This is a genomic window from Mucilaginibacter polytrichastri (assembly GCF_001911425.1).
Taxonomy (GTDB): Bacteria; Bacteroidota; Bacteroidia; order Sphingobacteriales; family Sphingobacteriaceae; genus Mucilaginibacter; species Mucilaginibacter polytrichastri.
The window spans coordinates 3,636,255-3,693,925 of record NZ_MPPL01000001.1 but is presented as its reverse complement, the minus strand read 5'-3'; the positions used below and the strand labels follow the sequence as shown (position 1 = coordinate 3,693,925).

Genomic DNA, 57,671 nt, shown 5'->3' with positions numbered 1-57,671 from the left:
TATAAAAACTAACCAAGGAGATTTTAAAGCCGATTTTGTAGTAGCCGGTGCCGATTATGAGCACGTAGACCAAACTCTGTTAACGAAAGCAGATCGTAATTACAGTCCAGAATATTGGGACAAGCGGGTTATGTCTCCATCGAGCTTATTATTCTATATTGGCACTAATTGTAAGATAGAGGGCATCCAGCATCATAACTTATTCTTCGACGAAGATTTTGAACAGCATGCTGCCGATATTTACACCCAGCCTAAGTGGCCGGATAAGCCTTTGTTTTATGTTGCCTGCACTTCTAAAACTGATGATAATGTTGCCCCGGCTAATGGTGAGAATCTTTTTTTTCTGATGCCCATTGCTCCCGGACTGGAAGACAATGCCGATACCCGTGAAAAATACTTCGACCTGATGCTGGATCGTTTTGAGCGAATTACCGGTTCCAATATCCGCAACCATATTGTAGTAAAGCGTAGCTATGCACTGGATGATTTTAAGGCAGATTACCATTCGTTTAAAGGTAATGCTTACGGATTATCGAATATCCTGTCACAAACGGCATTTTTTAAACCAAGTATGCGCGCCAGGAAGGTTAAGAATATGTTATATACCGGTCAGCTTACGGTGCCGGGCCCGGGTGTGCCGCCTGCATTAATATCCGGGCAGGTTGCGGCAGGGGAGGTGATTAAGTATTTTAAGGATAAGTGAGCTGTCTAAAATTGTGATTGCGAGCGATAGCGTGGCAATCTCGACGCATGTGTCGCTACGGGATTTTTAGTCGTTCCTCTTCAGCAATAACGCAATTTTTAATCAACAAAAAAGGTCGGGCTAACTAAGCCCGACCTTCTCATTTATATATTGTTGAGTTTAAATATCAATTATTCTTCTTCGGCGTATACCGGTTTTTTAACACCACTATCGTAAGCCTTTAAATTTTTCTTAAGCAATTTGCGGGCAACGTGGATACGTGTTTTAACGGTTCCAATAGGTATGATCAAGTGGTCTGCAATTTCGTGGTATTTATGGCCTTCAAAATACATGGTGAAGGGTACATAATAATCTTCAGGTAACTTGTCTAAAGCGCGGCGGATATCATCCATCACAAATTTAGCTTCACCTTGATTTTTTGTTGAGCTGAAAACCAGATTAGCAGAAGATATTTCTTCGGACTTGGTTACGAATGTGCTCATTTTCACAAAACGACGATAGTTGTTTATGAAAGTATTTTTCATGATGGTGTATAACCATCCTTTTAAATTTGTGCCTTCTTTAAACTTATTATAATAAGTTATTGCCTTAAGCATTGTATCCTGCACAAGATCGTTAGCATCATCTGCATCATGTGTGAAGTGCAATGCGTATGAACGTAGTGAACTGGCCTGACGAAGCACCATGGTGTTAAACTCAATCTTTGTCATATTGTTTGTGTTTTGTATTAATACTTAAACAAACACGGTGCCGTTTTGGCCAAACATGGCATTAGCTTATTGTTAACAATGGCGTAAGATGATTTAACGTGTATAATTATTGTTTAGCGATATTTTTTCCTCCGTCATGTAAATGTCTGTAAATAAGTACTTTTATGAAGGTTTTATGAGTTTTATAGCTAAGGTGTATCGTGTAAAAAGGGCTTGAAATTTGTTTTGTAACAATAATGGTACACTTTACAGAGGTGTAATATTTCTTTCAGAATAATAAAATTAACTAATAATATTTACTTCTCTCTCCAGTATAACGCCAAATTTAGTGTACACACTGTCTATGATTTGCGACGATAATGTATACACTTCGCTTCCGGTGGCCCCTCCGTGGTTCACTAATACCAAAGCCTGGTTTTTCCAGGTGCCGGTATTGCCTACAGTTTTACCCTTCCAGCCACACTGTTCAATAAGCCAGCCTGCAGCCAGTTTAATAACGCCATCAGTAGTAGGGTAGTTCACCACATCCGGAAACTGGTTGTGGATCTGTTTAAACAACTCCTCGCCAATTACCGGGTTTTTAAAAAAACTGCCCGCATTACCAATGGTAGATGGATCTGGTAGTTTTGATACCCTAATGCGCGACACCACTGCTGATATATCCTTAATAGTAGGATTGGCAATATTGTTTTTTTCGAGTTCCTGTTGTATCGCACCGTAACCCAAATTGAGGTTAGGGTTTAAAGAGAGCTCAAACTTAACCTGTGTAATAATGTATTGCCCTTTGAGTGCCGATTTAAATACACTTTCCCGATAACCGAAACCGCACTCATCCTTCAGGAAAGTTTTAAATTCACCTGTTGCAATCTCAAACGCGCGGCAGCTATGGAATACATCTTTTAATTCCACACCATAAGCACCGATATTTTGGATAGGAGATGCCCCAACCGAACCGGGAATCAAACTCAGGTTTTCCATGCCGGCAAAGCCATAGTTAACACAGTAGGTTACTAGCTCATTCCAAACTTCGCCTGCACCTGCTTCAACAATAACATGGTCATGGCTAATACGGTGCTCAATACCACGAATATTCATGCGGATCACCAGCCCATCAAAATCAGTAACGAACAGCATATTGCTGCCTCCGCCCAAAATTAGTCGTGGCAGGTGCCGCCATTGCTCATCCAGGAATAGCTCAACCAAATCATCTTCGTGGGTAATCTCAGTAAAATAACGTGCGTTAGCCGCTATACCAAAGGTGTTGAAGTTTGTAAGTGAAGCGTTTTCCTGTATCTGAAGCATGGCGTGTATTGGTGTTTGGGGCGAATTTCGGAATTAATTTGTTAAACCAGTTTGTCATTCCAATATATTACATCGTCATGCCGAACTTGTTTCGGCATCCCAAATGCTAAGTATAAAAGCGATAAGTATATGGCAATGTAAAGGTGAATATCCACGTGTAAACCTGTCCTGTGGGGTGCCGAAACAAGTTCGGCATGACGGGTGGAGAGGGCACTTGTATTAAAATCGCTTCCTACTTCTTCCCATACTTCTTGCTCGCCACCAGCAACCCGAACTCTTCACTTGGCCATTTCTTCATACTTTTATGATGGATCTTGTGCGCCCTGCGGATATTTAGCAGATAGCCATTGTTGGTTTTAAAAGGCTTAAAGCGGTTATGAATAAACCAATCGTGAAAAATGAAGTATATTATACCATATAAGCTAATACCGACACCAATCCACATTCGATAATCTAAATTAAAATGACCAGCCCACATCAGCCATAAGGATAACCCGGCAAACAGGATACTAAATATATCATTCAATTCAAACCATTTGTGCTTGTTGTGCCCGTGATGTGTTTTATGGATAAACCATAGTGGCCCATGGAACAAGTACTTATGCATCGCCCATGAGAGTGCTTCCATTATGGCGATGGTGAGGAGGGTGATGGCTATGTAAGTTGTGATGTTCATTTATATTGTCTAAGCCCGGTCCGATCGTTCTAAACTCTGCCCGTCACTGCTGCGAGGTACGAAGCAATGACGGCAAAGTTGTAAATCTTTTTATATTCTCTAAAAATACAAAAGGCTGCAGGATATGTTTCCTGCAACCTTATAATAACTTAATCAACCAGGCAAAACTCACCTAATCAACAGCTCACTATTAACTAAATATGTATCGCACGCTTAGCAGTTGCATCTAGGCAGGCCTCGCGTATAGCTTCGGTATAAGTTGGGTGGGCGTGGCTCATGCGCGAAATATCTTCGGCGCTGGCACGGTACTCCATGGCAACTACGGCTTCGGCAATCATATCTGCCGCACGCGGGCCTATCATGTGTACACCTAAAATTTCGTCTGTAGCTTCATCGGCCAGTACTTTAACAAAACCGTCGGTATCCATACTTGCACGGGCGCGTCCGCTGGCTTTGAAAGGGAATACACCCAGTTTAAACTTAACGCCTTTTTCTTTCAGCTGCTCTTCGGTATAACCCACGCTGGCAACTTCTGGCCAGGTGTAAACTACACCCGGTATCAGGTTATAGTTAATGTGTGGTTTTTGTCCGGCTATAATTTCTGCCACAAAAGTACCTTCATCTTCGGCTTTGTGGGCCAGCATAGCACCGCGTACCACATCGCCAATGGCGTAAACGCCTTTAACGCTGGTTTCCAGATGCTCGTCAACCGTAATTTTGCGGCCACGTTCTTCAACGGTAAGGCCAATGTTTTCTAAGTCTAATTTATCTGTGTAGGCAACACGGCCAACAGCTACCAGGCAATAATCGCCTTTTAGTTCTTTCTTTTCGCCTTTAGGTGTATCAAACGTTACGGTAACGTTGGTGCCTTTAACACTGGCACCGGTAACCTTGTGGCCCAGGTAAAACTCCATACCTTGTTTGGCCAATACCTTTTGCAACTCTTTCCCCAATGATTTATCCATGGTAGGGATAATAGAATCCATGTATTCTATCACAGACACCTTGGCGCCTAAGCGGGCATAAACAGAACCCAGCTCCAGGCCAATAACACCGCCACCAATCAGTATCAGGTGTTTAGGTACTTCTTTAAGCGTTAAAGCTTCGGTAGATGTTATGATGCGTTTTTTATCAATTGGTAAAAACGGCAGGTTAGATGGTTTAGAACCGGTAGCAATAATTACATTTTTACCGCTGATGGTTTCTTCAGTGCCATCGGTTTTAGTGATCTTGATAGTGTTTTTATCAATAAACGAACCCATACCCTGGTACGAGGTGATCTTGTTTTTTTTGAACAAGAAAGAGATCCCACCAGTAGTTTGCGCTACCACTTCGCTCTTCCTTTTAATCATTTGTTCAAAATCAACCTTTAGGTTATCCAGGCTGATACCGTGGGTTTTAAAGGTGTGCGAAGCATTATAAAAATGTTCAGACGAATCGAGCAATGCTTTTGATGGGATACAGCCTACGTTTAAGCAGGTGCCGCCAAAAGTTGAATATTTTTCGATACAGGCTGTTTTTAAGCCAAGCTGGGCGCAACGGATGGCAGCCACATAGCCACCTGGTCCCGAGCCAATAACAATCACATCGTACTGCATAGTAGGTTTTTAAATTGTTGCAAAGGTAAACATTCTGCAAAATTACCATGCCCTTTTTTGTCCGCTTTTGGTAACAAAATGTCAGTTAAAACATTGCAGTTGGTAACCCGTCCAAACTCACCCGGTTTTTCTCTTCGCGATAGGCTAATAAACCATCCTCGCCCTTGTTTTCGGCCCATTTGTATGATTGATCTCGTTCGCCGGTGTACTCATAAATTGGTACGCCAAAACCACAGGATGTTTGAACCTTGTCAACATCGGCCACAATAATTTGCCGGGTGGAGGGGTGCAGGCTAAAGTGTGCGGATAGTTCGGCCCATTCTTCATCGACGGGTAAAACTGTTCGACCTTGTCCAAACAGGCGCATAATATTAGGCGCGCCGTCAAAGGCGCAAAACATAATCGTGATTCGCCCATTCTCCAGGATGTGTGCCGATGTTTCATTACCGCTGCCGGTAATATCCATATAAGCTACCTTGTTGGGGTTGATGACGCGGAAACTATCCAGCCCTTTGGGCGAAACATTAACATGCCCGTTTGCGCTCAGTGGAGCAGAGGCCACAAAGAACATCTTTTGGTGTTCGATAAATTTGGTATGGGCTGGGAGGATCGTATCGAAAAACTTGGCCATATTGATTGGGTTTCTGATGTGTGATAATCAAATATAGTAAATCAGAGGTTGTGGTTTTATTAATATACCGTTAGTTTACAAGGTGCTGTTTTACAAACAGTCGTAATAATTTTAATACAATCCCCGCGTTTAGTGCAACTTAGATGCATTAACTACTTAAAATAGTTATTAAGTCAGTTTTACTTTATATTTTAGCTCAACTAAATACCCAACTGATATAAGTTCATGAAGAAAATTTATGTTTTAGTGCTGGCCTTATTGGTTACCCATGTTGTAACCCAGGCGCAAAGCACTTCTCCAGCGTCGACCTACGCTAAAGAAAACTACACCAAGAAAGAAGTTTACATTACCATGCGCGATGGTATCAAGCTGTTCACTTCCATTTATACGCCAAAGGATGCTTCGGCGCAGAAGAAATATCCAATTGTGATGCAGCGTACCTGCTACAGCATTGCTCCTTATGGCGAAGATAAAATTCCGGCGCGTTTAGGCCCGTCAGAAATTATGATGAAGCAGGGTTACATTGTGGTTTACCAGGATGTGCGCGGCCGCTACAAAAGCGAAGGCACCTGGACCAACATGACCCCGGTTATAGACAATAAAAAAACTAAAAAAGATGTTGACGAAGGTTCTGATACCTACGATACCATCGATTGGCTAGTTAAAAATGCCGCCTTTAATAATGGCCGCGTAGGGCAGTGGGGTATCTCATATCCGGGTTTTTACACTGCAGCGGGTATCCTGTCAAACCACCCGGCATTGAAAGCCTCATCGCCGCAGGCACCGATTTCTGATTTTTGGTTTGATGATTTTCACCACAATGGTGCTTTGTTAGAGAGTTATTTCTTCACATATCCTGTATTTGGTGTACAAAAGAAAGATACCACCAGCAAAGCCTGGTATAACGACCAAAATATTAAAGCTAATACCCGCGATGGCTACCAGTTTTTGTTAGATATGGGCCCGCTTAAAAATGCTGACAAATATTATAAAGACAACTTTTACTGGCAAGAAACCGTGAACCACCCTAACTATGATGAGTTTTGGAAAGCACGCGGACTAACCCAGCATTACGGCAAGGTTATGCCGGCGGTTATGTTTGTAGGCGGCTGGTATGATGCCGAAGATTTAAGCGGCCCGCTGGATATGTTTAAAAAGATCAACAAAACAGACCCTAACGCTTATAATACTATCGTGATGGGGCCATTTGGTCATGGCCGCTGGTCGCGCGAGACAGGGCATACTATGCACAGCAACGTATACTTTGGCGATAGCATTGCTACCTTTTACCAAAAAGATATCGAGGCTAAATTCTTCGAACATTTCCTGAAAGGTAGCGGCGACAAAAAAACTTCTGATCTGCCTAAAGCTTACATGTACGATACAGGTAAGAAGGAATGGGAGAAATTTGCGCAGTGGCCGGCTGCAAACGCAACAAGCCAAAAGTTATTCCTGAATGCTGATGGTAAATTGGCTAAAGAGCAACCTGCTTCAAGCGGTTCAGTATCTTATGTGAGCGATCCGTTAAAACCGGTTCCTTACACTGAGGATAACACAACTACCATGGGCTTCACCCCGCACAACTACATGAGCGAAGATCAGCGTTTTGCCGGTCGCCGTACAGATGTGCTGGTGTACCAATCAGAAGTTTTAGCGGATGATGTAACCCTGGGTGGCCAGATTATAGCGCACCTTAAAGTGGCCAACAGCAGCACTGATGCAGATTATATTGTGAAGCTGATCGACGTTTACCCAATGGATGAGAAAAACAACGATTACATGCCGAACAAAAATATCATCCTGAGCAATTACTGGCAAATGGTACGTTCTGAAATTATGCCGGCACGTTTCCGCAATAGTTTCGAGACACCAGTAGCGATGGTTCCCGGACAAAAAACGGATGTTAATGTACGTTTGCAAGATGTGCTGCATACCTTCAAAAAAGGCCACCGCATTATGATCCAGGTACAAAGCACCGCTTTCCCGCTGTTTGCGCGTAACCCACAAACATTTGTGGCTAACCCTTACAAAGCAAACGAAAGCGATTATGTAAAAGCGACAGAAACTGTTTACAACGACAGTTATGTTGATGTACAAGTTATAAAATAATACACATGCTTAAATTAAAAGCAATACTAACAGGAGCGGCCTTTGCTGCTCTTGTTTCGTTTACGGCTGACGCACAATTGTTAGGCCATGCAGGAATGTTCACCCGTGCCGATAGTTTGCGCGGATCGTTAACCAGCCCACTACGTACCTGTTACGATATTAATTACTATCACCTGGATGTGAAGTTTAATATCGATCAAAAATTTATCAGCGGCAGCAACTTGTTTAAGTTTACTGCTACGCAGGATTTTGATAAGCTGCAGTTTGATCTGTTTGCTAATTTAAAGGTGGAGAAGATCATCTACAAGGGAAAAGAGCTTCCATACACCCGCGAGTTTAACGCGGTGTTTGTAAGCTTTCCGCAAACGATAAAGCAAGGTGTTAAGGATGAATTTACGGTCTACTATTCGGGTAACCCAACCGTGGCTAAACATGCGCCCTGGGATGGCGGCATTATGTTTAGTACCGATTCGTTAGGTAAACCATGGGTAGCCTCGGCTTGCCAAGGAATGGGTGCCAGCGTGTGGTGGCCTAATAAAGATCAGCAAGCAGATGAGGTGGATAGCGTGTTGATCAGCATCAGCGTACCTAATGGCTTAAAAGATGTATCGAACGGTCGACTGCGTAAAGTAACCAAATTAAAAGATGGCTATACCCGTTTCGATTGGTTTGTAAGCAACCCCATTAATAACTATGATATAGCCGCTAACATTGGCGACTATACGCACTTTAATGACATTTATGACGGTGAAAAAGGCAAGCTGACTTTGGATTACTGGGTGCTTCCTTATAACCTGGAAAAAGCCAAAAAACAATTCGGCCGGGATGTTAAGCCAATGATTAAGGCTTTTGAGCACTGGTTTGGTCCATATCCTTTTTATGAGGACGGCTACAAACTGGTAGAAACCCCGCACCTGGGTATGGAACACCAAAGCGCCGTAGCTTATGGTAACAAATACAAAAACGGTTACTCGGGTACCGACCGCTCGCAAACCGGCTGGGGGTTGAAATGGGATTTTATCATCATACATGAAAGCGGCCACGAGTGGTTTGGCAATAACATTACCTCAAAAGATTTGGCCGATAGCTGGATTCATGAAGGCTTTACCAATTATTCGGAAGCGTTATTTACCGAAAGCATGTGGGGCAAGCAGGGAGGGCAGGAGTATACCCACGGTCAGCGGCATTTAATACAAAACAAGGAACCTGTTATTGCGCCTCATTTGGGTGTAAACGAAGATGGTTCGGGCGATATGTATGATAAAGGCGGTAACATGCTCAACATGATCCGCACGGTTATTAATGATGATGAAAAATGGCGCTCAATCCTACGCGGATTGAATAAAACCTTCTATCACCAAACGGTAACTACCGAACAGGTTGTTACTTACATTAACCAGCAATCGGGTATGGATTTAACACCGATTTTCGATCAGTACCTGCGCCATGTAAACATCCCTACGCTGGAGTTTCGGTTTAGCCAGGGTAAAACCTATGCGCGCTGGATAGCCGATGTTGATAATTTTGAAATGCCTGTACTTATTAAAGTTAAAGGCGGCCAATATCAATTCATCAAACCAACGCGATCTTTTAAGCCGATAGAAATAAATGGATTAACTAAAGACAATTTGGAGGTTGATACGTTTAACTATTATATCGGTGTTTTGATAGATTAAATTACATGACCATATCGGCTAATCGTTTTCCGGCAATAATACCATCAGCATTAACTTTGCTGGTGGTATTGTTGTTTAGTGCCTGCTCCTACATTAATAATAAGCCGGAGCGCAAAATAGTTAACAAGCTGGCCGGTACCTGGAAACTGGATAGTGTGTTAGAAAACGACGGTAAATATCACCGGGTTGATACTAATGGCATCGACGTGGTGGTGTTTGATAAAGAAATGAACTTTGTGCGCAATCATTGGAGCGGCGATGTAGGCCACGATGATTCGGGCAAATATACCGTTGCTATAACCCCGCAGCGCGAAATAGCGAGTGTATCGCTGATCCCAAATTTGAAAATTAAGGGAAAAGACACCACCAGGCATTACTATAATTTTGATGTGGTGAAAATTACAGATTCGTTATTATACAAAATAGATGCAACCGAGCTAAGAGAGCAGGATGATGGTAAACCGGCTATAGTTTTTAATAAGCACTCGGTTTATAAAAGAATAGGGAAGAAATAAAGAAAATCCCCTTTTGAGAGGGCGCGCGGTGGAATGGTGTATGGCAGGGGTGTGTTGTTAGGCCAAACAAGAACACACCCCTGCACCCCTCTCAAGAGAGTAATAGCCTATGAAAAGACAGGATAAAAAGTTATCTTTATGATAATGAATATAATAGAAGTGCTTGCAAGGTATTTTGAACAGGACACCTGCATTGAACATTTGGAAAGCATTAGATGGCAAGGGGCGCCGCAATGCCCTTATTGTAAGAGCAAACAAAGTACAAAACGAAAAGAAACATCGCGTTATCAGTGTAATGGCTGTAATAAGAGCTATAGCGTTTTGGTTGGGACTATTTTTGAAGCCACTAAATTGCCCCTGCCCAAATGGTTCCTGGCAATAACGCTTATTCTGAATGCAAAGAAGGGATTATCTTCTTTGCAATTAGGGCGTGATATAGATGTTAACCGTAACACCGCATGGTATTTGCAAATGCGCATCCGCAAGGCGATGCAGGAGGGCGAAGATCAGGATCTGTTTACTGGCATCGTGGAGATAGATGAGACGTATATCGGTGGTAAGAAAGCAAACCATTCAAAAAAAAAGCGTCAGGAAAGACGCGATAATGGATTGCAGATCACAGGAATGCAGGATAAACAAGCTGTTCTCGGTATGCTGGAGCGTTCGGGTCGGATAAAACTCCAGGTACTTGACAAGGCGCAAGGAAAAACGATCAAGCCTGTTATTGAGCAAACAGTAAGCAAGGATGCAAGTCTGGTCACTGACGGCTTTGGCGGCTACGCGGGCTTAGGTAAACAATACAAAGAACACCAGATACTTAATAAGGAGAAGGAGGAATATACAAGAGGTAAGTACCATACTAATACGATAGAAGGCTTTTGGACGCTACTCAAACGAGGCGTTTATGGACAATACCACAAAGTATCTGTAAAGCACCTCCAAGCCTATCTAAATGAGTTCACCTTTAAATATAATCATAGGGATAACAAATCAATATTTGATACACTAATTAACAAATGCGCCTTACAAAACAATACTCCTGTCTTTTCATAGGCTATTACTCTCAAGAGGGGAATCGCGCGAGCCCTATGCTTTATCTTTTAACCCTTCCATTCCAAACCTCACCGCCAATTCATTCAAATCATTTATCACGGTATCTACCAGCGGGATGCCATTTTTTATACGGTCAGTTTCTGCTTCCAGTTCGGGTTCGCCGGGGATAATTACTTTTTGATCTGGGTTAATTGTTTCTGCCGATTTAAAGCGTTCTATCCAGTTATCGAGGTTGTCTTTAAACTCCTGTGCCGGGCGGAAACCATCTACCCGCATAGCGCCTACAAAATGGCCAATACCTTGCCCCGGAGGATTGGCTGATGGCTCCAGGAAAGCCACAAAAGGAGGTACCCATGGCCCATAAGCTGCGCCGGATAACACACCTGATAGAATATCTACTATCGACCCCAATCCAAAACCTTTATGGCTGCCATGATCGCGGTCGCTACCCAATGGTAACAATGAGCCGCCAGATTTCAAGCTATGCGGATCGGTTACGGCATTACCTTGTTTGTCTTGAATCCATCCTTCGGGTACATCGATACCTTTGCGCTGGGCTATCTCCAGTTTACCATTAGCCGCGGCCGAAGTTGCCATATCAACAATTACAGGCGGATATTTACCTGCGGGGAAAGCATAGCAAATAGGGTTGGTACCCAACATCCGCTCGTTAGAGAAAGTAGGTGCCACCAGCGGACTGGCGTTGGTTAGCGCATAACCAATCATATCTTGCTCAACAGCCATCAACGCATGATAACCCGCAATACCGAAGTGATTAGAATTGCGTACAGCAACCCATCCCGAACCATATTTTTCGGCTTTCTGTATTGCAATCTGCATGGCAAATGGCGCAACTACCAACCCCAGCCCGGCATCGCCATCTACAGTGGCTGTAGTGGCTGTTTCGTGTACAATACGGATAGTGGGTGTGGCGTTAATTCGTTGTTTCTCCCATAGCCTTACGTAGCCGCTTAAACGGGCCACACCGTGTGAGTCGATGCCGCGCAGATCTGCCTTGATTAATACATCAGCAGCAAGTTTTGCATGCTCTTGCGAGCAGCCAATGGCTAAAAATACATTTTTGGCAAAGGTGCGAAGGGTAGATTGGGGGATGAGCATGGGGCAAAGATAGTATTTATGTGTTTTTTGTCATTCAGAACGTAGTGAAGAATCTTCTGCGCCATACTATGTGGCTATACAGATCGGAGAAGATTCTTCGCTATCGCTTTGAATGACAAGTAGAGTTTCTCTATGCTGTTAACACATCAAACTTAAACGCCAACGGCTCAAAATTATTGATCAATTCATCAATAAAAGCCTGCCCATATTTAACGTAAAATAATCCGAAGTTTTCGTTACGCTCCTGCAAACCGCCGCTGGGGAAAAGGTCTGCTTTGATGCTGTCTATTTGCTCCAGACGGGTGCTATAGTTGCGTTTTTCGGCACGAAGTAATTTCTTTTCGAGGTTATCTATCGCGTGTTTTAAACGCGCTTGTACGGCTGCTGCTGATGGTGAAAGAGTTTCGTCGATTTTACAGGCGCGGAGTTTTATTTTCTCGAAAATGAGGCTTAATTCACGCCATTCATCTTTGAGGGACAGGTCGTGATCGGTATGTTTCTTTACCCAATCGCTTTTAATGGCGTCGGCGCTTTTAAATAGGTCTACATGGCAGAGCCCCATTTTTTTAACCTTGGTGGCAGTTTCCTGGCTCATTACCAAGCCCGAGTTACGGAGAATCAATAGCGGAAAATCAATCTGATAATGATCGAAGTTTGCTTTCAGTTCTAACCAGTAAACCAGCTCGCCTCCGCCGCCAATGTAGGCCAGGTTTGGCAAAATATATTCCTGGTATAGGGGGCGCATAGCTACGTTGGGGCTAAAGCGTTCGGGGTATTCGTTAATTTCTGTGCGCAGTTCTGCCTCGCTAAAGCTGATTTCTGTGTTTAGGATGTGATAACGGTTGTTCTCGAAAACAATACGTTCGCGCAAGCCGTCAGTGAGGTAAAAGAAGTTGATCTCGCGCGGGTTAACCTGTATATGTACATTAAGCAATTGCAGCAAAGCCGTAGTAGCCATGATGTTTTTATAGCTGTTTTGCTCAATAACATCGCGGGTAATGATTTCGGCAAAGTGTTTTTTCAATCGGGCATCGTCAGCATCAATAATTACCAAGCCATATTGGCCAAATAAAGCATTGGCTAAATAACGGGTACTATCGGCAAGGTTATCAAATTTTGCATAAGCCGTTTCCATAATTTCGGCTAGCTCGGCACCGTGACCCTCCATCCCTAAAACACCTTTATATTGGTTAAGGGCATCGCGAATGGTTTTAGTATTTAAACGGCCGGTTGCACCTGCAGCGTCAAGGCTCCACTGAACTTTTTTACCACCGATGTTGGTATAGTTGATCTCGGCAAAGTCGTGATCTTCGGTAGCCATCCAATAAACCGGGACAAAGTTTTTATCAGGGAAAGCATCCTTTAACTGGCGGGCCAGCTTAATAGCGCTGATTATTTTGTAAATAAAATACAGCGGACCGGCAAAAATATTGAGCTGGTGGCCGGTGGTAACGGTGTACGTGTTTTCGTCAGCTAATGCAGTAATGTTTCCCTGCGGGATAACAGCTTCGGCATTAACAGCAGAGATGCTTTGATATTGTTGGGTAAGTACGTTAACCAGCAAAGGGCGGTCGGCAGTTACCTTTTTATCACTGAAAATTTCAGCAAAACCTTTCAGATCCGGGCGATAAGAATAGAATGAACGGAGATTGGGTTGATCTTCCAGGTAATCTGTAACCGTTTTCGAAAAATATCCGGTGTCTTTATAGCTTATGCAGGTAGCATCCATTGGGTCAAATGTATAGGATTGATTGAAATGCCATGCTACATGTGTAATTATTTTACAATTTGTCCATAAAGATCAAAATCCTCGGCATTTTGAATCTCCACGTTTACAAAGGTACCAATGGTAGCATATTGCGTAGTAGCATCGATTAAAACCTCGTTATCAACTTCCGGCGAATCATATTCGGTTCGGCCCGCAAAATAGCCGCCTTCCATTTTATCAATTAATACTTTGTAAGTAATGCCAATTTTTTCCTGGTTTTTATCGAACGAAATACCTTGCTGAATTTCCATAATAGCATCAGCACGTTCCTGTTTTACTTCTTCGGGTACATCATCAATCAGGTTATGGGCAGCAGTTTTTTCTTCGTGCGAGTAGGTGAAGCATCCTAAGCGATCAAACTTAGTATCCTCAACCCATTGGGCCATTTCTTCAAAATCCTGTTGGGTTTCGCCAGGATAACCTGTAATAAGGGTAGTACGCATGGCAATGCCCGGTACTTTATCACGGATCTGGTTAACAATGTCGATGGTTTTTTGCTTGGTGATGCCACGGCGCATCGATTTAAGCATGTTATCTGTAATGTGCTGTAACGGCATATCCAGGTATTTGCAAATGTTATCGCGTTCGTTCATCGCATCCAGAATTTCCATCGGGAAGCCGGAAGGGTAGGCGTATTGCAAGCGGATCCACTCGATACCGTTAACGTCAGACAAGCGGCGAAGCAGCTCGTCGAGGTTACGCTTACCGTATAGATCTAAACCATAATAAGTTAGATCCTGAGCAATCAGGATCAGTTCTTTAGTGCCTTGTTTAGCTAGCGACTCTGCATTTTTAACCAGCTGATCCATCGGCGTGCTTACGTGCTTACCACGCATCAGCGGGATGGCACAGAAAGAGCACGGGCGGTTACAGCCTTCAGCAATTTTAAAATAAGCAAAGTGCGAAGGGGTAGTTAAAAGGCGTTCGCCCAGTAACTCGTATTTATAATCGGCACCGATGGATTGCAGTAAATTTTGCAGATCATTGGTACCAAAGTAATTATCAATGTTGGGTATTTCGGCTTCTAATTCAGGTTTGTAACGTTCAGAAAGACAACCGGTAACAATTACCTTGCCAACCTTACCCTGCTCTTTCAGCTGGCTGTATTGAAGAATAGTATCAATAGATTCCTGCTTGGCATTATCAATAAAACCGCAGGTGTTAATTACCACAATGTCGTTTTTGCCCACACGGTCGCTCTCGTGCACCACATCAAACATATTACCTTTGAGCTGACCCATCAGTATTTCCGAGTCGTATGTGTTTTTAGAGCAACCGAGGGTAACTACGTTTACACGGGGTTTTGCGGTAATAATGGTTTTGTCTATTGCTTTTGTTCTCATTAATTTTTCTTATCTCACTATATCATATTTGTCATTGCGAGGTACGAAGCAATCTCGTAGCTATACAAATCGGATATGCTTACGACGAGATTGCCACGCTGTCGCTCGCAATGACAAATAGGGTATATTTTACTTATTGAATAAACTATTGACGAATGCTTTCCTATCAAATAGCTGTAAATCATTGACACCTTCGCCAACACCGATGTATTTTACCGGGATCTTAAACTGATCTGAGATGCCGATAACCACACCACCTTTGGCGGTGCCATCCAGTTTGGTTAGGGCAAGGGCGTTTACATCGGTTGCCTGGGTAAACTGTTTGCATTGCTCAATGGCGTTTTGCCCGGTTGATGCATCCAGTACCAACAAAATCTCATGCGGGGCGCCCGGAACAACCTTTTGCATTACGTTTTTAATTTTGGTAAGCTCGTTCATCAGGTTCACCTTGTTATGCAAACGGCCTGCTGTATCTATAATAGCTACATCGTCGCCGTTGGCAACTGCCGATTTCAGGGTGTCATAAGCTACCGAAGCGGGGTCAGACCCCATGGGCTGTGCTACAACGCGTACATCAACACGCTTGCCCCAAAGTAAAATCTGGTCGACCGCGGCAGCACGAAATGTATCTGCAGCGCCTAAAACCACTTTGTTACCGGCCTGCTTAAGCTGATGCGCCAGCTTACCGATGGTGGTAGTTTTACCAACACCATTAACGCCCACTACCATAATTACATAAGGTTTATGGGTGCCGTATTCAAAGCTATTAAAATCGTTGCTGTTATTTTCTGCTAAAAGATGCTGGATCTCGTCGCGCAGCAGGGTATTCAGCTCGGTTGTGCTTACATATTTATCGCGGGCAACGCGTTCTTGTATCCGCCCGATAATTTTAAGGGTGGTACTAACACCAACGTCGCTGGTAACCAGTATTTCTTCCAACTCATCCAGCACATCATCATCAACGGTTGATTTACCGGCGATGGCTTTGGATATTTTGGAAAGGAAATTGTCTTTGGTTTTTTCCAGCCCGGTATCCAGCGCCTGCTGTTCTAGTGGTGTACTTTCTTTTTTCTTGAAAAAATCAAATAATCCCATATTTAATGTGCAGATGTGATGATTTGCAAATGTGCGAATAAATTAGGCAGCCCCACCTAAATCCTCCCCGGAAGGGAAGACTTTAGTATACTTTGAAAGTAAATTTTACTCTTTAAATTTAAAAAGCCCTCTCCTCTGGGGAGGGTTGGGTGGGGCCAAAAAAAAGCCCTCTGGCTAACGCAAGACGGCTTTTATACTTTAAAGTAAAGGTTTAATTAAGCTTTAGCTTCGTTAATTGCATCTTTAACGTGATCGTTATGTACAATTGCTTCTTTAAATGAATAAGCACCAGTTTTAGGTGATTTAATCATGGTAATCACTTTCGAGTACTCTTTACCTTTACCTGTTTTCAGGGTTGCAACTACTTTCTTTGCCATCTTTTTTGGTTATTGAGTTAGTGGGTTATGAGTTATTTGAGCTTAAATTGAATCTAATCAACTTGGTAACTCAATCAACTAATCAACCAATAACAATTACTTAATTTCTTTATGAACGGTTACTTTTCTTAAAACCGGGTTAAATTTCTTTAACTCTAATCTTTCAGTTGTATTTTTCTTGTTCTTAGTGGTAATGTAACGTGACATTCCTGGCATACCGCTTTCTTTATGCTCGGTGCACTCTAATATTACCTGAACTCTGTTGCCTTTTTTAGCCATTTTCTTGGGTTATTATGTTATTCGGTTGTTATTAAGTTATTGGTTACTCAGTTATTATTTAACAACTTAATCAACCCAATAACCGGTTTACCTCGTAACGATCTACTAAATATATCCTTTTTTTACAAATTTATTGATGCAAGCAGTTATACCATTTTTGCTGATGGTTTTCACAGCCGAAGTAGATACTTTTAAGGTGATCCATTTGTCTTCTTCTGGTATATAAAACTTCTTGATCTGTAAATTAGGATAAAACTTACGGTTAGTCTTAACGTTTGAATTAGAAACGTTATGGCCGCTCAATGGGCTTTTTCCTGTTAAATCACAAATTCTTGACATGACAAATCTTTTAAATTGATTACGCTTTTTCTCAAAAGAGTTTGCAAATATCAGCTTTTTCTTTCAAAAAGTCAACAGTGCCTCAAAAATAATTCAAAAAGATATTAACATAGCCCAGAGCCCTTCTTTGTTGAAAACAAGGGGCTTATCGCGTAAATATATCGGAGATGTTAAATACTGGTTTAAGTGCCTGAATAGGGAATGAATAAACATAAACCCTAAAAGGAAACGTTTACTTAACAGCTATTATGCCAATTTTTACTAATTTACGCCACCATTATACACGATCATGAGTAACATGAAAATATCATCCTTTGAAGAATACCACCAGGTTTATAAACATAGTATTGAGCAGCCCGAAGAATTTTGGGCAGGCATAGCCGATAACTTTCAATGGCGAAAAAAGTGGGATAATGTTTTAAGCTGGAACTTCAAAGAACCTAATATTAAGTGGTTTGAAGGTGCTAAGCTCAACATTACCGAAAATTGCCTCGACCGCCATCTGGAAACCCTTGGCGATACACCTGCCATTATCTGGGAGCCTAATGACCCCACCGAAAACCACCGCGTATTAACCTATAAACAACTGCACGATAAAGTTTGCCAGTTTGCCAATGTATTGAAAAATAATGGCGTACAAAAAGGCGACCGCATTTGTATTTATATGCCCATGCTGCCCGAACTGGCTATTGCTGTTTTGGCCTGTGCCCGTATCGGCGCCATCCATTCAGTAGTTTTTGGCGGCTTTTCGGCCCAATCAATCGCCGACCGGATTAAGGATGCCGAATGCAAAGTAGTAATTACTGCCGATGGCGGTTTTCGCGGCACAAAGGATTTGCCCTTAAAATCGGTAATTGATGATGCCCTTGTGCAATGCCCCTCTGTTAAGCGCGTAATTGTACTTACCCGTAGCCGCACGCCTGTGTCTATGATTAAAGGCCGCGATGTTTGGTGGGAGGATGAGATCAAGAAAGTAGAAACACAGGGCAATCCCGAATGCCCGGCAGAAGAAATGGACGCTGAGGATATGTTGTTTATCCTGTATACATCCGGCTCTACCGGTAAACCTAAGGGGGTAGTGCATACTTGTGGTGGTTACATGGTATATGCTGGTTATACCTTTGCCAACACTTTCCAGTACAACCCTGGCGATGTTTATTTCTGTACGGCAGATATTGGCTGGATTACCGGCCACTCCTATATAGTATACGGCCCGCTTTCGCAGGGGGCAACAACATTGATATTTGAAGGGATCCCGACCTACCCGGATGCCGGCCGTTTTTGGGACATTGTAGAAAAATATAAAGTAAATATACTGTACACGGCTCCAACGGCTATCCGCTCGCTGATGAGCTTTGGCCTCGATCCTTTAAAAGATAAGGACTTGAGTTCGATCAAAGTTTTAGGCTCTGTAGGCGAGCCCATTAATGAGGAAGCATGGCATTGGTTTGATGACCATATTGGCTACAATAAAGCGCCCATTGTGGATACCTGGTGGCAAACCGAAAACGGCGGACACATGATTACGCCTATTGCTGGTATCACGCCAACCAAGCCGGGGTACGCTACATTGCCTTTACCAGGTATACAGCCTGTTTTGGTTGATGAGAACGGTAAAGAGATTGAAGGCAACGGCGTAAGCGGTAACCTGTGTATCAAGTTCCCTTGGCCGGGTATTTTGCGTACCACCTACGGCGATCACGAGCGCTGCCGCCTGACTTATTTTGCCACTTATGAGAATATGTATTTTACCGGCGACGGTTGCCTGCGCGACGACGATGGCTATTATAGAATAACCGGCCGTGTAGATGACGTGCTCAATGTATCCGGCCACCGTATTGGTACGGCTGAGGTAGAAAACGCCATCAATATGCACAGCAGCGTGGTAGAATCGGCCGTGGTTGGTTACCCTCATGATATTAAAGGCCAGGGCGTATATGCCTTTGTGGTAAGCCCTAATCAGCATGGTGGTGATGCAGAGCTGAATAAGAAGGACATCATCATGACCGTTCAGCGTATCATCGGCCCGATTGCCAAACCCGATAAAATTCAGTTTGTAAGCGGTTTACCCAAAACACGATCAGGCAAAATTATGCGCCGTATATTAAGAAAGATCGCCGAAGGCGATACAGCTAACCTCGGTGACACCAGTACGCTGTTAGATCCGAGTGTGGTGGATGAAATTAAGGCTGGGGCGTTGTAATTTAAATATATGAAAGAGACTATTTTGTACAGGCCAGTTGGGCCGGAGGAACTTGCATTAATTGAAGCATCCGGCTGGAAGAAATTTCCGCCAAGACTACCAGAGCAGCCCATTTTTTATCCTGTTATGAACGAGGATTATGCAATACAGATAGCAAGAGATTGGAATGTGCCGGCTTCAGGATCTGGGCATGTTACCAAATTTGCTATTGATGAAGAATATTTAAAGAAATTTGCTGTCCAAAATGTGGGTGGACCTATTCATAATGAATTATGGGTGCCTGCAGAAGAACTTGAAATCTTTAATGACCATATTGTTGGTGTAATAGAGGTTGTGAAAAGCTTCTTTAGCGCAAAGGTTGAAAGATAGTCTCATAGAAAACTTAAAACCAATTTTATTTAGCACTGTTATACACACACATCTAAATAAAACCAACATGGATAAGTTAGAAATAAAAGGTACCTGGAATGAGTTGAAAGGTAAGATAAAACAAGCTTACGGTGATTTAACCGAAGATGATTTAACACACGAAGAGGGCAAAGACGATGAAACGCTGGGCAAGCTTCAACAGAAAACCGGTAAAACCCGCGAAGAGCTGGTGAAGTGGATTAATAGTTTATAATCATTTCGGAATCTCGATTTCGGATTTGAATACCGAATCATAAAAGAGAAAGCCTCAAACGGAAACGTTTGAGGCTTTCTCTTTTAATCCCCCTGTGTCTTTGCGAGGTACGAAGCAATCTCGTCGCATGCATTGTTCGATTTGTATAGCTACGAGGTTGCCACGCTATCGCTCGCAATGCCAAATTTTTATTTAAGCGCCAATTATGCGTTTAGTCTCCGCAATAATCTTCGCCTTAATGTCCTCATTAACTTGTACCAATGGCAACCGTACCGTATCATCGCAAACGCCAATCTCTTTCAGCGCAGTTTTAACACCGGCCGGGCTGCCGTCAACAAACATTAAACGGGTAAACTCAATCAGGTCGAAATGGCCATGTTGGGCTTCTTTAAATTTGCCTTCGAGGCAAAGATCAATCATGGTAGAAAACTGTTTAGGCAACGCATTACCTACCACAGAGATCACACCCACAGCCCCCATGGCAATCATCGGGAACGAGATCGGGTCATCGCCGGAGATCATCAAAAACTCTTCGGGCTTATCGCGCATAATATGATTCAGCTGATCGAAGTTGCCTGATGCTTCTTTGATACCGATAATATTCTTAAAATCTTTAGCCAGTTTTACCGTAGTATCGGCGCTGATGTTGCTGCCGGTACGGCTGGGTACGTTATATAAAATGATGGGCAGGGTTGCTGCTTCGGCAATAGCTTTGTAATGCAGGTAAATACCTTGTTGTGTTGGCTTATTGTAGTTAGGGCTGGCAGAAAGTATGGCATCATAACCTGTGGTATCAAAAGCTTTAATTTCTTCCACAACTTCGGCAGTATTGTTGCCGCCAATGCCGGCTACCAATGGTACACGGCCATTATTAACTTCGGCAGTAAATGCCCAAACCTTCTTCTTCTCGTCCTTATTTAAAGTGGCGCTCTCGCCGGTTGTACCTAATGAAACCAGGTAATCGATGCCACCCTCAATCAGGTAGTCGATCAACTTTTTCAGGGCGTTGTAATCAACTTGTCCGCTCCCGTCAAATGGGGTTACCATGGCTACCCCTGTACCGTAAAATTTGTTCATGGTTTAATATAAAGGGTGCTAATTTAATCAAATAAGTGAATAGTTGACTGCGTTTATTAGGTTGAATGCGTGCCCATGTTTATGGAATTGACAAACAAAACTGCTACTGCCACTTGCCACTGCTACTTCTTAAACCATGCGTTGTCAACTAATAAATCCACTTTCTTTTCCACTTCAGGGTCTTTAATCAGCTCGGGTGCGTGGTGCGGTTTCATGCGGGCATCAATAATCAGCGGGCCTTTGCAACCCCAGTGTTTATGCTCTGTAAAACTATTGATACCAAAAATATCGTGCGATGGGTTGCTGCGTGTAAACGTAACCCAAACCAGGTTATTGATGGTTGCAGCGGTAAATTCGGCATCGTCACATAAAACTATTAATGGCAGGCCGTTAAGATCTGCAGCTTGGAGATGATCGTTCAATACAGATATCAGCTTTTCTGTTTCTTGTTCGTTAATGTATTTAGGTGCTTTAACGGCCAGTACTCCAGGCATAGCTAATTGATGGACCGTAAAAATTCCGGGTAAAGTAAAGTCGGTAGGTGTAATAGTCCAAAGGTCTCTTTTTACATCACCAGCTACGGTTATGGCTACTTTACTGCCGCTGTTCAGGCTGCTGCCGCTGTAGTCGAGGGTATCTATGGTGGTACGGGTATGGAAGTGCAGGTCGCGGGTTAAATCAATCCGCTCGAGACAATGTTTCAGAAACGCATAGATGTTGTTCACATCCAATGTTGGGTCGTCCTCCTGTGCAGCAATAAACAGGTACTTAGCCAAACTCAGCTGGTTTTTGCCGAAAATGTGGTTGGCAATGGTCAATATCTCTTGCGGTTTACGCTCTTTAATATAAGGGGTATAACGCTCGCTGCCTGTGGCAAATAATAAAGGGTGTACACCCGCAGCATCAACCGCGTTAACAGCATGCAGGCCGGGGATCTCTTTTGGCAATGCCGAACCTGTGATCTCATGAATGAGCGCGCCGAAGCTGGTATCCTCCTGCGGTGGACGGCCTACCACTGTGAACGACCAGATAGCATCCTTGCGGTGGTACACGTTATGCACCTTCATCAGCGGGAAAGGATGCGTTAAGCTATAATACCCCAGGTGATCGCCAAACGGACCTTCGGGTTTATTCTCATGCGGCATTACTGTGCCGGTGATCACGAAATCGGCGTCGGCAGAAATACAGAAACCTTCGGGATCATAGAAGTAGCGGAAACGGCGATTACCCAAAGCGCCGGCAAAAATCATTTCAGACAAACCTTCGGGCAGGGGCATAACTGCGCCAACAGGGTGCGATGGTGGTCCACCTACAAAAATGCTTACTTTAAGCGGTTCGCCTTTGGCATTAGCCTTGGTTTGATGGATGCCGATACCCCGGTGCAATTGATAGTGCAAACCGATCTCTTTATCCTGAATATAGTCGTTACCACCCAACTGGATGCGGTACATACCCAGGTTGGCGTTCATGATGCCTGGCTTGTGTATGTCTTCGGTGTAAACCTGGGGCATGGTTACAAATGGGCCGCCATCCATGGGCCAGTTTACAATCTGCGGTAAAGCGCTGATGGTAGTTTTGCTGAAATTTTTAATATAACTGCTGCTCAATTTCATGGGCAGGGCAGAGAGGGCGGTTAGTGCAACGTTGGCATATTTAAAAGGGTTTTTGATGGCCAGCATGGGGTCGCTTTTAATGTCAACCAGCGTTTTGATCTTCTCTAGCGTATCCCTGAAAATAAACTCCGACCGCTCCAGCGTGCCAAACAGGTTAGATACTGCCGGGAATTTGCTGCCCTTTACTTTTTCAAAAAGCAGGGCAGGGCCCTGCTGCTCAAACACACGCAGGTGTATGGCAGCCATTTCTAAATAAGGGTCAACCTCTTCTTTAATGCGGATGAGGTGACCGTGTTTTTCCAGATCGGTAATACAGGCTTGTAAGCTTTTGTAACCCATGTAATGTAATAAGTCTGAGCTTTTTCAATTCCCCTCTTGAGAGGGGGCGGGCCGGAATTGTGTGATGGCAGGGGGTGTGTTATTCGGTAGAAAGACACACCCTTGCCCCTCTTAAGAGGGGAATCGCACGGGCCATTCAGACTGCCTCAAAAGTAATAATTAATGTGATTTTACTTGTGACACACTTACGTCACGAAAAGTTATTATTCTGTTTGTTTTCTTTGTAATGCTCTTAATGCCGAGGGTATTAACAAACCTGTTTTAAAATGAAATAGAATGAGGGAAATTATCTGTATTCAATTGCAGGTGTTCGGGCCAGGCCCGGAACGGATATTAATAGTTTAGTTATTCACTTTAAATATTTACTTAAAATTGTCATCCGGAACGGAGTGAAGGATCTTCTTCGCTATGCTCACCATGTTGAAGAAAATATTTCGCATACGTTAGATATGACATAACGAAAAAAGAATTCTGATAATTCATTAATTCTGAGAATTCTGATGCGTATTTTGCCGGCCCAATAAAATAACGCATCTATGAATATCAAAAACATAAAGTTATCTCTGCTTACAGCCTGCTTAACAGGCAGCTTATACCCGGCACTGGCTCAAACGGCCGACGGATTAAATAGCTTCAGTGAGGCTAGTTACCGCAAATACGTAAGCGAGGTATCATCTGATAAATTAATGGGCCGCCTGCCATTTAGCAAAGGAGAAACCGCAACGCTAAACTATTTAGAACAGCAGTTTAAAGCTTTGGGCTTAGAGCCGGGCAATAAAGGCAGCTTTTTGCAGCCCGTGCCGATGGTATCTATTTATACAAACCCCGACCCACAAATGAAAGTGACTGGTGCCAATGCCAGTTTCGACCTGGAAGGTTTAAAAGATTACGTTTTGTGGACGCGCAGAACCGATGCCCGCATCGACCTGAAGAATGAAGAACTGGTATTTGCAGGTTTTGGTATCTCGGCGCCGGAGTTTAACCACGATGATTATGCCGGGCTGGATGTGAAAGGCAAAATTGTGGTAGTGCTTGTTAATGACCCCGGTTATTATGATGCCAAACAGTTTAAAGGCAAAACCATGACCTACTATGGCCGCTGGACTTACAAGTATGACGAGGCTGCAAAACACGGTGCCAAAGGTTGTTTAATTATTCACGATACAGCCCCGGCTGCCTATGGTTTCAGCGTTGTGGCTAATAGCTGGAAGGCATCAAAACTATACCTCGACCCGCGCGGGCACGAAAGCTACAAAAGTGCTTTTGAAGGTTGGTTAACCCTGCCTGCTTCCGAAAAGTTGTTTGCTACCATCGGCACAGATTATAAAACGATGCTTGCTAAAGCTTTGGCCCCGGGTTTTAAAGGCGAATCTTTGAAATTAAACATCACTACCGGCCTGAGTACAACTTGCACCTATAACCAATCGCATAACGTAATTGCCAAAATTACCGGTACCAAACATGCTGATGAATGCATTATTTATTCTGCACATTGGGACCACTTCGGTATCAGCAAACCGGATGCAAAAGGCGATAGTATTTACAATGGCGCTATTGACAATGGCAGCGGAACAGCAGGTTTACTGGAACTGGCCAAGGTATTTAAAGGTTTAAAAGTTAAGCCCGAACGTACCATCATATTCCTGTCGGTTACAGCAGAAGAGCAGGGCCTTTGGGGATCTGCCTATTATGCCGAGAACCCGGTGTTCCCCAAAAATAAAACGGTGGCCGATATCAATATGGACATGTTTTATCCTTACGGGAAAACCAAAGATATATCTGTAGTAGGTTACGGGCAATCGCAGCTCGAAGATTACTTGTCGGCCGCTGCCAAAACGCAAGGTCGCCATATAGAGCCCGAAGCTGTGCCGTCTAAAGGGATGTATTTTCGGTCAGATCACTTTAACTTTGCCAAAATTGGCGTCCCTGCGCTATACATCGAAACCGGCACAGACCTGGTAACCCAGGGCAAAGAAGCCGGCCTGAAAATGCACGATTACTATAACACCAGCGTATACCACAAACCTAACGACGAGTACGATGCCGCCAAATGGGATGTAAGCGGAACCATACAGGATCTGCAACTGGTGTTTTTAGTCGGCAAAAAATTAGCCTACAGCAACGAATGGCCGCAATGGAAATCAGGATCGGAGTTTAAAGCGGTAAGGGAAAGTTATTTGAAGAGGTAGACAATTTTATCATTCCCTCCTCGGGGAGGGGGCGGCTGACTGAGCGCAAATGCAGGGAGGGGTTTATGAAGTTTGCTAATCAAACTGTACAAACCCCTCCCTGCCACTACACAATTCCATCACACCCCTCCCAGGGGAGGGAATTGGGTTATTATTTAACGCTTACGCTAACCCTATCTCCTTTGCCAAATACACATCCTGTATATTATGCAAAAAGTCTACACCCTCAGCAAAAGGGCGTTGGAAAGAGCGGCGGCCTAATATTAACCCCGAGCCACCGGCGCGTTTGTTAATCACGGCGTTTTTTACAGAATCGGCCAGGTCGCTTGCGCCTTTGGATTCGCCTCCTGAGTTGATGAGCCCGGCACGGCCCATGTAGCAGTTGGCTACCTGGTAGCGGCACATATCAATCGGGTGGTCGGTGGTGAGTTCACTGTACATCAATGGGTCTGTTTTAGAGAAACCGATGGTGGTAAAGCCTGCGTTTACATCCGGCATTTTTTGTTTAATAATGTCGGCCTGTATGGTTACACCAAGGTGGTTGGCCTGTGCGGTAATATCGGCGGCGGTTTCATAATTCACGCCGTCTTTTTTAAAGGCGTTGTTGCGTGTGTAGCACCACAAAACGGTAGGCAGGCCTAGTTGGTGGGCACGTTCAAAAGCTTTGGCAACTTCCACAATCTGGCGGTCGGATTCTTCGGAACCGAAATAAATGGTAGCGCCAACTGCGGCTGCACCCAAGTTCCATGCATCTTCTACCGAACCGAACATAATCTGGTCGTACTTGGTTGGGTAGGTCAGCAGTTCGTTATGGTTTAGCTTTACCAGGAAAGGGATTTTGTGGGCATATTTACGGGCCACACTGGCCAGGTTGCCAAAGGTGGTAGCCACCGCGTTTGATCCGGCTTCCAGTGCCAGCTTAATAATATTTTCCGGGTCGAAGTACATCGGGTTCTTGGCGAACGATGCACCTGCGGTATGCTCAATGCCCTGGTCTACCGGTAGTATCGACAAATAGCCCGTACCGCCTAAGCGGCCGTGGTTGTAAATAGCAGCCAGGTTACGTAACACCTGCGGGTTGCGGTTGCTGTTTACAAATACGTTGTCAATAAAATCGGGGGATGGGGCATGTAACAGCTCTTTAGGGAAGGTTTTACATGCGTGCTGTAAAAGGGAGTCCGCTTCTTTACCTAACAGGTCTGTGATTTTTTGGTACGACATAGCTATGTTTTGTTAAGGGTATTAATGTGATGATCTGCCAAGCCTGAGAGCTATCCAAAAGCTGAAACTTTATTGATCAAAAGTGAAGTTCAAAGCACATTTAGCAGCAATTTTATGGGCTTACAGGGTGGCAATTTTTTTATATCAAACTTACAAAATACAACAGGCCGTACCTGTTATTTGTTGAGAAAAGTTTGTGCAGAAAGTGTTAAATAGTGCCGGATTGACTACATTTATGTTAACCAATTGTAAATTATTTACCCCTTATGTTTTTCAGATGAAACCACTTATAGTTTTAGCCTCGGTTTTTGGATTAACAATGCTTTTTACCTACGCCTTTCAGCAACGCGAAGACTTGTTTTTTAGCGGGCGGCTGGCTTTGTGCGTGATGCTGCTATTTACCTCACTGGCGCATTTTGTATTTATAAAAGGCATGATTTTGATGGTGCCGCCGTTTATACCCAATGCCGTTAAAAAGCTGATTGTTATTATTACCGGTTTAATTGAAATAGCTGGCGCCGCAGGGATAATGATTGCCGAAACAAGGGTTACAGCAGGTTACCTGCTGGTGGTTTTTTTAATAGCCATGCTGCCCGCCAATGTGTATGCCACACAGCGAAGGGTAAATATGGAAGAGGGCGACTTTAGCGGCCCCGGTATGTATTACCTGCTTTTTAGGTTGCCGCTACAGATCTTTTTAATATTCTGGACTTTTTATTTTACCATTATCCATCACTATTAATGTACCTGGGTGCTAAAGGCATCTAATGCTTGTTTGGCAAGGTCAGGGTCGCCAAGGTAAGTCCAGCGCAAGCCGCCAATGTATTTTAGCATGGCTGCGTTAATCTGTTCTGTGGTTACGGCATTAATCAGTTCGGGCATTTTTTCGGCAAACTCCCATCCTCCGTTAATTTCGGCCGAGCCTAAGTTGGAGGTTATAGCTCCGGAGCCTTGCTGTTTTATGTAGTTAGAGGTGATAAAACTGCTCTTCAGGTATTTTAAACCATCGTCTGAGATGCCCAGTTCTTTCAGGCGGCTCAGGGTTCTGTCGGTTGCTTCTACGGCTTGTTTGGGGCTGTTTGTACTCACCTTGAGTACGCCATAAGCCATTTGTAAGGATACGGCATAAGCAGCAGGATCATAAGACAGGTTGAGCTTGGTGCGCAGCTCATTAAATAAGGTACCGCCAAAGGCCGAAATACCCATCCGGTAGGCCAAAAAATCGGGACTGTTTACAGGTGGTGCATTAAAGGCAGCCGCTATATAATTAGTAGCCAGCTGGCGGCTTTCTACATCCAATTTATTCTCTTTCCAAACCGGTGGTTTAGGGCTTGGCGCGGTATATGGTTTTTCTGGGAGGGTGGCAAAACTAGCTTTGATCTTTTCTTCAATTTGCTGCCGGGTAACGTTGCCCGCCACTACAATAAACATGCGGTTCTTATTCAGCAAGTTGTAATAGTATTCTTTCAGATCGGCGCTGTTGAAGGTGCTTAAGGTTTGCTCGTTACCATCAGGATCGGTAGCGTAAGGTGTACCGGCAAAGGCGTTTTGTGCCAGCAGATCATCCAGGTGCTGGTCGGGGTCGCTTTGCTGGCCGTTGGCGTAAGTAATCTGTTTCGATTTCAGTAGTTGTACTTCGGCTTCTTCAAATACCGGGTTGTTGATGGCCTCGGCAAACAGATCCCAGCTTTGGTTAAAGTATTTGGCTACGCAATCAATACCAATATTACCATAATCGTAGGTTGATGTACCGCCTATGGATACCCCAAATTCATCGGCCAGGTCGCGGAATTTGTCGGCATTATATTTCTTGGTGCCGCATTCAGTAGCCGCTTTCAGGGCCAGACTTTCTATACCAGCCTGCATGCCCGGGTAATTGTATACGCCGCCACGGTAATACATCCGCACGCTGATCACATCTTTAACTGTGGGCTTAAATATTACTTTTAGTCCATTCACCATAAAAGAGGTGGTGGTATTGGTAGGCAAGGATTGGGCTGTACCTGCACTAATGATAAGGCACAGGGAAAATATGGTGGTTATAAATTTCTTCATTGATCAGAATTTATAGAATTTAAGGATTAACAAAATATTAATTGTTGTCTTTAACCCGAATTGATAATTTCTAGGAATTAACCGAATTATTGTTTCCTGAGTTTCTGTCTTGTTTCTTGATTCTCGTCTCTTGCGTTTTTACCTACTTTGCTTTAAAAAATGTTTCGGGCATTATCTGCTGTTGCATGTTTGGGTTAATCAATAAGCCCGCACAATATGGTTTGTTGATGATGTACTTACGCACATAAGCCCGCAGGTTATCCTTCGTCATCTTCTTCAGGTTATCATTATAGGTCGTAAAATAATCGATAGAAGCCGATGCCCACCAGAACGAAAGTACCTGTGTAAAATCGCTGGTTACCTCTGCTTCGCGGATCTGTTTAATTTCCAGCTTGCGTTTGGCTGTTTCCAACTGTTCGTCGGTTACATAATCGGGCGTATCCCAAAGGGCTATCTGGTGCTTAATTTCGGCAAAGCAAGCTTCTACCTTATTAGGGTTAGGCACCACGGTAAGGGTAATTGGCCCGGTATGGCTAAGGGTTAAATAACTAAAATCCACGTTAAGTGCCAGACCCGATTGGATGAGCGCCTTACTCAGTTTAGATGAATTTTGGTCGAGGATATAAGAGAACACATCGGCCGCATAAGTAGATGGAATATCGGTACGGGTATCGGGCCCAAACCAGCTCATCTGGATAAATGGAATATTGGTGAGGCTGGATTTTACCACAAAATAATCCACCTTGGTTAGGGGTTTAAACTCTGGTATCGGCCATTTTTTAAAAGGGTCGAATGTTGAGGCAGGCCAACTGTTAAAGATCGTAGCTACCTCGTTAAAAACATCTTCATGCTTTACCGCACCGGCAATGGTAAGCAGCGAATTGTTGGGGTAATAATATTTATTCTTGATCGAATCCATCAGCGCAGGCGTGGCAGATCGGATCACATTATGGTCACCGGTTGGGTTTTTGCGGCTGTACAGCTTGCCCCACATGCGGTGGTCCATGCTATCAATTAAAGCAAAGGCCGGGGTAGATTCATGGCGTTGAAACTCGTCATCAACCACAATGTTTTCCTTAGCCATTTCTTCGGGGTTAAAAAGCGGGTAGCGGATGGCCGAGTTCATGAGCTCTAAGCCGGGTTTAAGATTAGCGCTTGGAAGGGTAAAAAAGTAGTTCACGTTTTCGTAAGTGGTCGATCCGTTAAAATCAATCCCCAGCTCACTGATGCGGTTCATCAAATCTTCCTGAGTGGGGTAATCTTTATTGGCCTTAAAAAACATGTGCTCGTATAAATGGCTCAGTCCATTAAACTTAGGCGTTTCGGTAAACGAGCCGTTTTTACAGGTAATCATCACAGTAGCCAGGGGTACGCTATTGTCTTCAATTACCAATACATCCAGGCCATTGGGCAGCTTGTGTAAAAACATATTAGCAGGTAGCTTGCTTTGGGCAAAAAGCCGGCAACTAACCAGGCAGCATATTATAAACAGGAAATACTTGATTTTCATACGATGTTATAAACGGTTAAAGTAGCCATTTCTATCTAATTTAAAGTTAAAATTAACGTTACACTAAAAACCCGGTGCCTAAAAAAGTATTTATTACTTTAGCAACTTCAACACCATCACCACTATATGTCGGTACTCGTTTTAACATTAATTATACTGGTGGGCGCTTATTTCGCAGGCCTTTTGGGTTCATTAACCGGTCTGGGCGGCGGTGTGGTTATTATCCCTTTATTAACCATTGGTTTGGGGATAAATATCCATTATGCTATAGGTGCTTCGCTGGTATCTGTTATTGCCACCTCATCGGGTTCGGCAGCGGCTTATGTTAAGGAGGGGATAACCAACATGCGGATTGGGATGTTTCTGGAAATTGCCACCACAACAGGTGCTTTGATAGGGGCCATGCTTTCGTTGGTGATCCACGCACCTATTATTGCTGTAATATTTGGGGTGATCCTTATCTTTTCGGCCATCATGTCGCTGCGTAAAAAAGATACCACTGTTTTGCAGACAGAAAGCGTTTGGGCTGAAAAACTCAAATTAAACGGAAGCTACCCCACTGCCGATGGCGAAGTAAAATATGGTGTACGCAAAGTAGGCGGCGGTTTTGTAATGATGCTTTTTGCCGGTGTTATCTCGGGCTTGCTGGGCATTGGCTCGGGTTCACTTAAAGTGGTGGCTATGGATAGTATTATGCGCATCCCGTTTAAGGTATCAACAACAACCAGTAATTTTATGATAGGTGTTACCGCTGCTGCAAGCGCGGTGGTTTATTTACAAAGAGGATATATTGACCCGGCACTTGCTATGCCTGTAGTAATAGGTGTATTGCTGGGCGCTTTAACGGGATCTAAAATATTGGTCAAATCTACCTCATCGGGGTGGTTGCGTTGGGTATTTGCGGTTATTGTAACCATACTGGCCGGGCAAATGATATACAATGGTTTAACCGGTAAAATTTAAACAATGGCAAACCAAACTAAATTTAAAGATACCGACATAGAAGCCCTTATTGGCTGGGTGTTGCGCATCGGGGTTTTTGTATCGATGATTGTTGTTTTTATTGGCGGGGTAATTTACCTGAGCCGCCACAGCACCGAGCATATAGATTACCACGATTTTAAAGGCGTGCCAGATTTTGTGCATACCCTGCCTGGGATTTTCCATGGTATACTGGCAGGCCGCGGCCGGGCAATTATACAGGCAGGTATTATTTTGCTGATAGCCACACCGGTAGTCAGGATCATATTTTCTGCCATAGGCTTTATTATAGAAAAAGACTATCTGTATGTGGGCATTACACTGCTGGTGTTGTGTATTATTATTACCGGCATGTTAACAGGGCACGGAGGTTAATTACTGCCACTCATTCGTTTTAATTCCTCATTATTACCAACGGCATGCTTACGTGCTGCCTTTACGGTGTGCTTGCCAAAGTTGTAAACAAAGGTAAGGCGCGCAATCCTGCTTTCTTTTTTATCGTAGGTGCTAATGTCCAGGTTTCTGTAAGTAGTGGTGGTGCGGTCGCGCAGGGTATTAAAAATATCGCTGCAGGTAAAGCTGATACTGCCCGCTTTATTAAACAATTGCTTCCGGATGCCGGGCGTTGCATAAAAAACAGGTTTATTATCAGAAATACCATAAAACACATCCGATTCGTAATGGGTGTATAAAGTTGCAGAGATGGTTTTGGTGAGCTCAAAATTCTGGCTAAGATCCAGAATCAAGTCTTTAGACCATTTATTTAAGTTACCCGAATAGTCTTTAAACTGATAGTAAGAAAAATCGGGGTTGAAATTAATATCCCACCATTTAGCCGGTCGCAACGGCAAATCCAATTTAGCGCCATAGTTGTTTACCCTTTTTAAATTACGCTTGGTTGTAACCAGTATATTGCTTGTGTTACTTTGTAAAAAGTAGCTGAAATCAAAAAAGTCGGCCACTGTTAGGGCGTGTACTGTTATTCTGTAGTTTGATTTACCCTTGTACGCTAATTCAAAATTATCGGTATACTGTGGCTTTAAGTAAGCATTGCCTGTGCGGTAATTATAATTATCCTGGTAAGATATGGTTGTGTTAAGGTTCTCATAAGCCGGAGGATCAATACGGCGATTATAAATAAAAGTAAGCTGCTGCGCCTGATCTAAATTGTAAGTAAGCCTTACAGATGGAAACAGCTTGGTAAAAGTACGTTTAATATCAACCCCCACTGTTTGCGTATTAGCGTCTGATATGGTACGCTCTAGCCTTAAGCCTGCATTATAGCTAAATTTATTGCTGGTGCCTGCGTAGTTGACGTAAGCGGCTCCCTTTTTTTCGGTGTAAAAAAACTGATTTGTTAATATATTTACAGGTTGGAATATATTGTTAACCAGTACGTTAAATGTTTGGGTGTTATCGCTTTTTACATAGCTTGCTTTTACGCCGGCTTCCAGCCTGCTGTTTTTAGTAATGGGGTTGCTGTAATCTACCTTAACAGATTCATTGATGATGCGGGTAGGGGCAACATTGCGCAAGGTATCATTATTGTAAACGCTTGGGCTTGAGTTTACCGCCGCTGTTGGATAGGTACTGCTAATTATATCCTCGTACGAATGCCGGTTAAGGATAGACAGATCTGCATCGGCACTCAGGGTTTGTTTGGTATGCCCAAGTGTGCCTGCATAGTTAATATTGTAATTAATGTTTTCTCTCGACCGTTTTAAGTTTGATAGGGTAGTGATGGTGGTATCGCCCACACCTTTAAAATACATGTAGCTGTTGGTTGCTTTATCAAACCGGTTGGTTTCATGGCTGCCTTTAATTAAAAAACCGATGGTGTGGGTAGCATTAATTGCATAGTCGGTACCTAGGGTGTAGTTAAAAGAAGGTGTGCGCTGGGTATTGTAATAATAGGTATCAAAGGTGGTAACGTCGGCTGCGTTTACGTTGCGCAGGTTGTTAATAGTATGGTCTGTTTTAACGTATTTATAACCAAAGCCTCCAAATACATTTATTTTTTCTGTACGGTAGTTGCCGTTAAATGAAGCGCCGGCTTTTCCAAAAGTGCCATAATCGGCGTTGGTGGTTATATTGCCATTAAAACCAACGTTTTTGCCCCTTTTTAATATCACGTTAATAATACCCCCGCTACCTGTTGCATCGTATTTTGCGGTTGGGTTTTGGATCAGTTCTATTTGCTCTACATCTGCAGTGGCCAGGGTTTGCAGGTAAGCGGTAAGGTCGTCGCCTTCTAAACGTATTTGTTTGCCGTTTACAAATATGGTAGCCCTTAGCCCGGCACGTAAAAATATATCGCCGCTGCCGTTAACCTTTACGCCGGGCGAAGTGCTTAATATATTAAATACTGTTGAGCCGCTTGCCAGTATGCTCCGGTCTACATTTAAAACGGTTTTATCGGGCCTTACTTCGTAATATTTACGTTTATCGGTTATCACAACCTCGCGCAAACTAACTTCAGCTATTTGTAGTTTAATGGGGTCTATAATAATAATGCGGCCTGCAGTAACCAGGTAAGGGCCACTCACCATTTTGTGATAGCCTGTTTTAGTGACCTGTAAAATGTATTTATCGGGCTTTACACCGTTAAATTCAAAAACGCCATTATTATTGCTGATGGTTGATTGAACCATGGCCGAATCTCGAAAGCGCCTTAATAGAATAGTAGCAGCTTCGGCAACGGCATCTTTTTCATTAATTATTTTACCCTGAAGCCCGGAGATTTTAGTTTGAGCATAGGTATGGTAAACAATACTGGCTAGAATGAGCAATAATAGAAAAGTAAACGTTTTTTTCATCCAAAAACTTAGTATTGTGCGGTCTGGTTCGCTAAATTAAAAATTTAATATAATAAGTTTCTGACATACAAGTCCGTTTTTTACGTTTTTATCTTAATTTGGTTACAAATTATTTAACTGAGACTTATTTTACTAGATTTTAAGCCGGCAATAAGACCTTTAGTTAAATGATTAATTTTGATGAAGTATAATTAACTTCGCCCCTGATACAAGTACAAGAATGAAGAAATTGCTTTTAGTATTTATTGTGATTGCAGTAAATGCACATGCCCAGTCTGAGCCTAAGAATTATAAGGTTGCTATTACCCGTTTTCAGCAATATTATAACCTTAACCAGCCCGATAGTATATTTAATATGTTTGCGCCCGAAGTGCGTACTGCCTTGCCTGAGGATAAAAACCAGGTGATGATTAATCAGCTTCAATCGCAATTGGGCCGGTTGCAGCAAATCTCATTTGTGGGTATTGATAAAAATATAGCCACTTATAAGGTTAGCTTTACCAAATCTGTACTGGCCATGAAAGTGAGCCTTAACGATAAAGACCAGATGGGAGGGTTACTTTTTGATAACTATACCAGCCCATCTGACGCTGCTAAAGCTGCCGAAGCGCTTAAACTGTTAAATGTTGACCCATCGCTCGGCGAATCTGCTTACACGGTAAAAGGTTTTTCGGGCACCATTGCCGGCACATTAACCATGCCTGCCAATGCTGCTGCAAAAGTGCCTTTGGTACTTATTATTGCCGGTGCCGGCCCTACAGACCGTAATGGCAACAATGCTAAACAGGGTTTAAACACCAATGCCTATAAACAACTGGCCGAAGCCTTGAGCAAAAGCGGCATTGCCAGTTTACGTTATGATAAGCGTATGGTAGGCGAAAGCACTAGCAGTACTAAAGAAGATCAATTGCGGATAGAAGATTATGCAGAGGATGCCATGAGCCTGATTAATAAGCTGCATGATGATACCCGTTTTTCTAAAATAATTGTATTTGGCCACAACGAAGGCTCATTAGTTGGGATGCTTGCTTCTGCAGAAAACCCGGTGAGTGCCTTTATTTCTGTTGGTGGTGCCGCACAGCCTGCTTATTATTTATTAAAAGACCAGGTAAAAGCTTTGCCTGATTATATCTCTACCCGGTTTGGAAATATTGTAGACAGTTTGGCCCGCAAGGGTAAATTGCAGCCCGATGTAGATGCCTCATTATATCCGTATGTACGCCCAAGCATACAGCCTTTCCTGTTATCATGGATGAGGTATGCCCCATTAAGGGAGATCAAAAAGTTAAAAATGCCGATATTGATCGTTCAGGGTACAACAGATTTACAGATAAAAACAGAAGAAGCTGATAAACTGAAAAAGGCTAAAACGGAAGCTACCTTGCTGATTATCCCCAACATGAATCATGTATTAAAGGACGCGCCTGCTGATAAAGATAAAAACCTGGCCACCTACAGCCAGCCCGACCTCCCAATTAAACCCGAGCTGGTTACCGGCGTGGTAGATTTTATTAATAAGCTGAAATAATTTAAATAACGCTATAATAAAATGCCCCTTATAAAGCTATTTTGGTAAGGGGCATTTTAGTTTTATAATATAAATTTTCTTATTTCCATGCCTTAAACAAGCGTCGAATAATGATGATCTCGCTGATGTGATAGCTGGTATGATCTGCCATTTGCAGGGCCTCGCGCAAAATAGTTTGCCCGTCGCCATGCGAAAGCTCTTTGTAGATATCATCTTGCTGAATCAGGTTGATAAAGTTTTCGAGGTCGAGGTCAATTTGGTGGATGGCGTTTTTCCAGGCAGTTTCATCGGCCGGGGCTGCTTCCTTGGGCCAATAACCATCCGGCCATTTCGGCGATTGGTGGTTAGGGTCGCGACTAAACTCCAGCATATCCCATTGTGCAATACGGATGTGCTCTACCAGTTGCCAGATACTGTAGGGAAGATCATAGGGTTTAACACCGCGTAGTTCGGCCGGTAAATCTTTAATGGCATCTTTTAACGAGGCATGGGCACTGCCGCCGCGCAACAATTTAACCAGTTCGTCAATTAATATATTATGTTGTTTATCCATTGGTTTTTATTTGTAGGTTAACAATGTTAATTGGTAATAGTTGCGTTGTAATTGTAAAGCTGTTTTTACACAATGGTAGTAATTATAAATATTTAACGTAAATGTTTAAGTTTATGCTCGATTTTAAACCCCTACCCAAGTGATCAAAAAGTCAGTTTTAATAGTCGCAGCGGCGCTTACCTTTTTTATAGGTTGTAAAAAAGATGGCGCAGGTGTAGCACCGCAACAGAAAGATAGTACGGCCTTTGGCGCATATGAAGAACGTTTTTTAGACGGTTTATGGAAAATTAACCCTGATTTGGCTACGCAGGTTGGCTACCATAAATATGATAGCATCCTGATTATTCCCAATGCAGACAGCCGCCAAAAGCAGCTTACCTTTACCCGCAAAACGCTCGACTCGCTGGGTAACTTCGACTTAAACAGCCTGACTGATAATGGGAAAATTGATTACCATTTGATGGAAAACCAGATGCAGTATACCCAGTGGGGGCTGCAGCAGGAAAAAGCATACGAGTGGGACCCATCTGCCTATAATGTGATTGGTACGTTCGCTTTTATATTGAATGAGAAATACGAGCCCTTAGATAAGCGCCTGCGTAATTTTTATATGAAGATGCTTAACATCCCGGTTTACTACAAAGAAGCCGAAAAGCAACTTAAAAACCCGGTTGCCGAGCTAACTGCTTTGGCGATAGATCAGCATACCGGCGGGGTATCGGTTTTTGAGTCGGACTTTGCAGACTCATTGAAGAAAACCACCATCCCTCAACCCGAAAAGCAAAAGATGCTGGATAGGGCCAAGCTATCTGCCGATGCCATAAAGGGATATGCTGCCTGGTTAAAGGGCATGAAGAATGACCATCCCCGCAGTTTCCGTTTGGGTAAGGAGCTGTACCAGGATAAATTTAAGTACGAAGTACAGTCTGCCAGCACACCGCAGCAGATCTATAATGCCGCTATAGAACGCAAAAAATATCTGCATAAAGAGATGGCCAAATACAGTAAGCAGCTTTGGCCTAAATATTTTGGCAAAGCAGCCATGCCAACAGATACGCTGGAACTGATTGGTAAGATGATAGATACACTGTCTGCTAAGCATGTGCAGCCGGATGAGTTTCAATCGGCTATTTCGGCGCAGATCCCAAAACTTACTGCTTTTGTGAAGAGCAAAGATCTGCTGTATATAGATCCATCCAAACCATTGGTAGTGCGTAAAGAGCCGGCTTACATGGCTGGTGTTGCCGGTGCTTCGGTAACTTCGCCGGGCCCTTATGATAAAACCGGGAATACTTATTTTAACGTGGGGAGCCTCAGTGGCTGGCCTGCTGCAAAAGCCGAAAGCTACCTGCGCGAGTACAATCAGTACATTTTACAGATCTTGTGTATTCACGAAGCTATACCGGGCCATTATACGCAACTGGTTTACGCTAACAAATCGCCAAGTTTAATCAAGTCTATTTTGGGTAATGGGGCCATGATAGAAGGCTGGGCCGTATACACCGAGCAAATGATGCTGGAAAACGGCTACGGTAATAATGAACCCGAAATGTGGCTGATGTGGTACAAATGGAACCTGCGTTCGGTTTGTAATACCATAGTTGACTACAGCGTACACACCGGCACCATGACCAAAGAACAGGTAGTTAAAATGCTGACCCATGAGGCTTTCCAGCAGCAAGCCGAAGCTGACAACAAATGGAAGCGTGTAAGCGTAACCAGCGTGCAATTAACCAGCTACTACAGCGGCTACAAAGAGATCATAGACCTGCGCGAAGCCTATAAAAAGAAAGTAGGCGATAAGCTGTTTAAGCTAAAGGACTTCAACGAAAAATTCCTGGGCTATGGCAGCGCGCCTGTTAAATATATCAGCGAGTTGATGCTGAAGAAGAAATAGTTACTAGAATCAATGCAAAGCTTTGATTACTTATTTTGTCATCCAGAGCGATAGCGAAGGATCTTCTTCGCCATGCTAAGCCGATTTGCTTATCGAAGAAGATTCATTACTACGTTCGGAATGACAAGATGAGTATTTTATTTCCCTCCCCAAGGGGGAATAATATCAAGCTTCTGGTTTGTCTAACAAAAATCTTATCTTCGTAATGTCCTTATAACATAAGGCATTACTCCAATGGTAATATAAACGGCCTGCAGGCAATAAGTTATTATTTCAACCTTAATTAGGGATCGCAGGTCGCTTAAATTTCATCGTGCTGTTTAACAAATAGCATATTCCATTAAAATTTTCAAGCATTAAATTTATATGACAGAACATGGTCCTGATGTGGCTGTGGTGCATCCGCTGGCTACTTATACCAATTTGGTTTTCCTTAAAAATATTATTACCCGCCCCAATATTATTGTGGGCGACTATACCTATTACGATGATCACGATGACCCCTATAACTTTGAAAAGAATGTTTTATACCATTTCGATTTCCTGGGCGATAAACTGGTAATCGGTAGGTTTTGTGCCATTGCATCGGGCGTAAAGTTTATCATGAACGGCGCTAATCATGAAACTAAACCGATATCAACCTTCCCATTCGCCATATTTGGCAATGGTTGGGAAAAAGTAAACGAAGGGGCAGATCATCTTAACAAATATCCTTTTAAGGGCGATACCATTATCGGTAATGATGTTTGGCTGGGTTATGGCGCTACTATAATGCCCGGTGTTAACATTGGCAACGGTGCTATTATAGCCACGATGTCTGTAGTAACTAAAAACGTACCCGACTATGCTATTATAGGTGGCAACCCCGCACAGATTATCCGCATGCGGTTTGATGAGGCAACCATTGCCCGCTTGCTCAGAATTGCCTGGTGGAAGTGGAGCGCTGAGAAGATCAGTGAAAATATTAGGGTGGTTAACTTGGGAGATGTGGATGAATTGGAGCGTGTTTTGTAAAAACTATTTCCACCCGTCGTCCCGAACTTGTTTCGGTAGCCCACATGCTAAGTCTGCTACATGTATTGTGAGATGCTGAAACAAGTTCAGCACGACATATTTTTCTTCCCTGCATAGGGGAGGGTTAGGAAAAGAAAATCATAATCTAAACAAAGAAACCCGCAATCAGCAGGTTTCTTTGTTTTCAGGAGGCCGACTTGTTGTACTCGTTACGTATCCAGTCTTCCAGTTCGCCTGCTTTATCTTTCCTGATCAAGCGTTCTATATCAGAATCCTTAATATGGGTTGGCTCAGCTTTATATTTTGCAATGAGCGCTTTAATGGCTGCCAAGTTTGCCTCGTCTTTAGTAAATGCCGGGTGCTCAATAGCATACTTGGCGTAAGTGCCCATAAAAATGGCCAATAGCTTATTATTTCTATCGGTAAGGGTCATCAGCTCGGGCATTAGTTCAACGGTAATGGTTGGCGTGTCCTGTATCCACTTAAATAAAAAGTCTGTGGCGGCGCGGCGTTTCTGTAACTCTTCGGTCCAGGAGGTTTCCTGCAGCCAGTCAACCGTGGCAACTACGTTGGGCTCATATTTTACATAATCTGCCTGGCTTGCCATTTTGTACCCCACAGGCACGGTATAAGATTGCGCCTTAACGGTTGCACCCGCTAACAACAATAATATAAAAGTGAGCATGCCGTGCCTTTTCATGTGCAAAGTGTTGTTCAGTAGTTATTTAACTACAAAAGAAACCTTTTTATCGCCCCAAACAAAAGAAACTTTACCAGAAGTTTCAATACTGAATTTAAAACGCTCTACCGTTTCGGCAGATTTATCTGTTTTTACCGTTACGCGCAATGCATCATCGGCTTCTTTATATTCGGTGCCCGATTGCATGGCGGTTTTGTTGATAATAATCACCCATTCCTTTTCGCCGGGGATAGAATATAAACTGTACTTGCCGGCAGGTAGTGCTTTGCCTTCAACTTTTACATCCTTGCTGAATGATATGGTGGTAGCCTCATTAGCACCTGTGCGCCAAACCTTACCATAAGGAGCAATATCTTTACCAATGGTACGGCCTTTTACGGCAGGCTGACTGTAAGCTATTTCAATGGCTACGCCATTTTTAGTGGTTGCTTTTACGGTATCTGCCGGGCTTGGGCGCGGGCCTTTAGGTGCAGCCATTTGTGCCGATGCGTTGAAGGCGCTAAAACTGCCAATAGTTAGCAACGCGAATAGAATTAGTTTTTTCATTTTAAGTTAAATAAGTAGGTAGATTATTGATTTTTAGTAAAGGTATCTATTATTTCCATCAGCGTAACCGCTTGCTCAATGCTGCAAGGATTGTCGCCCTCGCCATTAAAATAGGCTACTATCTTTTCGATCATGGGCTGCTGAATGTGCTGCGGGTGGGTAAACGTAACAGTGTCCTTGCCGGCTTCATCTTCCAGCGTAACGGTGTTGCCAAAGAAGGGGAAGGTAATCTTGCCTTTGGTACCCACAATTTCGCAGGTATCGGTAACCTGGCTTTCGCCCACGTTAAAACACCAGGAGCCATTGACTACAATGCCATTCTCGAACAAAATTTGGCCGCAAACATGGTCGTCTGCCGGGTATTTTTTGGTTTGGTTAAGCGAGTAGCCGTGCGATGCCTTCGGTTTGCCGAAGTAATACAACATTAAGTCCAGCTGATGCGGGGCCAGGTCATGAAAATAACCGCCGCCCGATAATTCGGGGTGTACGCGCCAGTTGGTATCTGTTTTGGCAATCATCTCGGCATTTTCGGTTTTCCACATCCTGATCTGCACTGTGCGAATTTCGCCCACGGCTTTATCATCAATCAGCTTTTTTACATGCAGAAACATGGGCAATGCCCGGCGATAATGGGCAACCGTGAGCTTTTTACTGCTTTTGGCAACAGCTTCGGCCATTTGGCGGGCTTCTTCGGCGTTGCGGGTAACCGGTTTTTCTACATACATATCGAAACCCTTTTCCAGTCCGCGCAATACGTATTCTAAATGCTGGGCTGGGGGAGTGGCTACATAAACGGCATCCAGTCCGGCCTCGTCCATCATTTTTTCGGCATCATCAAACCATTGCTCAACGCCGTGGCGCTGGGCATATTCGGCAGCCTTAATGGCATCTCTGCGCATTACGGCTGCCAGCTTGCTATTGGGTACTTTGTTAAAAGCAGGTCCGCTTTTAAGTTCGGTTACGTTTCCGCAGCCAATAATTCCCCATTTAATCTGCTTCATCGGTTATTTTAAAATGGCTTCAATTTTCGCTAATTCCTCAGCATCGAACCTGGTATTATCCAAACATTTCAATGAATCTGCCAGTTGCTCTGGTTTGCTTGCGCCAATTAATACAGAAGTAACACGCGGATCTTTTAACAACCACGATAAAGCCATTTGCGCCAGCGTTTGGTTGCGTTGCAAGGCGATGTCATTCAGCGCGCTGATCTGTTTGATCCTTTCGGGTGTAACCTGGCTGGCTTGTAAAAAGCCTGTTGACCGGGCCGCACGCGAATCATCCGGGATGCCGTGTAAATATTTATTGGTTAGCAAACCTTGCGCCAACGGTGAGAATGGGATACAGCCAACGCCATCTTTCTCTAAAACATCCAGCAAGCCACCTTCAACCCAACGTTCAAACATCGAGTATTTAGGTTGATGGATTAAACACGGAGTGCCCAGTTCTTTTAATATATCAATGGCTTTTTGGGCTTCGGCTTCGGGGTAGTTAGAAATACCTACGTACAGGGCCTTACCTTGGCGAACGATAAGATCCAAGGCTGCCATGGTTTCTTCCAGCGGTGTTTCGGGATCGGGGCGGTGATGGTAAAAAATGTCTACATAATCCAGCTCCATGCGTTTAAGGCTCTGGTCTAAACTGGCTATCAGGTATTTTTTAGAACCCCAGTCGCCATATGGGCCATCCCACATGGTGTAACCGGCTTTGGTTGATATGATCATTTCATCGCGGTAGCCGCGGAAATCATCTTTCAATAATTTACCAAAGTTTTCTTCGGCCGAACCCGGAGGCGGGCCGTAATTGTTAGCCAGATCGAAGTGGGTAATGCCACTATCAAACGCCAGCTGAACAGTTTTGCGGAAGTGCTGTAAAACATCCACATGGCCAAAGTTATGCCACAGGCCTAATGATACTGCAGGCAATTTGATGCCACTTTTACCGCAACGGCGGTATTCCATATTTTTGTAACGATCAACCGATGGTAGGTAGGTCATATGATATATTGGTTTTTATGACGCTAATTTATAATTTTTAGCGAGAACCCCTGCGCTGTGGCAAGAGAATACCAATACGTACGCCCGAATTTAACCGCACACCATCTTTAAATGACATGGCATACATTACCCTAAAGTTAAGGTAGTGCACACCCGCCGCTGCCTCGTAATAATTATGGGCTGTTGGGTTGCCCAAATAGTTGAAATTTACAATTTCCTGGAGTTTTAATTTGCGGATTAGCGGGATGTTGTTGAGGAAGTAGCCATGAAAATTTTGCTCCAGGTGGGCCTCAAAATATTTATCGGGTGTGCTATAGTCGTACATGTCCAATAAAATAAAACGGCTGGTGGCTATGCTGTATCCAAAACCATCGCTACCAAAAAACTGGGCATAATCTGGGTAGTACAGTTTTTTAGCATTAAAAAATTTGCCTGCGCCAATATAAAAGGCCGATTTACCAAACTTGCCCATGCCAATATCATCTTTAGCCAAACTAACCGCCAGTAAATTATAATCAACGTCAGACCCGAAAACGTTTTTAATACCCTTGGTATAATTAAGCTCGAGGGTTGGATAGTCTGACGGTAAATAATATTTGCCGCTTGGGTAGCTTACGTATTTGTTACTGAAGTTATAGCTGGTGCGCAGGTTTACTGTAAATGATTGGTTTTCTGGAAACAGGGGCTGATCAGAATCTGGCGTGTAAGGGTTGTTGGCGGTAAAAGCCTTGTCTCTTTTGAAGAAACTGTAAAAAGAACTATTTGGATACCATTTACGGTTGGCATATTCTGTTGATACGCTAGCCTGCCAACCGCCCACAATACGGTGCGATAACGAGAGCTGGCCAAACTCTTTTTCGTAAATTTTTTGAAGATTGCGCCTTCTTAGCAACGTATTGTAAGTGTTTGATAATACCGAAATTGGTTCGAGGTTGTTAAGATCATACATGCCCGTACCCCCGCTAAAACCGAGATTAAAATCGCCCAGGGGGATGGTACCATTGGTATTGGCATGGAACAGGTGATCTGCAAAGCCATAGCGCACGTGGCTGCTCAGCCGAATATATTTATTGGTAACGGTATCTATTTGCTTTACAAAAGTGGCACCGTAATTAATTGCAAAACCTTCTACAGTATTATACAGCAAAGCCGGGATAACAGGATCTAGAAGCAGGTATTCTTTTTTGTAACGGTTGCGGTGCGGCATACCGGTTAGCAAAAATTTGCCCGGTGTTATTTTATTATAAACCCTGTCTAACGAATCGAGATATGATTTTGATTCGCGCTTGGTAGCCAGTATCGCTTTTTTCTGGTAATCGGTAGTTTCTTCGGTAGTTAATGGGATGGGCCGTTCCTGCTGCCAGTAGGTAGAATCTTTTTTGTTAACACCCTTAGGCACGCGTAGCACCTCGGCAAAATCTTTTTTATTAAGGGTAGGGTTGAGGTCGTAATTGCTGTAAACGGCAATAAAGTAGCCGCCAAATTTAAAGCCTAAAAAGCCGCCGGTAAACTCAAACTTTACCGAAGCCGGCATCCACACTTTACTGCCGACAGGCATGTACTGCTCCTTTACCTTTAAGGTATCTACAATATTAAGGTTGGCGCTTTTGGTAATCTGTATATCGAAACTGTGGATACGCCAGCTATTTTCTACAATGTAGATCAAACCGCTGAATACAGGCTCGAAGGCATGCTTGGGAATCAGCTGGATCTTGTTAATGGTTTCGCCGTTCTCTTCAATAGTGCCCAGCCATTTGTAGTTATAAAAATTGAGGGCATTATCGGCAATGGGCGATATCAGCGGGCGGTTGCTCAACTGGTCCCAGTACTGGAAGTTTTCGTACATATTCACCCTAATGTCCGACGCCCGGTTAAAGCTGAATGCCTGGTTGCTGCCCGATACTTTAGACGAGATCATTTCTTCGTGAAACAAGTCCGGTTTTATAAAGCTGAGTTTAGATTGAGACTCTGATAAATAAACGATGCCACGGCGGTTAGAGTCGAGCCCTATTTCACGGCCTATCTGGTTAATATCCCGGCCCAGAAACTTTTTGGGTGCAGCCAGCAGCTTTTGTAAACCTTTAAGGTAAACATCGGCACTGTAAGCATTAACCTCGTTTAAATAAGTTTTACGCTTACGGATAGCCTTGCGGATAATGCCATAAGCGGGGTCTTCGCCACCGGCATGTACAACCACATCATTTAACTGGTACGATGCTATGGCCAGTTTAACATCTAAAACCACATTTTGGTTCACTGTTGCCTTCCGTGTTTCCTGCTGAAAACCGATGGCTTTAAATAGTAAATCATAATTACCGGCAGTAACGTTAATGCTGTAAACACCATCGCCATTGGCCGATGTCCCCTTGGTCGTATTGCGGATTAAGATACTGGCGAACGGAACCGGTTTGCCGGTATCATCTGTAATAGTGCCACTAATAGTGAGTTGTTGGGCCGATGCAATTGCATAGCTAAAAATAAAAAATAGGAATGCGATAACCTGTTTTTTCAGCATAGATAGGTAATAACCCTAAAGATGTGAAAAATCTGTTAGGTTACCGTAAGGTGGGGTGTTAAATTGTGTTAAAGAGAATTTAGATGTGCAAATGTTTATGAGGCGATACAAACGCCAAGAAGCGTTAATCACGCGTTGGAAACGTTCGCAAGGAGAAGTCTTTGCCCAAAGCCCGTAATTGGTGCGAAGCAATCGCGAACTATATAGAACTGCTCTGTAGGTCGGGGATTATTAATTCCGTGTCTATTTTCATCGGTATTAATGAGCTCCCTATAGTCGGTTGTCTTCGTACCTTACAGCAATGATGGGGTGGATATGAGCATCTGCATACTTGCACATCCTCTTATCTGCACATTCCTTATATCATCCCCAACAATTCCTCATCACTGATAATCGGGATATTGAGTTTATTGGCTTTCTCCAATTTAGCAGGACCCATGTTATCACCGGCTACCAGGTAGTTAAGTTTGGCAGAAATACTGCTGAGTATTTTACCGCCGTTTTGTTCAATAATATCCTTCAACTCATCGCGCGAGTATTTTTCGAATGTGCCCGAGATAATAAAAGTTTTGCCGCTCAGGCTTTCGCTTTGCAGTACCACTTCTTTTTCTTCTGATACAAATTGCAGGCCCTGGCTTTGTAGCTTGGTAATCTCTTCACGGTGTTTTTCGCCCTCGAAGTATTCGATAAGGCTTTGGGCTATGCGCTCGCCAATTTCGTCAACGGCTACCAGCTCTTCCAGAGAGGCGGCTTGCAGGCGCTCAATGGTTTTAAAATAAGCTACCAGTTTTTTGGCAACAGTTTCGCCAATGTAACGAATCCCCAAGCCGAATAACACCTTCTCAAACGGCATTTGCTTAGATTTCTCGATACCATCCAGCATATTACGGATCGATTTCTCACCGAAGCGGTCCATCGTTTTTAGTTCATCATAATGGAGGTGCAGATCGTAAATGTCGCTGATGTGCGCCAGGAAATCTTTTTGGTACATGGTTTCAATGGTTTCATCCCCCAGGCCATCAATATTCATGGCTTTACGGCCTACAAAATGCTGCATTTTGCTCACTATCTGCGGGGGGCATCCTTCATCGTTGGGGCAATAAAAGGCAGCTTCGCCTTCTTTGCGTTCCAGCAGGGTGCCGCAGGCAGGGCAATGGGTTATATATTCAATAGCAGGTGCGCCGGGTTTACGCTTAGCCGGGTTTACGCTGATGATCTTCGGGATAATTTCTCCGCCTTTTTCTACGTATACAGAATCGCCCTCGTGCAAATCGAGTAGCAAAATCTGGTTGGCATTGTGCAGGGTAGCACGCTTTACGGTTGTGCCTGCCAGTTGTATCGGTTTTAGGTTGGCAACCGGGGTTACCGCACCGGTACGGCCTACGTTGTATACCACACTTTCCAGCACGGTTTCTACCTGCTCGGCTTTGTATTTATAGGCGATGGCCCAGCGGGGTACTTTGGCGGTAAAGCCGAGTTCTTCCTGCTGGCTATAGTTGTTCACTTTAATAACAATACCGTCGATATCAAACGAAAGCCCAAAACGTTTCTCTTCCCAGTAATTAATAAAGTCAAGTACTTCGGTTATTGTGCCGCATAGTTTGCTGTGCTCGCTTACATGGAAACCCCAGCTTTTGGCAGCTTGCAGGCTTTCCCAATGGGTTTTAAATAATACCTTTTCGGTGTATAGAAAGTACAGAAAACAATCCAGCGGGCGTTTAGCCACCTCGCCCGAATCTTGCAATTTCATGGTGCCCGAAGCAAAGTTGCGGGGATTGGCATAAGCTACCTCTCCGCTTTCAATCCGGTCATCGTTCAATCGCTCAAAAGCTTTGCGGTGCATAAACACTTCGCCACGAATCTCGAACAGGTCAGGGTAATTGCCATGATCCAGCTTTTTGGGCACACTGTGTATGGTGCGTACATTGGTGGTAACCTCGTCGCCCTCTACACCATTACCTCGGGTTACGGCGCGTACCAGTTTGCCGTTTTCGTAAGTCATGCTCATGGATAGGCCGTCGAATTTAAGCTCGCATACATACTCAAAGTTATCACCAATGGCTTTACGTATCCGCTGATCAAAGTCCAGCAGTTCCTGCTCATTATAGGTGTTACCCAGCGACAGCATGGGCCAGCGGTGCTTTACTGTTTTAAACTCTTTGGTAATTTCGCCGCCCACCAGTTGCGTTGGCGAATCCGGGTCGGCAAACTCAGGGTGTTGCTTCTCCAGCGTGGCCAACTGCTCCAGCTTTTTGTCAAAATCATAATCTGATATAGATGGCTGAGCCAGAACGTAATAATTGTAATTATGCTGCCTTAATTCGGTAGTTAAGGTATCAATAAGTTGTTTTGCTTGCTGTACGGCTGACATGGTAACGAAGATAGTAATAGTTGTAAAAACATTGCAAAACAAACATTAATGATGTTTGGTCATCAAAACATAAAAATCAAATTGACGTTAAAAGCGCTATATTTAATGATTGTAAATTACCCGGCCAGCAGTTCAATTATGATTACAAAACTACCTACTATGCCATTTTATGCTAAACTTGCGCTTACGCTTATTGGCATTGTTGTACTTGGTTACCTGATTATTATTGGCAAGGAAATACTGGATCCGCTGATGTTTGGTTTTTTGTTTGCCATATTATTACTGCCACTATCCAACTTTCTCGAAAATAAATGCAGGCTGCCACGCAGCGCAGGTGCTTTTATATCCATACTTATTCTTATTGCTTTTATTGCAGGTATTTGTTACCTGGTTGGTACCCGTATATCCAGCCTGGCCGATGACTGGCCGATGCTGAAAAAACAGATAGACCAATCAACCGCAGATATACAACAATGGGTAGAAAGTACCTTCCATTTAAACATGGATAAGCAAATGGCTTATGTACATACCACTACCAACAAGTTAATGTCATCTGGTACTGCAGTTATAGGGCAAACCTTTTTGTCGGTATCCTCTTTAATGCTATTTTTTGCCTTCATCATCATATTTACTTTTTTGCTGATGCTATACCGTCGGTTGCTGCTGCAATTTGTACTTAAGGTATTTGGCCAAAAGCATACCCTGCTGGTACATGAAATAGCAGAGAATATCCAGTCTATCATACGGCAATACATTATAGGCTTGTTGCTCGAGATGTTGCTGGTATCGTGCATTGCCTGCGCCGTTTTTTGGATCATTGGTATAAAATACGCCGCATTGCTGGGCATCATTACCGGGTTATTTAATATAATACCTTACATAGGTATTTTTACAGCACTCATACTTAGTACCATTATTACATTTGCCACAGGTGCAATTAGCAAAGCGTTACTGGTTGCTGTTTGCGTAATTGCTATACATGCGGTTGATGCTAATTTTTTACTCCCTGTAATTGTGGGCTCTAAGGTTAGATTGAATGCATTAATTACTTTTTTGGGTATATTAATTGGCGAAATGTTATGGGGCCTTTCGGGCATGTTTCTTTCTATTCCTACTATCGCTATACTTAAAATCATTTTCGACAGAGTTGAAACCCTCAAGCCTTGGGGATACCTGTTTGGCGGCGATTATGAGCATAAAATTGAGGCAAAAAATCAGATTGAAATAGAATAAAATTAATCCTTGCGATAAATTGTTTTATTGGTTAACGTATAGTTAATTGATATGTAACTTTTATGTTACATACTAATTTGTTAATACCAAAAACGGCTTTCCCACCGTACAAAGCACTAATTTTATAATATAATTTAATATGTAATATTAAAGTTGTGCCCTAATAAAACAAAAATATCGGCTGTTTTAAGTCGGTATCTGCCTGGTTTCTCCGTTGGCAAACTTTACTATTGATTTTTTAAAAAATTAGCATGATTGCTCAAATGAATGTGACCCCAATTCAACAAAAGCAAACGTACCATAGCTGTAAAAAGTGCAAACAAATATTGCATTTAAGAGTGCCCCGCGGCCCTTTGGTTAAGTTACTGTTGTTTTGGTTGCCTATTAAAAGATACTTCTGCACCAATTGCCTTAAAAACCGGTATGTTTTGGCAAAAAATAACGGGGTAAGATGATCTTTTCTGATATTTAACATTCCTGTAATTTTAGTTTTATACATTGCGGTACTTTAATATTTTAATACTGTAATGCTACGTTTAAAACACATTATTACCCTGCTTTTTTGTTTTGTTATGGTTTCGGCTAAAGCGCAACATGCTTTTAAACTGGTACCCCTGGGTATTTTGGGTGGTGCCGATGAAAGCAACCTTTCGGCTTATATGCTGGCACCCGAAGGCTCTGAAAATTATATTTGCCTGGATGCCGGCACCCTTCATGCAGGCATCCAAAAAGCAGTGGCTAATAAAGTATTTAACGAGCCTGCCGAACACGTGTTAAGGCAATATATTAAAGGGTATTTTATTTCACATTCACACCTCGACCACGTATCGGGCTTGATCCTGAATTCGCCCGATGACAGCACGAAAAATATTTACGGTTTTGCCGACTGCCTGAAAACACTCGAAACCCATTATTTTACCTGGGCCAGTTGGGCCAACTTTGCCGATGCCGGCGAAGCGCCCGTACTTAAAAAATACCACTACGAAGCCTTAACCCCAGGCGAGGAAGTACCAATTAAAAATACAGAGATGACGGTAAGAGCTTTCCCGCTGAGCCACTCTAACCTAACCAGTACGGCCTTTTTAATAAAGAGCAATAATAGCTACGTGCTTTACTTAGGCGATACCGGCCCCGATGCCATTGAGAAAAGCACCAACATGCATAAACTGTGGGAAGCCATTGCCCCGCTGATTAAAAGCAAAAGCCTAAAGGCCATTATGATCGAAACATCTTTCCCAGATGAACAGCCTGATAAGACCCTGTTTGGTCACTTTACCCCCAAATGGCTAATGAGTGAATTTGCCAACCTGGAAACCCTGACCGGTGCAGGCGGCTTAAAAGGCTTCAATGTAATTATCACCCACCTTAAATTACCGCAAACTAACATTGTTAAGATAAAGCAACAGTTACAAGCGGAGAATAGATTACAGCTCCATTTGATATATCCGGAGCAAGGGAAAGCGATTTCTTTGTAGATCATTAAGTAATGAAGGGTGAAAATATCTATGCTTTAGCGATTACACTTCACAACGAAATGTATGCAGACTATCTAGGAAAAGAGGTTCGGGATAAGTTGTATTACAAATATTTTGAATGTATACGAAGGGCTGCCTATAAAGGCCATATCGAAGCTCTTTATGACATGGGGCAACAATATGAAAATATCAGCTTTTTAGGTATTCCAAATCCAATATACAATGCCAAGAAGTGTATATACTGGTATACTAAAGCTTGTAATCAAAGGCATGCTGAAGCCTGTAATAATTTATCGAATTTTTATGCAAAAGGAGAGGGATGCCAACAGAACTTCGATTTCTCTATGGAATTGCTCAAACGATCTGCAGAATTAGGATCAGTACTTGGGAAGAAAAACTACAAAAGGGAGCTTAAGCGAATATTTAAATAATAAAATAGCTTGCGGTAGCTTATAAACATGCTGCTCTAATATATTACTTCCGTTGCTTGGACTGAAAAACATTTCCTTTTGCTACCGCAAGCGTCCCGCTTGTGGAAACTGTGTAATTCTATTATTTACTTAGCAAACTTACCACAAGCGGAACGCTTGCGGTAGCAAATAAACATGCTGCTCTAATATATTACTTCCGTTGCTTGAACTGAAAAACATTTCCTTTTGCTACCGCAAGCGTCCCGCTTGTGGAAACTGTGTAATTCTAATTATTACTCAGCAAATTTATCACAAGCGGGACGTATGCGGTTGCATATGAACATACTGCTTTAATACATTACTTCCGTTGCTTTAACTGAAAAACATTGCCTTCCGGGTCTTCTCCATCACACAGCCAGTATGCGTAATTATCGAATGTCTTAATCTCCCGCATAGCCACATTTTGATCGATTAAGTGAGTCCTTACCTTGTTAAGGTCTTCCTCAATTTCAAATACAAGTTTGGCATTGTTATCAAATTTGAATGGGCCTTTGGTTTTGTCGAGGTATTGGTCGCCAATTTTGTGAAGTCCGAGATGGCAGTTGCCAGTCTTTAGTAATGCCCAGGTTGATTGGTATTCCTCAATAACCTTCAGTTTGAAAACTTCGGTGTAAAAAGATTTTAAGTTGTCTACGTCTTGTACGTAGAGGATAATAGTATTCAGGTTTAGCTTTATTTCCATGTTCTATAAATAATTATTCTATTCCACCTTTGCCTTAGTAGCCAATATCACCACACAAGTCCCCATCAGTGCAATAAACGTAAATGATACCCGCAGCGTAAATGCCCCGGCCAAAAAGCCGATAACCGGCGGGCCAACCAAAAAGCCCACAAAGCTAATGGTAGATACTGCTGCAATTGCCGCACCCGGCGACATGGTTTTTGACCGCCCTGCTGCACTGTACACCATCGGCACCACAGATGATACCCCAAAACCCACCAGTAAGAAGCCGCCAATTGCTGTATATAAAGTAGGGAATATAACGGCGATCATTAGCCCGATAGCAGTAAGCGTTCCGCTGATCTGTAAAGTTCTTTTTAAGCCAAAACGCGCAGCAAACCAATCGGCTATGAAGCGGCCGGTGGCCATGGTACACATAAAGGCCGTGTAGCCTGCGGCTATCCAGGCTTTTTCGGCCAGTACTATTTTCTTGAAGTAAATAACGCTCCAGTCGAACATGGCACCCTCGCAAATCATAGAGCAAAAGGCAATCAGTCCTAACTTAATTAATGATTTATCGGGGAGCACAAATGCAGGTCCGCTGTTAGTATGCGCGTCGCGATCATTATGCAGGTATTGCCAGCAAAATAAAACCACAATTACCGTCATGCCGCAAATGAGCATGAAATGGTACATGGGCAAAATATTTTTACCGATCATCAAAGTGCCTATACCCGCACCGGTAAAGCCCGCCAAACTCCATAGCCCGTGGAAAGAAGCCATAATGGGTTTGGTATACATTTTTTCAGTAGCTACAGCCTGCGTGTTTACCGCAATATTGGTGGCATTACTGGCAAAGCCAAAACCCACCAGGCAAATAACCAATTGGTAAACATGGTTAACAGAACCAAGGCTGATAAGTAAAATACTGTAAGCAACAATAGCAATAGTTAGCAGCAACCGGCTGCCTATTTTATTTACCGCCCAGCCCGAAAATGGGAGCGAGAGCATTAAGCCCACAGGTAAGGCAAAAAGTACACCGCCCAGGGCAGCATCAGAGAGGGATAACTTTTGCTGTATGGTGGCAATGCGCGACGCCCAACTGGCAAAGCACAAACCAGCCATAAAAAACATGGCCCCAACAGCCGCCCTTAATACTGCCGGTCGCAGTGCTGCAGATTTTACCTCGAGCCCCTCTGTTGTCATATACTATTGATATTTTTGTGCGTTGGGTGCAAAAGTACATTAATTTTAAAAGCCTAAAATCAGCATTTTTAAAACCTTGCACCGTCCCGACTGTAATTTAACAAATATGCTTTTATGCCACAAATTGTAAATATTTACCCAGCAGTATCGGCCCCAATTGCCGATTTGGTTACTTACCGGGCACTGCCTACCCAGCATGTTAATTATATCGACCCGTTTTTGTTTTTAAACCATCACGGTCCGCAGGTTTATAAGTCACATAACCGGGGGCTGCCTTTTGGCCCGCACCCGCACAGGGGCATGGAAACGGTTACGTTTATTATTGACGGCGATATCTCGCACAAAGACAGTAGCGGCCACGAAAGCGTAATTACGGCAGGTGGCGTACAATGGATGCGCGCCGGGAGCGGATTGATCCACGCAGAAATCTCATCGGCAGAATTTAAAGAACAAGGCGGGCCGTTAGAGATCCTGCAACTATGGGTCAACCTGCCTGCACGGCTTAAAATGTCTGATCCGTTTTATGTCGAGAAGCAAAAAACTGAGATACCTTCGATTATACTCAACGAGGGTAAGGTAGAAGTTGACCTGATCTTCGGCGAATGGGAGGGACTTCAACCGGCTTTTGAGTCAGATTTGGGTATCCAGATCAATACCATTAAATTTAAGGCAGGCGGTAAGCTAACGTTTAGCATCCCCGAAGGGCATAATGTATTCTTCTACGTGATCTGTGGCGAACTGGATGCTAACAACAAATTAGTAAAAGCATTAAACCTGGCCGAGTTTGATCAGCAAGGCGGCGAGTTGACGATTTCTTCTGCAACAGAAAGTATCTTATTGTTTGGCCATGCCATGCCTTATAATGAACCTGTGGTATCGCAAGGCCCGTTTGTAATGAATACGGAGGCAGAAATAAAACAGGCTTACCAGGATTATCAGCAAGGTAAATTCGGTAGCTGGGATTTTTAGGCTGATAATAGCAACGGTTAAAATAAACTTTTGATAAACCTTTCACAAGCAACCGGGTTCTTATAACTTACCCTGTAAATAAAAATAGCCGATGAGTTTATTGAGTTCCAGAATTAACGTCCGTCAACCGTTAAACAAACAAACCATTGTAATCACCGGCGCATCAAGCGGCATAGGCAGGGCAACTGCTATTGAGCTGGCGCAGTATGGCTGTAAGCTGGTACTTGCTGCCAGGCAAAAACAAGCGCTGGATGAATTGGTAGATGTTTGCGACCGCCTAGGTGCCAAAGCCATTGCCGTAGTTACAGATGTAACCGATGCCGATGCGGTAAAGCAACTGGCTAAGGATGCCTGTATTTTCGGTAGATGCATAGATGTGTGGATCAACATCGCCGGCGTTGGCTTGCTTGGCGAATTTACCGCTGTGCCGCTCGAAGCGCATAGCCAGGTAATCCAAACTAACTTGATGGGTTACTTAAACGGCGCCTATGCGGCTATGCCGTATTTTAAAAAGCAAAGGTATGGCACCATCATTAACATGAACTCGGCAGGTGGTTATGTGGCTATGCCTTACTCGGTAGCTTATACCGCCAGTAAGTTTGGTGTACGCGGTTATGCCGAAGCCCTGCGTACAGAAATGATCGACTTTCCGCATATTCATATTTGCGATGTGTACGCCGGTTTTGTAGATACCCCGGGCCCGGTTCATGCTGCAAACTATACAGGTAAAAAGCTGAAACCAATACCACCGGTAATACCAACCACCAGGGTAGCCGCCGAAATTGTAAGGCTGATACAAAATCCAAAAGATAGCGTAATGATTGGCAGCACAGCTTACATGGCTAAATTAGGGCAGTTAATATCGCCTAAAATTACCCGCTACGGCCTGCTTAAATTTATGCAGCACTACTTTAAAAATGCCGAACCCGAGCCGGTAACCAACGGAACAATATTTGAACCCAACGGCGAGGCTAACAGGATAGCCGGAGGTTATGCCTCTAAAAAAGTAACCACCAGCAGGGCAAAGCTGGCTGGTGTAATAGGTATGGCTGCAACTGGCGCCTTTTTTATTGTGCGAAAGTTGTTATAGCTAGATCAACCTATCCTAATAAAACATAATATCATTACCTTTAAGGCAACCCAATAATCTTAAAGGTAATGACTGCTATTTCCCCCCGCTTAAACCGCAATGTGGTATCCATGATTCTGATAGCCTTCGCGATATTTTTCGGGGGATTAATGATATTGCATGCGGTGCCTTTAGCGGTAAAGGACAAGGTAGCCAATGGTTTACTGGCCGATTTTGTACTTACTTTCCCGGTGCTGTTTTACTTTGTTATTGTGCGGCCTTTAAAGGTTTCGGCCAAAAGCTTGTTCCTGGTTTTTAGCATTTGCTGCGGGCTGGCTTACCTGTTGTTGCCGCAACAGCAAAGGGGATATATCTTACAGATCCGTAAGCTCTCTGTGCTGGCCGAGTTATTTGTGATCGGTTATGCCATTAGTCAGATTAAAAAACTAAGAGCAGCTTATAAACTCCATCAAAAACAATTTGCCGACCCTATTTACAACCTGCGGTTAAGCATGGCCGATGTGTTGGGTAAATCGCCAGCCATCAAATTACTGGCAGCAGAAGTGGCCATCATCAGATACGGCCTGCTCTTTTGGAAAAAAGAAAAAACAGACCCGCAATATCAATCTTTCAGCACACATAAGGACTGCGGCTATGTAGCGATGTGGAGCGTATTGCTTGCTGTAGTACTGATCGAGATCGTAGCTGTTCATTTTTTACTACTGAAGTGGAGCCATACAGCAGCAGTAACTTTAACTATATTCTCGCTATATGGCACTGTTATTTTTATAGCAGACCTTTCGGCCATGTTAAAGCGCAGGGTGTTAACAAACGGCGAAACCATTATTCTGCGTACCGGCTTACGCTGGCGGGCCATTACCGGTTTAGCCAATATCCAGTCGCTGCAAAAAATAACAAACGATTATACTTCAGACCAACCTTATTTTAAAGGAGGCGTGCTTAAAACCAGCGGCAATTTGCTCGTTACTTTTAAGCACCCTGTTAAGGTTGATAAACTTTACGGTGCATCTAAACAGTACAGCTCAATATTGATGCAGGTAGATGATGTAGACGTTTTTATTGCGTGTATTTCGTAAAATCCCAATAACCGTCGGCATCCTTTTCATAATAGGCCGTGTGCTGTTTTCCTTCAACAGTAATCTCGAATGAAAATGATTGTGCATGGGTATCTGCCGGTACATAGTGGCTCATCACCGTGTCTGATGCAAATTTAACAGCTTCAAAATGCTTGTCTTTAGGTGCTTTAGGTGCAGGTGGCAATGGTAACCAGTGGCTTACTTCGCGTAGGCCGGTATCTTTTCCTATCCATTGGTTACCGGCATGGTATGCCACTTGCATATTGTTAAATTTTATATGGTCGTCCTCTTCCGTGGTCATTAATACCAAAACCGGTTCGTGTTCTGCGGGTAATTTATCTTTTATTGAAATCCAATTCATAGTAGTGTGTAAATAGTGGCTTATTTGCCACTAATGCAAATTTAACCATTACGGCCTTACCCTTAGCCTTTTTAGTTATAAACTTTTTTACAGACACTACAATAAAATCTCCCGTTTACATATTGCCGGCATTTTATATGAGCCTAAATTCTCCGCCCGTCATGTTGAACTTGTTTTAACATCCCACATGCTAAGTATTCGGTGTGCAAGTCTGCGACCTGTCGTTTGAGGTGCTGAAACAAGTTCAGCATGACGTTTTATAATACTTAACTGCCCTGGCTAAATCCGATAGTCGGACGTTTTACCTCTTCAGAACAAAGGATAATGAAGGTGATCTCATCGCCATTCACTTCAACCTTTACGTTCTTTTCATCAAATACATAGGGTTTAACAGATTCTTTAATATCGTCGAAATTAAAGGGTTCTGTAACCAGGTGCCCGGCTTCTGTTGTATTTAGTTTTAGCTTTTTAACTACGATGATATGATTTTTTGTTTCTGTGCTCATGGTTCCAATTTATAAGTTATTTCTTATCCCTTCAACTTTAATGCAGGAATGTAGTTTGCCATGCCATACCTGGCACTCGCCTTTGTAGCCTGTGTTTTTAGATTGGTAATTCAAGGCCAGTTTGTAGCCTTTGCCCTGGTAAAGTTCCTGATGGCTATCGCCCGATTTATGTTCCTTAACTAGATCCAGTATCAATTCTTTACCCTGAACATGAATTACGGAAGCCCTGGTTACCTGATCTTCCAGGGTATCAAGCGTGCCGGTTTGAATCAGGATTTCGTTTAACTGTACAATAGAATCTCGGTTTACGGCAAATACCTTATCGCATTTGAGGTAGGCTGATGTTTCGAATGTTTTCTCCAGGTGGATGTCGTTATGGGAGGCACATCCTATAAGGTAAATAAGTAGGATTACGAAACATAGTACACAAATGCTATTTTTCATATGGATAAGGTAGGAAGATTTAATTTATCTTTCAGTTCATTTATGACCTATAAGTATAATTGGTTTTTAATAATTTGATAGTGTAAGCAGGAGAGTTACACCTGTATCTTCATTATAGTGGTAACTTTTTTGTTAAACCAATAATATTTAATCGGGTTTTGAGTAAAAAGCGTTACTTTTCTTGAAAAGTATTTCAATTTAATGCCAATCGGCATACTAATGCTTTATTATGATAGAAACTAACAAACTAATTACTCAAATTAATAAACTATGAAGTATTATTTACCCTTAACTGCGGCTATGCTTGCGTTAAGCGGGGTGTCGTTCGCACAGAACAGGCCATCTGCCGATGGCGGAGGCGCTGGCCGCGAAGCCAGGCCTGCGGCAACCATCGCTTCCATAACCCAAAACCTCAAAAAGTACGAAGGCTTTTACAACTTCTACTATGATGATAAAACCGGAAAGGTTTACCTCGAGATCAGCAGCTTTGATAAAGATTTCCTTTACTTTAATGCCCTTGTTGATGGCGTTGGTAATGGCGGGCCGGAGCGCGGACAATCTACATCGGTAATTACCCATTTTACCAGGGTTGGGCCCAAGGTATTTTTGGTACAGCCTGTAACCAATTACCGTTCTGTAAATGGCAATGCCGACGAAAAGAAAGCTGTAGAAAATGCTTTTGCCAAATCAATACTTTGGGGTTTTACCCCGGTAGCGGTTGAGGGCGATAAAGTGCTTGTAGATATTACCCCTTTCCTGGTTCGCGATAGCCAGAAGATAGGCGATAACCTGGGTACTGGCCGTGGTAACCTGGGCAGCGCTATTGCAGCAGCAGGCCGTGGTGCAGCACCTGCCGGGGGCGGTTACCGTTTAGATGAAACGCGCTCTGCTATTAACCTCGAAAACACGAAGAATTTTCCTAAAAACAGTGAGTTTGAAGCATTGATTACCTTTACAGGTGGCGCAAGCGGTGGCCGTGGTTTTGGCCGTGGCGGTGGTGTGGCTGCCGACCCAAGTGCGGTAACGGTACGCATGCACCAGGCCTTTGTTCAACTGCCTGATGATGGTTTTAAACCCCGCAAGTTCGACCCGCGATCGGGCTTTAATGATTTTAGTTATTACGATTTCTCGGCCCCTATGAAT

At 43.3% G+C, this 57,671-nt stretch carries 52 protein-coding genes (1 of these 52 only partly in view); 22 read left to right on the top strand and 30 right to left on the bottom strand.

Annotation, left to right across the window (positions count from 1 at the left end):
• A protein-coding gene (gene crtID / locus RG47T_RS15600) for a bifunctional phytoene desaturase/3,4-desaturase (RefSeq protein ID WP_074490330.1) crosses the window boundary here: on the top strand, positions 1-703 show its final stretch. 788 nt of this gene lie to the left of the window's left edge; 703 of the gene's 1,491 nt are visible here — the last part of the coding sequence; its start codon lies beyond the left edge, outside the window; the stop codon is at positions 701-703.
• A 170-nt stretch (positions 704-873) separates the two neighbouring features.
• Here the strand turns inward: crtID and RG47T_RS15595 are convergent, their stop codons facing one another.
• The 5 genes from RG47T_RS15595 to RG47T_RS15575 all read right to left on the bottom strand — a co-directional run bounded on the left by RG47T_RS15595 (position 874) and on the right by RG47T_RS15575 (position 5,620).
• On the bottom strand, positions 874-1,413 hold the full coding sequence (locus RG47T_RS15595; RefSeq protein ID WP_074490329.1) for an RNA polymerase sigma factor: 540 nt from the start codon (positions 1,411-1,413) through the stop codon (positions 874-876).
• A 282-nt stretch (positions 1,414-1,695) separates the two neighbouring features.
• Positions 1,696-2,715 carry a UDP-N-acetylmuramate dehydrogenase gene (gene murB / locus RG47T_RS15590; RefSeq protein WP_074490328.1) on the bottom strand — a complete coding sequence of 340 codons (1,020 nt, stop codon included), beginning with the start codon at positions 2,713-2,715 and terminating at the stop codon, positions 1,696-1,698.
• 232 nt (positions 2,716-2,947) lie between these two features.
• Positions 2,948-3,391 (bottom strand): sterol desaturase family protein, encoded by a 444-nt coding sequence (locus RG47T_RS15585; RefSeq protein WP_074490327.1) that lies wholly within the window; start codon positions 3,389-3,391, stop codon positions 2,948-2,950.
• Between the two features lie 194 nt (positions 3,392-3,585).
• Positions 3,586-4,989: a dihydrolipoyl dehydrogenase gene (gene lpdA, locus RG47T_RS15580; RefSeq protein WP_074490326.1), complete on the bottom strand. Its 1,404-nt coding sequence runs from the start codon at positions 4,987-4,989 to the stop codon at positions 3,586-3,588.
• Positions 4,990-5,074: 85 nt separating this feature from the next.
• Positions 5,075-5,620: a pyridoxamine 5'-phosphate oxidase family protein gene (locus RG47T_RS15575; RefSeq protein ID WP_074490325.1), complete on the bottom strand. Its 546-nt coding sequence runs from the start codon at positions 5,618-5,620 to the stop codon at positions 5,075-5,077.
• Between the two features lie 225 nt (positions 5,621-5,845).
• On the opposite strand from RG47T_RS15575, the gene RG47T_RS15570 reads away from it, so the two are divergent.
• The 4 genes from RG47T_RS15570 to RG47T_RS15555 all read left to right on the top strand — a co-directional run bounded on the left by RG47T_RS15570 (position 5,846) and on the right by RG47T_RS15555 (position 10,973).
• Positions 5,846-7,729, top strand: coding sequence for a CocE/NonD family hydrolase (locus RG47T_RS15570; protein WP_074490324.1), 1,884 nt, complete (start codon positions 5,846-5,848; stop codon positions 7,727-7,729).
• 5 nt (positions 7,730-7,734) lie between these two features.
• Positions 7,735-9,405 (top strand): M1 family metallopeptidase, encoded by a 1,671-nt coding sequence (locus RG47T_RS15565; protein WP_074490323.1) that lies wholly within the window; start codon positions 7,735-7,737, stop codon positions 9,403-9,405.
• A gap of 5 nt (positions 9,406-9,410) precedes the next feature.
• Positions 9,411-9,920 carry a hypothetical protein gene (locus RG47T_RS15560; protein WP_074490322.1) on the top strand — a complete coding sequence of 170 codons (510 nt, stop codon included), beginning with the start codon at positions 9,411-9,413 and terminating at the stop codon, positions 9,918-9,920.
• Between the two features lie 144 nt (positions 9,921-10,064).
• A complete protein-coding gene (locus RG47T_RS15555; RefSeq protein ID WP_171972495.1) occupies positions 10,065-10,973 on the top strand; it encodes an IS1595 family transposase in 909 nt (302 codons plus the stop codon).
• 33 nt (positions 10,974-11,006) lie between these two features.
• Here the strand turns inward: RG47T_RS15555 and RG47T_RS15550 are convergent, their stop codons facing one another.
• From RG47T_RS15550 to rpmB, 7 genes are all read right to left on the bottom strand, one after another.
• Complete coding sequence (locus RG47T_RS15550; protein ID WP_074490321.1) at positions 11,007-12,092, bottom strand: Ldh family oxidoreductase; 1,086 nt, start codon at positions 12,090-12,092, stop codon at positions 11,007-11,009.
• 130 nt (positions 12,093-12,222) lie between these two features.
• Positions 12,223-13,821 (bottom strand): bacillithiol biosynthesis cysteine-adding enzyme BshC, encoded by a 1,599-nt coding sequence (gene bshC / locus RG47T_RS15545; RefSeq protein ID WP_074490320.1) that lies wholly within the window; start codon positions 13,819-13,821, stop codon positions 12,223-12,225.
• Between the two features lie 47 nt (positions 13,822-13,868).
• Complete coding sequence (rimO, locus tag RG47T_RS15540; protein ID WP_074490319.1) at positions 13,869-15,203, bottom strand: 30S ribosomal protein S12 methylthiotransferase RimO; 1,335 nt, start codon at positions 15,201-15,203, stop codon at positions 13,869-13,871.
• 129 nt (positions 15,204-15,332) lie between these two features.
• Positions 15,333-16,298 carry a signal recognition particle-docking protein FtsY gene (gene ftsY, locus RG47T_RS15535; protein WP_074490318.1) on the bottom strand — a complete coding sequence of 322 codons (966 nt, stop codon included), beginning with the start codon at positions 16,296-16,298 and terminating at the stop codon, positions 15,333-15,335.
• Between the two features lie 215 nt (positions 16,299-16,513).
• Entirely contained in the window at positions 16,514-16,675 is a 162-nt protein-coding gene (locus RG47T_RS15530) for a DUF4295 domain-containing protein (protein WP_074490317.1), read from the bottom strand.
• A gap of 96 nt (positions 16,676-16,771) precedes the next feature.
• A complete protein-coding gene (rpmG, locus tag RG47T_RS15525) occupies positions 16,772-16,954 on the bottom strand; it encodes a 50S ribosomal protein L33 (RefSeq protein ID WP_074490316.1) in 183 nt (60 codons plus the stop codon).
• A gap of 105 nt (positions 16,955-17,059) precedes the next feature.
• A complete protein-coding gene (gene rpmB / locus RG47T_RS15520) occupies positions 17,060-17,293 on the bottom strand; it encodes a 50S ribosomal protein L28 (RefSeq protein ID WP_074490315.1) in 234 nt (77 codons plus the stop codon).
• A 289-nt stretch (positions 17,294-17,582) separates the two neighbouring features.
• Here rpmB and acs point away from each other — a divergent pair, with 289 nt between their 5' ends.
• The 3 genes from acs (at position 17,583) to RG47T_RS15505 (ending at position 20,118) form a co-directional block, all read left to right on the top strand.
• Complete coding sequence (acs, locus tag RG47T_RS15515) at positions 17,583-19,496, top strand: acetate--CoA ligase (RefSeq protein WP_394365253.1); 1,914 nt, start codon at positions 17,583-17,585, stop codon at positions 19,494-19,496.
• A gap of 9 nt (positions 19,497-19,505) precedes the next feature.
• Entirely contained in the window at positions 19,506-19,865 is a 360-nt protein-coding gene (locus tag RG47T_RS15510; protein ID WP_074490314.1) for a hypothetical protein, read from the top strand.
• 67 nt (positions 19,866-19,932) lie between these two features.
• Complete coding sequence (locus RG47T_RS15505; protein ID WP_074490313.1) at positions 19,933-20,118, top strand: CsbD family protein; 186 nt, start codon at positions 19,933-19,935, stop codon at positions 20,116-20,118.
• A gap of 192 nt (positions 20,119-20,310) precedes the next feature.
• Here the strand turns inward: RG47T_RS15505 and dapA are convergent, their stop codons facing one another.
• Together dapA and RG47T_RS15495 are read right to left on the bottom strand one after the other, a co-directional pair.
• Positions 20,311-21,195, bottom strand: coding sequence for a 4-hydroxy-tetrahydrodipicolinate synthase (gene dapA, locus RG47T_RS15500; protein WP_074490312.1), 885 nt, complete (start codon positions 21,193-21,195; stop codon positions 20,311-20,313).
• Between the two features lie 122 nt (positions 21,196-21,317).
• Positions 21,318-23,147: a UbiD family decarboxylase gene (locus RG47T_RS15495; RefSeq protein ID WP_074490311.1), complete on the bottom strand. Its 1,830-nt coding sequence runs from the start codon at positions 23,145-23,147 to the stop codon at positions 21,318-21,320.
• 536 nt (positions 23,148-23,683) lie between these two features.
• Here RG47T_RS15495 and RG47T_RS15490 point away from each other — a divergent pair.
• Positions 23,684-25,336: a M28 family metallopeptidase gene (locus RG47T_RS15490; protein ID WP_074490310.1), complete on the top strand. Its 1,653-nt coding sequence runs from the start codon at positions 23,684-23,686 to the stop codon at positions 25,334-25,336.
• A gap of 162 nt (positions 25,337-25,498) precedes the next feature.
• Here the strand turns inward: RG47T_RS15490 and RG47T_RS15485 are convergent, their stop codons facing one another.
• Complete coding sequence (locus tag RG47T_RS15485; RefSeq protein ID WP_074490309.1) at positions 25,499-26,557, bottom strand: class I fructose-bisphosphate aldolase; 1,059 nt, start codon at positions 26,555-26,557, stop codon at positions 25,499-25,501.
• Between the two features lie 319 nt (positions 26,558-26,876).
• On the opposite strand from RG47T_RS15485, the gene RG47T_RS15480 reads away from it, so the two are divergent.
• Positions 26,877-27,299: a DoxX family protein gene (locus RG47T_RS15480; protein WP_171972540.1), complete on the top strand. Its 423-nt coding sequence runs from the start codon at positions 26,877-26,879 to the stop codon at positions 27,297-27,299.
• Here RG47T_RS15480 and RG47T_RS15475 read toward each other — a convergent pair.
• A complete protein-coding gene (locus RG47T_RS15475) occupies positions 27,296-28,612 on the bottom strand; it encodes a M16 family metallopeptidase (RefSeq protein WP_074490308.1) in 1,317 nt (438 codons plus the stop codon). The genes RG47T_RS15480 and RG47T_RS15475 overlap by 4 nt on opposite strands.
• A gap of 142 nt (positions 28,613-28,754) precedes the next feature.
• Positions 28,755-30,122, bottom strand: coding sequence for a M16 family metallopeptidase (locus RG47T_RS15470; protein WP_074490307.1), 1,368 nt, complete (start codon positions 30,120-30,122; stop codon positions 28,755-28,757).
• Between the two features lie 126 nt (positions 30,123-30,248).
• On the opposite strand from RG47T_RS15470, the gene RG47T_RS15465 reads away from it, so the two are divergent.
• Together RG47T_RS15465 and RG47T_RS15460 are read left to right on the top strand one after the other, a co-directional pair.
• On the top strand, positions 30,249-31,085 hold the full coding sequence (locus RG47T_RS15465; RefSeq protein ID WP_074490306.1) for a sulfite exporter TauE/SafE family protein: 837 nt from the start codon (positions 30,249-30,251) through the stop codon (positions 31,083-31,085).
• A 3-nt stretch (positions 31,086-31,088) separates the two neighbouring features.
• The gene (locus tag RG47T_RS15460) at positions 31,089-31,478 is read left to right on the top strand and encodes a DUF1634 domain-containing protein (RefSeq protein WP_074490305.1); all 390 of its coding nucleotides are present in this window, start codon (positions 31,089-31,091) and stop codon (positions 31,476-31,478) included.
• On the opposite strand, the gene RG47T_RS15455 is transcribed toward RG47T_RS15460, so the two are convergent.
• The gene (locus RG47T_RS15455) at positions 31,475-33,919 is read right to left on the bottom strand and encodes an outer membrane beta-barrel family protein (protein WP_074490304.1); all 2,445 of its coding nucleotides are present in this window, start codon (positions 33,917-33,919) and stop codon (positions 31,475-31,477) included. The two genes, RG47T_RS15460 and RG47T_RS15455, sit on opposite strands and share 4 nt — an antisense overlap.
• A gap of 220 nt (positions 33,920-34,139) precedes the next feature.
• Between RG47T_RS15455 and RG47T_RS15450 the strand changes: the two genes are divergently transcribed.
• The gene (locus tag RG47T_RS15450; RefSeq protein ID WP_083627427.1) at positions 34,140-35,447 is read left to right on the top strand and encodes an alpha/beta hydrolase; all 1,308 of its coding nucleotides are present in this window, start codon (positions 34,140-34,142) and stop codon (positions 35,445-35,447) included.
• A 79-nt stretch (positions 35,448-35,526) separates the two neighbouring features.
• Here RG47T_RS15450 and RG47T_RS15445 read toward each other — a convergent pair whose 3' ends face one another.
• Positions 35,527-36,000, bottom strand: a complete 474-nt coding sequence (locus tag RG47T_RS15445; protein WP_074490303.1) for a DinB family protein — start codon at positions 35,998-36,000, stop codon at positions 35,527-35,529.
• A 139-nt stretch (positions 36,001-36,139) separates the two neighbouring features.
• Between RG47T_RS15445 and RG47T_RS15440 the strand changes: the two genes are divergently transcribed.
• Both RG47T_RS15440 and RG47T_RS15435 read left to right on the top strand, forming a co-directional pair.
• On the top strand, positions 36,140-37,897 hold the full coding sequence (locus RG47T_RS15440; RefSeq protein WP_245770868.1) for a DUF885 domain-containing protein: 1,758 nt from the start codon (positions 36,140-36,142) through the stop codon (positions 37,895-37,897).
• Between the two features lie 366 nt (positions 37,898-38,263).
• Complete coding sequence (locus RG47T_RS15435; RefSeq protein ID WP_074490302.1) at positions 38,264-38,911, top strand: CatB-related O-acetyltransferase; 648 nt, start codon at positions 38,264-38,266, stop codon at positions 38,909-38,911.
• 184 nt (positions 38,912-39,095) lie between these two features.
• On the opposite strand, the gene RG47T_RS15430 is transcribed toward RG47T_RS15435, so the two are convergent.
• From RG47T_RS15430 to ligA, 6 genes are all read right to left on the bottom strand, one after another.
• Complete coding sequence (locus RG47T_RS15430; RefSeq protein ID WP_074490301.1) at positions 39,096-39,611, bottom strand: hypothetical protein; 516 nt, start codon at positions 39,609-39,611, stop codon at positions 39,096-39,098.
• A gap of 21 nt (positions 39,612-39,632) precedes the next feature.
• Positions 39,633-40,157 carry a DUF2911 domain-containing protein gene (locus tag RG47T_RS15425; RefSeq protein WP_074490300.1) on the bottom strand — a complete coding sequence of 175 codons (525 nt, stop codon included), beginning with the start codon at positions 40,155-40,157 and terminating at the stop codon, positions 39,633-39,635.
• A 23-nt stretch (positions 40,158-40,180) separates the two neighbouring features.
• Positions 40,181-41,158, bottom strand: a complete 978-nt coding sequence (locus RG47T_RS15420; protein ID WP_074490299.1) for a Gfo/Idh/MocA family protein — start codon at positions 41,156-41,158, stop codon at positions 40,181-40,183.
• Positions 41,159-41,161: 3 nt separating this feature from the next.
• Positions 41,162-42,151 carry an L-glyceraldehyde 3-phosphate reductase gene (gene mgrA, locus RG47T_RS15415; RefSeq protein WP_074490298.1) on the bottom strand — a complete coding sequence of 330 codons (990 nt, stop codon included), beginning with the start codon at positions 42,149-42,151 and terminating at the stop codon, positions 41,162-41,164.
• A 37-nt stretch (positions 42,152-42,188) separates the two neighbouring features.
• Positions 42,189-44,666, bottom strand: a complete 2,478-nt coding sequence (locus tag RG47T_RS15410) for a DUF5686 and carboxypeptidase regulatory-like domain-containing protein (protein WP_074490297.1) — start codon at positions 44,664-44,666, stop codon at positions 42,189-42,191.
• Positions 44,667-45,024: 358 nt separating this feature from the next.
• Complete coding sequence (gene ligA / locus RG47T_RS15405; protein ID WP_074490296.1) at positions 45,025-47,037, bottom strand: NAD-dependent DNA ligase LigA; 2,013 nt, start codon at positions 47,035-47,037, stop codon at positions 45,025-45,027.
• Between the two features lie 105 nt (positions 47,038-47,142).
• Between ligA and RG47T_RS15400 the strand changes: the two genes are divergently transcribed.
• From RG47T_RS15400 to RG47T_RS15385, 3 genes are all read left to right on the top strand, one after another.
• Positions 47,143-48,270 carry an AI-2E family transporter gene (locus tag RG47T_RS15400; protein WP_253187529.1) on the top strand — a complete coding sequence of 376 codons (1,128 nt, stop codon included), beginning with the start codon at positions 47,143-47,145 and terminating at the stop codon, positions 48,268-48,270.
• 527 nt (positions 48,271-48,797) lie between these two features.
• Positions 48,798-49,745 carry an MBL fold metallo-hydrolase gene (locus RG47T_RS15390; protein ID WP_074490294.1) on the top strand — a complete coding sequence of 316 codons (948 nt, stop codon included), beginning with the start codon at positions 48,798-48,800 and terminating at the stop codon, positions 49,743-49,745.
• 11 nt (positions 49,746-49,756) lie between these two features.
• Positions 49,757-50,176 carry a tetratricopeptide repeat protein gene (locus tag RG47T_RS15385; RefSeq protein ID WP_074490293.1) on the top strand — a complete coding sequence of 140 codons (420 nt, stop codon included), beginning with the start codon at positions 49,757-49,759 and terminating at the stop codon, positions 50,174-50,176.
• Between the two features lie 337 nt (positions 50,177-50,513).
• On the opposite strand, the gene RG47T_RS15380 is transcribed toward RG47T_RS15385, so the two are convergent.
• Together RG47T_RS15380 and RG47T_RS15375 are read right to left on the bottom strand one after the other, a co-directional pair.
• Positions 50,514-50,897, bottom strand: coding sequence for a VOC family protein (locus RG47T_RS15380; protein ID WP_083627426.1), 384 nt, complete (start codon positions 50,895-50,897; stop codon positions 50,514-50,516).
• 18 nt (positions 50,898-50,915) lie between these two features.
• Entirely contained in the window at positions 50,916-52,082 is a 1,167-nt protein-coding gene (locus tag RG47T_RS15375; protein ID WP_139235764.1) for an MFS transporter, read from the bottom strand.
• Positions 52,083-52,196: 114 nt separating this feature from the next.
• Between RG47T_RS15375 and RG47T_RS15370 the strand changes: the two genes are divergently transcribed.
• From RG47T_RS15370 to RG47T_RS15360, 3 genes are all read left to right on the top strand, one after another.
• Positions 52,197-53,051 (top strand): pirin family protein, encoded by an 855-nt coding sequence (locus tag RG47T_RS15370; RefSeq protein WP_074490292.1) that lies wholly within the window; start codon positions 52,197-52,199, stop codon positions 53,049-53,051.
• 91 nt (positions 53,052-53,142) lie between these two features.
• Positions 53,143-54,141, top strand: coding sequence for an SDR family oxidoreductase (locus tag RG47T_RS15365; RefSeq protein WP_074490291.1), 999 nt, complete (start codon positions 53,143-53,145; stop codon positions 54,139-54,141).
• A 68-nt stretch (positions 54,142-54,209) separates the two neighbouring features.
• Entirely contained in the window at positions 54,210-55,217 is a 1,008-nt protein-coding gene (locus tag RG47T_RS15360) for a hypothetical protein (protein WP_074490290.1), read from the top strand.
• Here RG47T_RS15360 and RG47T_RS15355 read toward each other — a convergent pair.
• From RG47T_RS15355 to RG47T_RS15345, 3 genes are all read right to left on the bottom strand, one after another.
• A complete protein-coding gene (locus RG47T_RS15355) occupies positions 55,198-55,578 on the bottom strand; it encodes a DUF551 domain-containing protein (protein ID WP_074490289.1) in 381 nt (126 codons plus the stop codon). The genes RG47T_RS15360 and RG47T_RS15355 overlap by 20 nt on opposite strands.
• 266 nt (positions 55,579-55,844) lie before the next feature.
• Positions 55,845-56,084 (bottom strand): hypothetical protein, encoded by a 240-nt coding sequence (locus tag RG47T_RS15350; RefSeq protein WP_074490288.1) that lies wholly within the window; start codon positions 56,082-56,084, stop codon positions 55,845-55,847.
• Positions 56,085-56,093: 9 nt separating this feature from the next.
• A complete protein-coding gene (locus RG47T_RS15345; protein WP_074490287.1) occupies positions 56,094-56,528 on the bottom strand; it encodes a hypothetical protein in 435 nt (144 codons plus the stop codon).
• A gap of 270 nt (positions 56,529-56,798) precedes the next feature.
• On the opposite strand from RG47T_RS15345, the gene RG47T_RS26785 reads away from it, so the two are divergent.
• On the top strand, positions 56,799-57,671 hold an 873-nt coding region (locus RG47T_RS26785; RefSeq protein ID WP_253187528.1), incomplete at its 3' end, for a DUF5117 domain-containing protein.

Bases quoted from the DNA above. Each gene is read 5' to 3' on its own strand.
- RG47T_RS15595 (WP_074490329.1), bottom strand. From the start codon at position 1,413: ATGACAAAGATTGAGTTTAACACCATGGTGCTTCGTCAGGCCAGTTCA.
- murB (WP_074490328.1), bottom strand. From the start codon at position 2,715: ATGCTTCAGATACAGGAAAACGCTTCACTTACAAACTTCAACACCTTT.
- RG47T_RS15585 (WP_074490327.1), bottom strand. From the start codon at position 3,391: ATGAACATCACAACTTACATAGCCATCACCCTCCTCACCATCGCCATA.
- lpdA (WP_074490326.1), bottom strand. From the start codon at position 4,989: ATGCAGTACGATGTGATTGTTATTGGCTCGGGACCAGGTGGCTATGTG.
- RG47T_RS15575 (WP_074490325.1), bottom strand. From the start codon at position 5,620: ATGGCCAAGTTTTTCGATACGATCCTCCCAGCCCATACCAAATTTATC.
- RG47T_RS15570 (WP_074490324.1), top strand. From the start codon at position 5,846: ATGAAGAAAATTTATGTTTTAGTGCTGGCCTTATTGGTTACCCATGTT.
- RG47T_RS15565 (WP_074490323.1), top strand. From the start codon at position 7,735: ATGCTTAAATTAAAAGCAATACTAACAGGAGCGGCCTTTGCTGCTCTT.
- RG47T_RS15560 (WP_074490322.1), top strand. From the start codon at position 9,411: ATGACCATATCGGCTAATCGTTTTCCGGCAATAATACCATCAGCATTA.
- RG47T_RS15555 (WP_171972495.1), top strand. From the start codon at position 10,065: ATGAATATAATAGAAGTGCTTGCAAGGTATTTTGAACAGGACACCTGC.
- RG47T_RS15550 (WP_074490321.1), bottom strand. From the start codon at position 12,092: ATGCTCATCCCCCAATCTACCCTTCGCACCTTTGCCAAAAATGTATTT.
- bshC (WP_074490320.1), bottom strand. From the start codon at position 13,821: ATGGATGCTACCTGCATAAGCTATAAAGACACCGGATATTTTTCGAAA.
- rimO (WP_074490319.1), bottom strand. From the start codon at position 15,203: ATGAGAACAAAAGCAATAGACAAAACCATTATTACCGCAAAACCCCGT.
- ftsY (WP_074490318.1), bottom strand. From the start codon at position 16,298: ATGGGATTATTTGATTTTTTCAAGAAAAAAGAAAGTACACCACTAGAA.
- RG47T_RS15530 (WP_074490317.1), bottom strand. From the start codon at position 16,675: ATGGCAAAGAAAGTAGTTGCAACCCTGAAAACAGGTAAAGGTAAAGAG.
- rpmG (WP_074490316.1), bottom strand. From the start codon at position 16,954: ATGGCTAAAAAAGGCAACAGAGTTCAGGTAATATTAGAGTGCACCGAG.
- rpmB (WP_074490315.1), bottom strand. From the start codon at position 17,293: ATGTCAAGAATTTGTGATTTAACAGGAAAAAGCCCATTGAGCGGCCAT.
- acs (WP_394365253.1), top strand. From the start codon at position 17,583: ATGAGTAACATGAAAATATCATCCTTTGAAGAATACCACCAGGTTTAT.
- RG47T_RS15510 (WP_074490314.1), top strand. From the start codon at position 19,506: ATGAAAGAGACTATTTTGTACAGGCCAGTTGGGCCGGAGGAACTTGCA.
- RG47T_RS15505 (WP_074490313.1), top strand. From the start codon at position 19,933: ATGGATAAGTTAGAAATAAAAGGTACCTGGAATGAGTTGAAAGGTAAG.
- dapA (WP_074490312.1), bottom strand. From the start codon at position 21,195: ATGAACAAATTTTACGGTACAGGGGTAGCCATGGTAACCCCATTTGAC.
- RG47T_RS15495 (WP_074490311.1), bottom strand. From the start codon at position 23,147: ATGGGTTACAAAAGCTTACAAGCCTGTATTACCGATCTGGAAAAACAC.
- RG47T_RS15490 (WP_074490310.1), top strand. From the start codon at position 23,684: ATGAATATCAAAAACATAAAGTTATCTCTGCTTACAGCCTGCTTAACA.
- RG47T_RS15485 (WP_074490309.1), bottom strand. From the start codon at position 26,557: ATGTCGTACCAAAAAATCACAGACCTGTTAGGTAAAGAAGCGGACTCC.
- RG47T_RS15480 (WP_171972540.1), top strand. From the start codon at position 26,877: ATGCTTTTTACCTACGCCTTTCAGCAACGCGAAGACTTGTTTTTTAGC.
- RG47T_RS15475 (WP_074490308.1), bottom strand. From the start codon at position 28,612: ATGAAGAAATTTATAACCACCATATTTTCCCTGTGCCTTATCATTAGT.
- RG47T_RS15470 (WP_074490307.1), bottom strand. From the start codon at position 30,122: ATGAAAATCAAGTATTTCCTGTTTATAATATGCTGCCTGGTTAGTTGC.
- RG47T_RS15465 (WP_074490306.1), top strand. From the start codon at position 30,249: ATGTCGGTACTCGTTTTAACATTAATTATACTGGTGGGCGCTTATTTC.
- RG47T_RS15460 (WP_074490305.1), top strand. From the start codon at position 31,089: ATGGCAAACCAAACTAAATTTAAAGATACCGACATAGAAGCCCTTATT.
- RG47T_RS15455 (WP_074490304.1), bottom strand. From the start codon at position 33,919: ATGAAAAAAACGTTTACTTTTCTATTATTGCTCATTCTAGCCAGTATT.
- RG47T_RS15450 (WP_083627427.1), top strand. From the start codon at position 34,140: ATGAAGAAATTGCTTTTAGTATTTATTGTGATTGCAGTAAATGCACAT.
- RG47T_RS15445 (WP_074490303.1), bottom strand. From the start codon at position 36,000: ATGGATAAACAACATAATATATTAATTGACGAACTGGTTAAATTGTTG.
- RG47T_RS15435 (WP_074490302.1), top strand. From the start codon at position 38,264: ATGACAGAACATGGTCCTGATGTGGCTGTGGTGCATCCGCTGGCTACT.
- RG47T_RS15430 (WP_074490301.1), bottom strand. From the start codon at position 39,611: ATGAAAAGGCACGGCATGCTCACTTTTATATTATTGTTGTTAGCGGGT.
- RG47T_RS15425 (WP_074490300.1), bottom strand. From the start codon at position 40,157: ATGAAAAAACTAATTCTATTCGCGTTGCTAACTATTGGCAGTTTTAGC.
- RG47T_RS15420 (WP_074490299.1), bottom strand. From the start codon at position 41,158: ATGAAGCAGATTAAATGGGGAATTATTGGCTGCGGAAACGTAACCGAA.
- mgrA (WP_074490298.1), bottom strand. From the start codon at position 42,151: ATGACCTACCTACCATCGGTTGATCGTTACAAAAATATGGAATACCGC.
- RG47T_RS15410 (WP_074490297.1), bottom strand. From the start codon at position 44,666: ATGCTGAAAAAACAGGTTATCGCATTCCTATTTTTTATTTTTAGCTAT.
- ligA (WP_074490296.1), bottom strand. From the start codon at position 47,037: ATGTCAGCCGTACAGCAAGCAAAACAACTTATTGATACCTTAACTACC.
- RG47T_RS15400 (WP_253187529.1), top strand. From the start codon at position 47,143: ATGATTGTAAATTACCCGGCCAGCAGTTCAATTATGATTACAAAACTA.
- RG47T_RS15390 (WP_074490294.1), top strand. From the start codon at position 48,798: ATGCTACGTTTAAAACACATTATTACCCTGCTTTTTTGTTTTGTTATG.
- RG47T_RS15385 (WP_074490293.1), top strand. From the start codon at position 49,757: ATGAAGGGTGAAAATATCTATGCTTTAGCGATTACACTTCACAACGAA.
- RG47T_RS15380 (WP_083627426.1), bottom strand. From the start codon at position 50,897: ATGGAAATAAAGCTAAACCTGAATACTATTATCCTCTACGTACAAGAC.
- RG47T_RS15375 (WP_139235764.1), bottom strand. From the start codon at position 52,082: ATGACAACAGAGGGGCTCGAGGTAAAATCTGCAGCACTGCGACCGGCA.
- RG47T_RS15370 (WP_074490292.1), top strand. From the start codon at position 52,197: ATGCCACAAATTGTAAATATTTACCCAGCAGTATCGGCCCCAATTGCC.
- RG47T_RS15365 (WP_074490291.1), top strand. From the start codon at position 53,143: ATGAGTTTATTGAGTTCCAGAATTAACGTCCGTCAACCGTTAAACAAA.
- RG47T_RS15360 (WP_074490290.1), top strand. From the start codon at position 54,210: ATGACTGCTATTTCCCCCCGCTTAAACCGCAATGTGGTATCCATGATT.
- RG47T_RS15355 (WP_074490289.1), bottom strand. From the start codon at position 55,578: ATGAATTGGATTTCAATAAAAGATAAATTACCCGCAGAACACGAACCG.
- RG47T_RS15350 (WP_074490288.1), bottom strand. From the start codon at position 56,084: ATGAGCACAGAAACAAAAAATCATATCATCGTAGTTAAAAAGCTAAAA.
- RG47T_RS15345 (WP_074490287.1), bottom strand. From the start codon at position 56,528: ATGAAAAATAGCATTTGTGTACTATGTTTCGTAATCCTACTTATTTAC.